We start from the raw sequence: 55,714 nt of genomic DNA, 5'->3' as shown, positions 1-55,714 counted from the left end.
AAAGTCACCTATGGCACCGGTGCGTTCCTCGTCATGAATATGGGCGATGCGCCGCCGCATTCGCGCAATCGATTGCTGGCGACCGTCGGCTATCAGGCAAAGCAGGATTTTGCTTACGCGCTCGAAGGTTCGATCTTCTCCGCCGGCGCAACAATGCAATGGCTGCGTGACGGACTAAAGCTCATCAAGAATTCTGCCGAGTCTGAAGCGATCGCGGCGGCCCTGGCGGACAATGGCGGCGTTTATCTCGTGCCGGCGTTCGCCGGCCTCGGCGCGCCGCAATGGAACGCGGAAGCGCGTGGTACGATCATTGGTCTCACCCGAGACTCGCGCTTGGATCACATCGTCCGCGCCGGTCTGGAGGCCGTCGCTTACCAAACCGCCGATCTCCTTGAGGCTCTGCGCGCGGACGGCGCGCCGCCGATCAAATCGTTGCTGGTCGATGGGGGCCTTACGGCCAACAATTGGGCGATGCAGTTTCTCGCCGACATTTGCGACGTCGAGGTAGCGCGCCCCAAATTTCAGGAAGTCACCGCGCTTGGAGCGGCGAAACTCGCGGCCCTTGGCGCGGGCCTGATCGGTTCGCTCGACGGTGCGGGCGCCGGCGATACTGTGCGCTGGGCTCCGCGCATGGACCGGAGTGCGCGCGAGGAAACGAAAATCGGCTGGCGGAAGGCTGTGGCAGCGGCCCTGGCGGCGACAAAAACTGAATAGATCGCGAGCGAGCGGGGCGCTTGGTGAGCCCGGCGGGATTCGAACCCGCGACCCTCTGATTAAAAGTCAGATGCTCTACCGACTGAGCTACGGGCTCGCGCGCGAGGGCGTGCACTTAAGCCGACGCCCGCGCGCGCGCAACCTGTAGCCTGGATTTAGTCGCCCGAGGGGCCATCGATCGTCGGCGGAGGTGCGTCTGGCTCGATCGCGGTCGCAGGTGGCGGAACTGGCTCCAGCGGCGCCGCTGGCGCAGCCGCGGGCGGCGAATTCGCGGGCGCAGCGGGCGCCGGTTCGCGAGTTGTGGGCCCATTCCCCAGCGGCGCGCTGTCGGGGGCGCGCGCTTCCGCAAAGGTCTGTTCTTCCGCGGCGGGGACGAGCGAGGCGGTCTGCGGCGCACTCACGAAGTTCAGGTAGCCCCAGGTGGCGCCAGCGAGCAGCGCACCCAAAATCGCCACCCGGACGAATGCACCGCTCTTGTCCGTGTGCCGTGGCGGCGGTGCGTATGGATCCTGGTCTTTTTCAGGGGTAGTCATGACAATCTCCGCTTGAGGGGTTCGCCAAGCCAACCCCTCCCAACGCCGAAGGGTTCCGATCACAGACCCGTGTGGTCGAGGCGCAACATCGCTTGGGAAATGAATTCCACAGGCGCCCAAGATACTTGGCGCACCGCCCCATCCCTGCACAAAGTGCGATCACCTTCTTGGTTCGGCGGGGGACGTCCTCGGGTATTCGCCTGAGAGGATGCGCGCAGGGGCGATGAGGGGATGGGGCCGCGTCGGGAGGGGGCGCGGCCCCTTTTCTCTCTCCTTGTCAGGCTCGGACCTGCTGTCGCACCGGCGACACGCAGCGCTGGTAAAGTGAGGCGAAATAGCCCGAAAGGGCAGTGGTGGACCGTTAATCTAGTGGACGCCGCCGCCCAAAACATTACAGGGTTATTTGGACTGACGTTCGGGAACCAAAACGCACGTTTATCGTTCGGTAACGGCGTTGGGCTTCTTAGGACTACGCAGGCGGGAGTGGCCGGGCTCGTTCCGGCATGCCCTTGCTCAGGGGAAATTCGGTAAGAGGGATGATCATGAAATCACGCATCACCAAGACCGTCGCGCTTGCGGCGCTGATGGCCGGCGCCGGTGGCGTCGCCCACGCGACTGAGGGCTGGTACGGCCGCGCCGACGTTGGCTACAGCATCGACGCCAGCCTCGATGGCGACGTGGACGGCGACGAGCTGAAGACGGATCTTGAAGGCGATTGGATGGGCGGCCTCGGTCTTGGCTACGCCTTCCAAAACGGCTTCCGCGCTGAAGGGGAACTCGGCTTCCGTTACAATGAAGCGGATGGCACGCTCGATGGCGGGGACATCACGGGCTATGCCCGCTCGTGGTCGGCAATGGCCAACCTGTATTATGACTTCAACCGCGGCGGTACGATCGAGCCGTACCTCGGCGTCGGTGTCGGCGCAGCGCGCATTGGCGCAGGCGTTGACGGGTTCGGCAGCGATCAAGACACGGTTCTGGCGTATCAAGCGCTGGCTGGTCTTGCTTTCAGCCTCACTGAGCGCCTCGACCTCGACGTCGGCGTTCGCTACTTCACCGCCCCGGACGCGGAATTTACCCTCGCCGGTTCGGAAGCCTCGGCTGACTATGAGCACACTGCGGCCACGATCGGCCTCCGTTGGCAATTCGCTGGCGCCGAGCCGGCGCCGGTCGTTGTGCCGCCGCCGCCGGTAGCGCCGCCGCCGCCGCCGCCGCCGGTTGCTGTTGCCTGCCCGACGTCTGAATTCGTCGTGTATTTCGAGTGGGATCGCTCGAACCTGAACCAAGCCGCGTTGGAAACGATCGACGCCGCCGTGAACCGCGCACGTCAGTGCAACGTCTCGGGCGTTGTGGTCGTCGGCCACACGGACACGTCGGGCTCGCCGACCTACAACCAGGGCCTGTCGGAGCGTCGTGCTTCGGTGGTGCGTGACGCTCTCGTGGCGCGCGGCATCGGCGCTGGCGCGATCACCACGCAGGCGCGCGGTGAAACCGACCTGGCCCGTGCGACCCGCGACGGCGTGCGTGAGCCTCTGAACCGCCGTACGGCGGTGACGATCAGCTTCCGCTAATCGTTCGCCTCAACGGCTAATCCTAAGCGCGGGCCCGGCCAAAAGCCGGGCCCGTTGCTGTTGGCGGTTGCTTTGTCGCCTATGGGAATGGGGTGGACAGGGACATGCCGCATGGGCAAGTTCCGGCGCATGTCGGCCGATAAAATCAACGCGCTGGCCTCCACGGAGTGGGGCGCCGATGCGGTGCAATTGCTGTGCGAAATCGACACGCAAACTGAAGCGCTCGCCGCCCGCACTGAGGCATGGTCCGCGACCAACTCGGGCTCGTTCGAACTCGCTGGCCTCGCCTCGATGCGCGCGTCGTTGCTCGACGCCGTGGCTGTGCTGCCGGGCGCGCCGGAGGAAGTGGCGCTTGCGCCGTCACAACGTATCCGACCCGACGGGGAGGTAGCGCACATCGAGCACGGCGCTTCAATCCGTGTGCGCGTGCGGCCCGAAGCGCCGGTGCAAATCGCGCTCACCGGCCATTACGATACCGTCTTTCCCGCCGCGCACGCGTTTCAGAAGCCATGGCGCGAAGGCGAACTCATACATGGTCCGGGCGTCGCCGACATGAAGGGTGGGATCGCCGTGATGCTTGCCGCGCTGGAAGCGTTCGAGCGTTTGCCGGGCGAGAAGCGCGTCGGCTACGAAGTCTTGCTGAACCCCGATGAAGAGATTGGATCTCCAGCCAGCGCGCCATTGCTTGCGGCCCTTGGCGCGCGTGCGCACCTCGGCATGACTTATGAGCCGGCGATGGCCGACGGCGCGTTGGTCGATGCACGCAAAGGCTCCGCCAATTACAGTCTGGCGATACGCGGTCGCGCTGCACACGTGGGCCGCGCCTTCAACGACGGTCGCAACGCCGTGGTTGCCGCCGCTGGTGCCGCTGTGGCGCTCAATGCACTCAACGGCCAACGCGACGGTGTCACTTTCAATGTGGGCGCAATCGACGGCGGCAGCGCCGTCAACGTTGTGCCGGAGGGCGCGGTGCTGCGATTCAACGTGCGCGCGCCGGATGCGGCAAGCGCCACATGGGGCGAAGCCCAAGTTGCGCGCATCGTCGCCGAGACCAATACGCGCGATGGCATTAGTGCGCATCTGCACGGCGGCTTCACCCGTCCGCCCAAGCCGCTCAACGATCAGCAACGCACGATGGTGAATTGGACCCGCAAGGCTGGCGAAGCGCTCGGGCTCGATCTGAACTTCCGCCCCTCTGGCGGTGTCTGCGAAGGCAACAATCTCGCCGCCGCGGGTTGCCCCAATATCGACACGCTCGGTCCGTGCGGCGGCGGCCTGCACAGCGATCAGGAATTTGCGCTGATCCCAAGCTTTGCCGAGCGGGCCAAGCTTTCCTTCCTGCTGCTCGCTGGCGTCGAGCGCGGCCTGTTTGACGTGCGGAGCCTGCGCGCATGAGCGGGCCAACCTACGTCATGCGCGCGGCCGGTCCGGCCGATATGGGCGGTTTCCAGCAATTGCGCGAGATCGCTGGAGCGGGCTTCACCAGCCTCATGCTCGATGACCAGGCGATGGCGGAAAAGCTCGCGCTTTCCGAAGCGAGCTTTGCGTCAACGGCGGAGAACCCGGGCGCCGAACGCTATTTCATGGCCCTCGAGCACCTTGCGAGCGGCCAGATCGCCGGCTGCTGTGGTGTGAAGGCGACGATTGGCGAAACCCCGCCGTTCTTCAATTTCCGCGTAATCACCGAGGCGCAATCCTCTGCTGTCGTCGGCAAACGCTTCGACATGCGCGTCCTGATCGGCGTGAACGATTTCACGGGATGCACTGAGGTCGGCTCGCTGTTCGTGCGCCCGGAGCATCGCACAGGCGGCATCGGCCGAGCACTAGCGCAGAACCGCTATGTGCTGATGGCTGCGCAACCGCAGCGCTTCCGCGATCAGGTCGTCTCCGAATTGCGCGGTGTGGTGTCGGCGGAAGGCGTGTCGCCATTTTGGGAAGCCGTGGGCCGTCACTTCTTCCGCATGGATTTCTCCGAAGCCGACAAGCTCAGCGCTATCACCGACAACCAATTCATTCTCGATTTGATGCCGCAGCATCCGATCTACGTGGATCTGCTGCCCCAAGCCGCGCGCGAAGTGATCGGCAAGTGCCACAATGCGGGCGAGGGCGCTGAGCGGCTATTGCAGTGGGAAGGTTTTACCTTCTCCAACGTCGTCGACATTTTCGATGGCGGTCCGCTGATGAGTGCGCCGCGCGATCACATCCGAACGTTGCGTGAGACCAAGCGCGTGCGCCTTGAAGCGGCGCAATTGGGTCCCAATTCGAAGCGTGCGCTGGTCGCGACGCCGCGGATCCAAGGCTACCGATGCGTCTCCGCGCGCGCGACGCTCAACAACGGCACGGCGCAGGTCGATGAGGCGACGCTCGCTGCGCTTAAGCTTGAGAGCGGCGCTGAGGCTCTGATCTGGGTGGAAGATGCGAACTGAACTCTATATCGGCGGTGTGTGGCGCGAAGGCGGCGGCGCGGTTTTCACCTCGCATGATCCGGCGACTGGCGACAAGGTTTGGGAAGGTCGCGAAGCCAACACAGATGATGTCGCCGAGGCGATGGCCGCGGCGCGGCTCGCGTTTCCAGCCTGGTCGCGCCGCCCGCTTGAGGAGCGCCTCGCCATCGTTCGCGCGTTCGGCAAGGCGATCGAAAGGCGCGCCGACGAGATCGCGCGCACGATCAGCCGCGAAATGGGCAAGGCGCTCTGGGACGCCAAAGGCGAAGTCCAGGCCATGATCGGCAAGATCGAAATTTCGATACGCGCCCAAGCTGAACGCGCTGGCGACCGCGAGGAGAAGGCCGCCTTCGGCGCTATGACTCTTGCACACCACGCGCACGGCGTGCTGGCGGTGTTCGGGCCGTTCAACTTCCCCGGCCATCTGCCGAACGGCCACATCGTGCCCGCGTTGCTCGCCGGCAATTGTGTCTTGTTCAAGCCTAGCGAAATCACCCCAGGTGTTGCGGCGCTGATGGTTGAAGCTTGGGAGGAAGCCGGCCTGCCTGCCGGCGTTCTCAACCTCCTGCAAGGAGGTCGCGCTGCCGGCGCCGCGCTGCTCGACTCGCACGGCCTCAACGGTGTGCTCTTCACTGGCTCCGCCCACACCGGCGCATTCATCCACAAGAAGTTCGCCGGCCGGCCGGATGTGGTCCTGGCGCTTGAACTCGGCGGCAACAATCCGCTGATTGTCTGGCCGCCGGTTGACGCCGAAGCCGCCGCCAATCTGATCGTGCATTCGGCGTTCGCCACGAGCGGCCAGCGCTGCTCTTGCGCGCGCCGGCTGATCGTACCTCAAGGTGCGGAAGGCGACGCAATTGTCGCGGCATTGGCGGAGCTGACGGCCCGGATCGCCGTGGGTCCCGCAACGCAAACACCTGAGCCGTTTATTGGTCCGGTTGTGAATGCGCAATCCGCTGAGCGCGCGGTGAAGGTGGAGCAGGGCTTGCTCGCCGCGGGCGGAAAATCGATCGTGCCGCTCAAGCGCGCAGGCGCGTTCGTGCACCCTGGTATCGTCGATGTGAGCGGCCTCACACCGCCCGACGAGGAATTGTTTGGCCCGTTGCTCCAAGTATATCGCGTCAACGATTTCGACCACGCGCTCGACATCGCCAACGCCACGCGTTTCGGCCTCGCGGGCGGGCTGATTAGTGACGATCCAGCGCTTTGGGCGCGGGTGAAGAATGAAATGCGCGCCGGCATCCTCAATTGGAATCGCCCTACCACCGGCGCCTCTAGCGGCATGCCGTTTGGCGGGCCGGGACTCTCCGGATCGCTGCGTCCCAGCGCATATTACGCGGCGGATTACGTGGCTTATCCTGTAGCGACGCAGCTCGCGGAAAAGGCTGCGCCGATTCCAGCGCCCGGTCTGCCGTCGTGAGCGCGGAGGAGATCAATTTCGACGGGCTAGTTGGCCCGACGCACAATTACGCGGGCCTCTCCGAGGGCAACCTTGCGTCGGCCCGCAATCGCGACATGGTCGCGCGGCCGCGCGACGCGGCGTTGCAGGGCATCGGAAAGATGCGCCGCTTGCGCGCACTGGGCTTGAGCCAAGGCGTGTTGCCGCCGCATGAGCGGCCAAACATCTCCTGGCTGCGCTCACTCGGCTTCGCGGGGTCCGATGGCGAGGTCTGGGAAAGGGCCTGGACGAGCGAACCCAACATTGGCCGCGCTGCCCTCGCGGCCTCTGCGATGTGGGCGGCAAACGCCGGCACGATTTCACCGAGCGCCGACTGCGCTGACGGCAAGTTGCACGCCTCCGTCGCCAATCTGCAGACCATGCTGCACCGCTTGCTTGAAGCGGAGCAAACAGAGCGGGCGCTGAGGCGTTTGCTGCCGGACGAACAGCACTTCGCCGTGCATTCGGCATTGTTGGCGCATGATGCGCTCTCGGATGAGGGCGCGGCCAATCATATGCGCATGGCGGCAAACCCTGGTGCGCCTGGCGTTGAGATTTTCATCTACGGTCGTCGGGCCAGCGAACAGCGCATCGGTTTTCCAGCCCGCCAAACGCTCGAAGCCTCACAAGCCATCGCGCGTCGGCACACGCTCGACTTCGATCGCACTGTGTTCGCCAAGCAATCCGCCAAGGCGATCGATGCCGGCGCCTTCCACAATGACGTCGTCGCCGTCGCGCACGAGTGCGTGCTTTTCCACCACGAGGAGGCGTTCGACGACAAAACAGCGCTGTACGCCGAAATCCGCGCCAAGGCGCAGGGTTTCGAACCCGTCTTTGTGGAGGTCCCATCCGCGCGCGTTAGTCTTGAAGACGCGGTCACGTCCTATCTCTTCAATTCGCAGCTCGTACGCTTGCCGGGCGCCAAGTCGCTTACGCTGGTCGCGCCGAGCGAGACGCGCGAAAATAACCGCACCGCTGAATTTGTCCGAGAGATGGTCGCTGCGCCGGGAGCTGCGATCGGGCAAGTGGAATACGTCGAAGTCCGTGAAAGCATGCGCAATGGCGGCGGTCCGGCGTGCTTGCGCCTACGTATCGTCATGACCGCGGAAGAACGCGCCGCCGCGGCGCAAGGCTTCTTCCTGACGGACGCGCTCGCCGATGCGCTCGAAGCCTGGGTGACAAAGCATTATCGCGAGGAACTCGCTCCAGCGGATCTCGGCGATCCTGCGCTCGTCGGCGAAACGCAAACCGCGCTCGACGAACTCACGCGCATCCTCCCGCTCGGCGGGGATTTCTATCCGTTTCAGCGTGCGTAAAGACAGGCGCACAGCAGCTGCGGGGGACAGCTGCTGGCGCCCTGATGGCGGCCCGGATTAGTTCAGGCTTTCCGGCCTCAACTTGTAGCCGCCGTCGTCCGTCTCATCGAACAGAAGCTCGATCTGCGGGTGCTCGACCGGCTCGCCGCTATCGTCGGCGACCAGATTCTGCTCGGAGACGTACGCGACGTAATGGCTGTCGGAATTTTCGGCGAAGAGGTGGTAGAAGGGCTGATCACGCTTCGGCCGCACCGGCTCGGGAATGGCTTCCAGCCATTCCTCGGTGTTGGAAAATTCCGGGTCCACGTCGAAGACTACGCCCCGAAACGGGAATAGCTTGTGGCGCACAACTTGGCCGATGGAGAATTTCGCTTGCTGCATTTTCTCCTCCTTCTCAACCTCCTCTGAAATCTCTCGCAGAAATAACGTATGTAGGCGTAACGCAGCCAACAAGGGTTGGCGCCGTAGGAGGTCCCGGAACACGAATATGTGTGTCGAAACGGGCGCTCAGCCCTCTGAACCGGGCGAAATCCAGGCAAAACCAGTGTCGCGAGGGCCGGATTGGGCTAGCATTGCAGCTGAAATGGCAATTCGCGGGCAGGGTCATGCTGCGCCGCCGGAATGGTTAAAATGAACAAGTCTGGGCGGGCGCAGCCGTCGCGGAGCGACAGGCGCCCCGGCCCACGGTCGCGTGCGCCGCTCTATGCGGCGCTCGATCTGGGCACCAACAATTGTCGGTTGCTGATGGCCGCGCCCGATGGCGCGGGTGGTCTGCGCGTGGTTGATGGCTTCTCGCGCATCGTGCGTTTGGGCGAAGGCCTGGCTCATACTGGCCGGTTGAGCGAAGGCGCGATGGCGCGCGCTTATCAAGCGCTCACCGCATGCGCGGAACGCATCGAAGCGCGCGCTCCTATCGCCGTCGGTTGTGTCGCCACGCAAGCCTGCCGGGCAGCGGCGAACGGCGACGTGTTTCTCAACCGGGTGCGCAAAGATCTCGGCCTGGATTTCCAGGTCATCAGTGCGGAGGAGGAGGCGAAGCTTTCTGTGCTTGGCTGCGCAAGCTTGCTCGAGCCCCACGCCGAACATGCGATGATCGTGGACATTGGCGGCGGGTCGACGGAAGTCTCCTGGGTGTCGCCGCATGACGTGCTGCAGGGCGGTCTTGAGGCGCCGATTGTCTCTTGGGGCACGTCGCCGATGGGAGTGGTCACGCTGGCCGAGGAAGACCCCGAACCCGAGAGCAACAAGCGAGAATGGTACGAAGCGCTCGTATCGCGGCTGGCCGAAGCCGTGCTGAAGATCGGCGACGCCCAGCATTTGCGGCAGGCCTTCGCCGAAGGCCGCGGGCATATCATTGGCACGTCAGGCACGGTGACCAGCCTCGCCGGCGTCTATCTCGATCTGCCGCGCTATAGTCGCCAACGCGTGGACGGCATGTGGTTCGATGTCGCCGATTGCCGGGCCACCATCGCCAAGCTGCTCGCGCAGACTCGCGAAGAGCGTGCGCAGAACGCCTGCATCGGCAAGGACCGCGCCGACCTTGTGGTGATCGGCGGCGCCATTCTGGACGCTGTGCTGCGCGTTTGGCCCGCCACACGCATTCGCGTTGCAGATCGTGGCTTGCGCGAAGGCGTGCTGATGCGGCTCATGGCGCAGAAGGGCGCAGCATGAGCGACGAGGACGAACCCAAGCGTCGTTGGACGGGTAAACCTGCTGGCGGCGGCGGTGAACGCCAGATGGCGACGCGCGTCAAGAACAAGAAGGTCAAGGAAAGTTCACGCAATTGGCTGAAGCGTCAATTGAACGATCCTTACGTGGCGAAGGCGCGCGCTGAAGGCTACCGGGCGCGTGCAGCGTACAAACTGATCGAGCTCGATGAGCAATTCCATTTCATGAAGCGCGGCGCGCGCGTGATCGATTTGGGCGCAGCGCCTGGCGGCTGGCTGCAAGTTGCCGTCGCGCGCGGGGCGTCGAAAGTTGTCGGCGTTGATCTGCTGCCGATTGAGCCGTTGCCCGGCGCAGAGCTCTTTCAGATGGATTTGCTTGCGCCTGAAACGCCCGGCGTGCTGATAGAAGCGCTCGGCGGTCAGCCCGACATCGTGCTCTCCGATATGGCCGCCAACACAACCGGCCACGCCCGCACCGACCAAATCCGCACCGGCGCCCTCGCCGAAGCCGCGGCCGAATTCGCCATCGAGCATTGCGCGCCCGGCGGCACATTCGTGACCAAGGCCTTCCAAGGCGGCCTCGACAGCGCCCTGTTGGCGAGGCTGAAGCAAGCTTTTACCAACGTCAAACACGCAAAGCCCCCCGCCAGTCGCGCCGAGAGCGCGGAAATCTACGTGGTGGCCATGGGGCGGAAAGGGTGAGGATTTGAACTCTGCCCTCGTAGGACGTTTGATGTACTTGGCGGCGATCGGTTCGCTTTCTGTCGGAGCGCTCATGGTTGTTGAGCGTTTTGTTTGGCGGTGGTTTCAGGACCAAAAGTTCGGCGAGCCAATAGCCGGGCCATCCATTTCGGTCGATAGTTTTTGGCTTAGCTTTCCTTGGGGCGTGATCACTCTGGCGCTCATCTGGTTCGGTCGGTCGCTGCCGCTTAAGCATGCCAAATCTGTTCTGACGGCCGTGTTGGCGCTTGAGCTGGGGGCCATTTGGTGGATGGCTGCCGCCTATGGGACAGCATCTTGGTGAGCACGCGCTCTTGCCAAGCTTGTTGAGAATCTCTACCAGCCGAACATGGAAATCCGTGACGCTCTGACTTTTGACGACGTGCTCCTCGAACCGGGCGCGTCCGAAGTGATGCCCGCCGACGTCAACACGGCCACGCGCCTGACCCGCGGCATTACCCTCAACATTCCGCTGATCTCGGCCGCGATGGATACGGTCACCGAAGCGCGGCTGGCCATCGCCATGGCGCAAGCCGGGGGCCTCGGGGTCATTCACCGCAACATGACGCCTGAGGAGCAGGCCGATCAGGTGAAGATGGTGAAGAAATTCGAGAGCGGCATGGTGATCGATCCAATCACCATCCATCCGGACATGACCATTGGCGAAATCATCCTGATCAAGGAGGCGCGGAGGATTTCCGGCTTCCCGGTTGTGGATCGCGACAGCCGCAAGCTCGTCGGCATTCTCACCAATCGCGATATGCGCTTCGCCGACATGAAAGAGCGCGTCGCCGACGTGATGACGAAGGACAATCTCGTCACCGTACGCGAGGGCGTGAACGAGGGTGAGGCGAAGAAGCTGCTGCACAAGCATCGCATCGAGCGCGTGATCGTGGTTGACGATGCGGGTCGTGTTGCGGGCCTCATCACGGTGAAGGATTTCGAGAAGGCGCAGGCTTTCCCGAACCGGGCGAAGGATGAACAGGGGCGCTTGCTTGTTGGCGCCGCGTCGACGATTGGCGATGCGGGCTTTGAGCGTTCGCTGGCGCTGATCGAGGCGGGCGCGGACGTTGTCGTGATCGATACGGCGCATGGCCATTCGAGCGCGGTGCTTGCGGCTGTGAACCGCATCAAGCGTGAATCGAACAAGACCCAGATCATCGCGGGCAACGTGGCCACCGCGGATGGCGCCAAAGCGCTGATCGATGCGGGGGCCGATGGCGTGAAGGTCGGCATCGGGCCGGGGTCGATCTGCACGACGCGTGTCGTGGCGGGCGTGGGCGTACCGCAACTCACGGCGGTGATGGATGCGGCCTCGGCGGCGCGCAAAGCCGATGTGCCGGTAATCGCCGACGGCGGCATCAAATTTTCCGGCGATCTGGCGAAAGCTTTGGCGGGCGGCGCGGAGGCGGCGATGATCGGCTCGCTGCTGGCGGGCTCGGAAGAAGCGCCGGGCGAGGTGCATCTCTTCCAAGGCCGTTCGTACAAATCCTATCGTGGCATGGGCTCGCTCGGCGCCATGGCGCGCGGTTCGGCTGACCGCTACTTCCAAAAGGAAGTCACCGATCAGATGAAGCTGGTGCCGGAGGGCATCGAAGGTCGCGTGCCATTCAAGGGCCCGGTGGCGAACATCGTGCACCAATTGATCGGCGGTCTGCGGGCTTCGATGGGCTATGTCGGCGCGGCGAATTTGAAAGAGATGCGCGAGAAGGCGCGGTTCGTGAAAATCACGAGCGCGGGCCTGCGCGAAAGTCACGTGCACGACGTCTCGATCACGCGCGAGGCGCCAAATTATCCGCTTGGCGGCTAAGGCCGTCTCACCCATTTCTTTGTAGGGGTTCCTCCCATGCGTCCCGGCGCCCGCCAGCAGGCGGCTATCGAAATTCTTTCTTCGCTTGAAAACCAACGCCAGCCCGCCGCCGACGCGGTGAAGGCGTGGATGCTCTCGCACCGCTTCGCCGGTTCGAAGGATCGCGCCGAGATTGGCGATCTCGTGTTTGGCGCGCTGCGCTGGAAGCAATCGAGCGCGTGGCGCATGGGGGCGGACGATCCGCGTGCTTGGGTGTGGGGTGCGTTGTGCTGGGGCTTCGGCTGGAGCGCCGAGCAGATCGAGCAGAGCACTTATAACGATCCGCACGCGCCGTCGCCGCCGACGGAGGCAGAGCGCGCAGCGCTCGCGAGCGCGACGCTCGATGGCGCGCCGGCCCATGTGCGCGGCGATTATCCCGAATGGTTGGATGAAAGCCTCGCGCGAATGTTTGGCGAGAGCCGAGCCGAAGAGGGCGCAGCGCTTGCCGCGACCGCGCCGCTCGATCTGCGGACCAATGTGTTGAAGAGCACGCGCGACAAGCTGATCGAAGCGCTGAGCGAAAGCCCGAAACTGAAGGAGCCGCCGCTGGCTTCGCCACACACGCGCGAGGGCGTGCGTATTCCGTGGTCGCAAGGGCGCAATTTTCCATGGGCGACGGAGCAGGCCTTCGTCAAAGGCTGGTTCGAGGTGCAGGACGAAGGCAGCCAGATCGCGGCGCTGATGTCGGGCGCAAAGCCTGGCATGCAAGTGGCGGACGTGTGCGCCGGCGGGGGCGGCAAGACGTTGGCGCTGGCGGCGTTGATGCAGAATAAGGGGCAAGTGTTCGCGCATGACGTCGATGGGCGTCGCCTCGCGCCTGTGAAGGAGCGCGCTGATCGCGCCGGCGTGCGCAACGTGCAAATCCGCGCACCGATGCGCACGAAGGACGCGCTGGACGATTTGCGCGAGCGCATGGATGTGGTGTTCGTTGATGCGCCGTGCACGGGCTCGGGCACATGGCGACGCAACCCAGATTCCAAATGGCGGCTGCGACCGAATGCGTTGGCGAAGCGGCTTGAGGAGCAGCGTGACGCGTTGGCGCTGGGCGCTGGCTTGGTGAAGCCGGGCGGGGTGCTGATCTATGTGACCTGTTCGGTGTTGCCGGAAGAGAACGAAGATCAGGTGCGCGCGTTTGCGGGCAATGGATTTGCGCCGATGAGCGTGGCCGAATTGAAGGCGCGGGGCGTCGAAGCGGGCATGAACGCTGATGCGCCGATGCATGATCGCGGCGTGGGCGTGCAGATGACGCCGCTGACGACGGGCTGCGACGGCTTCTTCGTTGCGGGCCTGAGGCGCGTTTAGACTTCGACGTCGACCAAGAGGCCCTTGCGCTTGCCGCGCCGATAATCTTGCTGTTCGCGCGCGAAACGGTCGCTGGCGCGCTTCTTGTCGCTGGCCGCGCCCGGGTCGACGCGCTGGCGTTCTCGCACCAAGTCGCGCTGCGTGACCGCGGCGCCAAACTCGGCGGCCGTGCGCTGGTTCGCGTCGCGCTGATCGCGTGACGGCGCGCCTTGCGGCTGGGCGATCGCCTCGATGCCGGTTACCAGTGCCATGCTCACATAATTACACATCTAGGTTAGTGCTTCGTTTACGCATTGTAGAAATTTCGCGCCGAAATGGGACGGGATGAGGCCGCTTGAGATTGCAATTGCTGGGTGCGGGGTTGCTGGCTTGGCGAGTGCCGCGCTGCTGACGCGCCAAGGCGCGCGCGTGGTGATCTTCGACAAGCTGGAGACGCCGAAGCCGATTGGCTCTGGAATCATCATGCAACCGGTGGGCTTGCATGTGCTCGACGCGATCGGCGCGGGCGAGGCGATGCGGGCGCTGGGCGCGCCGATCACGCGGCTTTATGGGCAAAGCGCGCCGCGTGGGAACGTGGTGTTGGACGTGCGTTATGACGCGCGTGGGAAGCATGCGCCGAGCGGGTTGGGCGTGCATCGCGGCGCCCTGTTTCAGGTTTTGTTTGATGCCGCGCGAGCGCTCGGCGTGCCGGTGGAGAGCGGGCGCGATGTCGTTGGCGTGAGCGATGGGCGATTGCGGTTCGCCGATGGCGCGGAGAGCGCAAAGTTCGATCTGGTGATTGATGCGTTGGGCGCGCGCTCGCCCCTGTCGCACGCAGCGAAGGCGCCGCTGCCGTTTGGCGCGTTGTGGGCGAGTTTGAAATGGGTCGATGGCTTCGATGGCGCGGCGTTGGAGCAGCGTTACGAGGCCGCGCGCAAGATGACGGGCGTGATGCCGATTGGGCGGCTTGCGGGCGAAACGCAGGATCAAGCGGCGTTCTTCTGGAGCTTGAAGCACACTGACCGCGCGGCGTGGCAAGCCGGCGATCTGGAGGCGTGGAAGCATGAGGTGCGCGCGCTTTGGCCGAAGACGGCGCCGCTGCTTGATCAAATCCATCGACACGAGGATTTGGTGTTCGCGGCGTACGCGCATCGCACTTTGCGTGAGCCGCTGTCGCGCGAATGCGTGCATGTCGGCGATTCCTGGCATTGCACGAGCCCGCAGCTTGGCCAGGGTGCGAACATGGCGCTGCTCGATGCGTATGCGTTGGCGGCGGCGCTCAGATCGCAGAGCGATTTGAGCATCGCGCTGGGCGAATATGCGCGGCTGCGGCTCTGGCATATTCGGCTTTATCAAAGCGCGTCCTTTCTGTTCACGCCGGCCTATCAATCGGAGGCCGCGATCGCGGCGTGGCTGCGCGATTGGATCATGTCGCCGATCTCGCGCGTGCCGCCTGCGCCCGCTGTGTTGGCCGCACTTGTGGCTGGCGAATTGGGCGCGCCATTGGCGGCGATTGCGGGAATTGATAGGCAGTAGGCAATGGGCAGTAGGCAGTAGGGGCAAGTGCTCGGGACTCGGTATTCGGGATTAGGGACTCGGGGCGCAGCTTTCTAGAAACTAAATCAGCGCCTCCGGCGCCCCCGCCTCCTGTAGGGGCGTCAGAAACCGGTCGAATAGATTTTGGCGCGAGCGTTGATTGCGCGGGGATTTTGGTTTGAGAAGTGTGGGATAGAGCGGGCATCTATCCCCGCAATCTCCAATGCGCGTTCGCCGCCGATGTTGCTCGCCGATGCGCGAACGAAATTCTTGACGATGCGCAAACCGCGTGCGCCAGTGAGGTTGCGCGGGGGGCGTTATGTTCGACTTCATCGGCAGATTTCTCAGCAGACTTTGGCGCGTTTCGAATTTCTGGCGCATCCCGCCCTTCGAGGATGCGTCAGCTGGTGTGCGCGTCGGCAGCCGGCTTGGCGGCTGCCTCATGTTTCTGTTCTTGTTGCTCTGCATCGTCGGCGGAGGGCTGGCGATCGCAGGCGCGATCTTCGGATTCACGTTCGACGACGTCGATCGATGGCTGGACGGGTTCGGCCCCTCTTTGGATGTCGTCGGCACGGTGCTGATTCAGAAGGTGCTGATGGCGATCGTGCTGTTGATCTGCATCGCGATTGGCGCGGGGCTGTTGTTCGCACGCGGCGCGCCCGACACGCCCAGCTGGGGCAAGACGATCCTGATCCTGCTGTTGTGCTTGGCGGTGGGCTATTGCTCCACCGTGAACATGCTGGCGCCGCTTGATGTGCGTGCGGGGTGATGGGCGGAGCACTGTCAGCGCGGGAGCGTGTCCTCCCAAACGCCCAGGCAGCCATCATCCCCCGCAGTCGCAAGGTAGCGGCCAGAAGAAGACATCGCCACGTATGTTAATGGTGCGCTGTGATAGCCGCCGTTTCCAATATCAACTCGTTCGGCATCGTCATAGGCGAACAAGGCGGGGCGATAGCCCGTTGCTACAGCAACAACGGGTGATTCCGGGTGTAGGGCCAAGCTGCGCAGTGGGAACTCCGCGCGAATATCGTTGCGATTGCGCCGGACATAATTGCCCGCTTCCAAAGTAAAGACGTCAAGGCGCGGATCAGACGGATTGGTCGAAGCCACAGTCATCAATTCGCCGACCGAATTGGAGCGTGCGTTGATCCTACCGTGCGCCATGATCGCGCCTGGCGCTTTGCGGGGTGTAAGTGCGTTGGCGTCGAGTCGACCATCAGGCCATATCCGATGGATTCCGCCCTGTCTGTCTGTAACAAAAAAGCATCCAGCCGCAGGCGAATAAGCGCAATCGACGGAACGTCCGCGCGCCATTTGCGGCAGGTACACTTCTTTGACCAGTGTCGGTGGCGTACCAAGACGCCAAAGAATCGCGCGTCCGCCAGCGATCGTGAGCGCGATATTATCTGGTGCGAGTGCTGAATCGATCACGCCGAGCTGAAATTGATTGTTGGCGTTGCGCCGAGCGGTGGGATCAAAATTCGGTAGGCAATGCTTCAATTGCTCAAGTTCGCAGAGTTTGTTGCCAAAGCTCCGCCCGCGAAAAATGTGGGTGGAGCCGCGTTCGCTGGCGACGAAGATCGTGTCGCCATCCGCGCTAAACCCGCCTTTCCAAAGAGCGCGGCTGTCTTGTTCGGTGAAGCTAAGATCCCCACCGGGAGCGGCCGCTTCTTCGACGATGTCATCGCCTTCTTCTTGCGAGCGTGTTTTCAATTCTGCGACAGCGTCAACATTCCAGACGATCGCGCGCCCGTCGCGGCCTGTGGAGAGGAGGGTCTTCTCTTCGAACGGATGAAACTCGACGCAGGTTGCGCCGTCCCGGTGCGCGATGCCACCGCCAAGCCAACCACGAAACTCAAAACGGGGCAGGCGCCTGCGTTTGATATTGATCTCGCGCACGAGATGCGACCACGCGTCGGTCGAGGTGAAGCGTTTGAAAATGGGCCGACGAAGGCGGCGACATTGCAGGTCTTTCGCCCACGATTGGCTCGCGGCGCCGATATCCTCAAAGCTTGTGAGGACAAGTTTCTCCTGGCGCTGGGCGAGGATCGCCTCGTACGCGACCCACCAGCTCTGCTCGGCGCGCTTCGACCAAATCAGCACGACACATCGGGCGCGCGCCACTTTCATCTCAATGGTTTTGCGCCAGTCGCTACCCGATTGAATGTCCTTGTCCCACCAGACTTTGAAGCCTTCAGCCTCAAGCGCGTGTGCCAGTTCGGCCGCGACCTTGGTGTCCATTCGCGAATAGGAGAGGAAGATATCGGGCCGCGCGTCTTGAAAAATCTGATCAAGATTTGGCGCGAACGCAGCGCTGTCGGCCATCAAAGCCTCCCACTTCAATTAACGAACCTTAACCATTGTGGATAAGGTCGCGCAACCGGGGCGGGTAGAGGTTAGGCGGCGCTACTTGGCGCGGTGGGCGGTTTACGGGCCTCGATCCGCGCCCAAACCCGGTCGTGGATCAGAAACGCCACGGTTTGCACGGCCGGTTCGATCAAGCCGACGGCCAGGGCGGCGCGCCAGTCGCTTGTGATCGCGTAGGTGACGGCGATCGCCACGATCAGGTGCATCAGCGAATAGGAGCCGGTCTTCAGGGCGAGTTTCATGGCTTGGCGCGCCGTTATTGCGAGTGGTTCGCAATAAGTGGATATCACAGGCGCGGCGTCAAGTGGCGCTCGCGGCCTGCAGAGCCGTTTTGCAGTGGCGACGAATTGATTTCCGGCGCGACGCACTGCATTTCGGGACATGGTTCAGCCGGTCGCCAGCGCTCAGGCTCACGAGCGCGTTCTCATCATCGATTTCGGATCGCAAGTTACGCAGCTCATCGCACGGCGCGTGCGCGAGAATGGCGTCTACTGCGAGATCCATCCGTACAACAAGGTCGATGGCGCGTTGCTCAAGAGCTTCGCGCCGAAGGCGATCATTTTCTCGGGCGGGCCGTCAAGCGTGCTCGATGATCCCTCGCCCCGGGCGCCTAAGGAGGCGTTCGACATGGGCGTGCCGATCCTCGCGATTTGCTACGGCCAGCAGACGATGAGCGTGCAGCTTGGCGGCGTGGTTGAAGGTGGGCACGCGCGCGAATTCGGCCGCGCCGATGTCGAGATCAAGAAAGCGTCGCCGCTGTTTGAAGGCTTGTGGGAGGTTGGCGGGCGCTATCCGGTGTGGATGAGCCATGGCGACCGCGTGACGAAGCTGCCGGAGGGGTTTGAGGTTGTCGGCGTCAGTGAGAACGCGCCGTTTGCGATCGCGGTGAACGAACAGCGCCGCTTCTACACGACCATGTTCCACCCCGAAGTCGTGCACACGCCCGACGGCGGCAAGCTCTTGCGCAATTTCACGCATCGCATCGCCGGGCTCAAAGGCGATTGGACGATGGCGGCGTTCAAGGATGAAGCGATCGCGCGCATTCGTGCGCAAGTGGGCGATGGCAAAGTGATCTGCGGGCTTTCGGGCGGCGTGGATTCGAGCGTCGCCGCCGTGCTGATCCATGAAGCGATCGGCGATCGACTGACGTGCGTGTACGTCGATCATGGCCTGATGCGGAAGGGCGAGTCCGAGCAGGTCGTCTCTCTGTTCCGCGATCATTACAATATTCCGCTCATCCACGCCGATGAAAGCGCGCGCTTCCTCGGCGCGCTCGAGGGCGTGTCCGATCCGGAAGTGAAACGCAAAACCATCGGCAAGCTCTTCATCGATGTGTTCGAGCAGCATGCGCACGAAGTCGGCGGCGCTGAATTCTTGGCGCAGGGCACGCTTTATCCCGACGTGATCGAAAGCGTTTCGGCGATCGGCGGGCCGTCGGTGACGATCAAGTCGCACCACAATGTGGGCGGCTTGCCTGAGCGCATGAACATGAAGCTGGTCGAGCCGCTGCGCGATCTGTTCAAGGATGAAGTGCGCGCGTTGGGCCGTGAGCTCGGATTGCCGGAGACGTTCGTCGGGCGCCATCCGTTCCCCGGACCGGGTCTAGCGATCCGCGTGCCGGGCGAAATCACCAAGGAGAAACTCGACATTCTGCGCGAAGCCGATGCCGTCTATCTCGATGAAATCCGAAAGGCCGGCCTGTACGATAAAATTTGGCAAGCGTTCGCGGTGCTGCTGCCCGTGAAGACGGTCGGCGTGATGGGCGATGGGCGCACCTACGAATATGTCTGCGGACTGCGCGCGGTGACGAGCACCGACGGCATGACGGCGGACTTCTTCCCATACTCGATGGATTTCCTCGGCCGCACGGCGACCCGGATCATCAACGAAGTGCGTGGCGTGAACCGGGTGGTGTACGACGTGACGTCGAAACCGCCGGGGACGATCGAGTGGGAATGAACGGGCGCGTTTCGCTCGCTCGCCAACTTCGGAAACGCGCCATTTCGCTGCATTTAGCAGGCGGCGCGGCCATGGCGCGAAGAGAAGCAGGGCGCACGCAGGATTTCCGCGCGCGCCCCATGGCCTCTAGAAGTCGAACAGATCGGCAAGCCGTGACCGGCGCCCGCCGCGGTGGCGATTGCCGCGATAATCGTCGTCATCATCATCTTCGCGGGAGTGGCGCTCGCGCGTCGACGCTTCCGCCAGCGTTTCCTGCTTCACCAGCGCGATGAGCTTTTCGAGTTCGCCCTTGTCGAGCCAGACTCCGCCCGTGTTCGGACAAACGTCGAACTCGATGCCGTAGCGATGAATCTGGCGCATCGGCGCGCCGTCGATGGGAGAATTGATGAGGGGCATGAAGGCCTCCGCTCCTAAGATGTTTGCCTTCGGGAGCATCCGTCGCGTTCGGGCCTTGTTCAAAACCGAGCCGCCATCGGGATGCTCCCGATGCGGTCCGACATCACGACTGAGTCTCAAGACACATCGCCGTCAGAGGGGCCCGGCCCGCACGCCAAGAAGCTGGGCGCGCCGCGGGGCGGCTGCAAGTGCGGCAGGCGTCGCGGCGCGCCAATCACACCCGTTTGATCGCTGTCATTGCAGAAATGAATGATGGGTCGCTCCGCAAGGGCTGAGCGGATGCTAGTTATCGCTAAGCAAGACGCGACGCACGAACTCTACCTGTGCGCCATCGCGCCAACGGCGATTTGTGGCGTTCTCGAAGCGGTGACCTTCATCGCCGGCGAGTAGGTAGCCAGCGCGCACGCCATTCTGCCTTACCGCCGCCACCATAGCCTCGGCCTGTTGTTCCGGCACGCGCGGGTCGTTGGCGCCCTGGATGATCAACACGGGCCTGTGTATCTCGTGCGCGCGTTGGAGAGGCGAGATCAGCGCCATCTGCGCCGCCATCAGCGGGTCGCGTTCGTCGCCATACTCAAGTCGTCGGTTGGCGAGTCGATAAGGCTCAGTGTTCTGCAAGAAGGTGGCGATATCGGTGACGCCGACGCGGGATATGCCCCCGCGGATCCGGTCTGGATAGGTGGCCAAGGATGCCATTGCGACATAGCCGCCATACGAGCCCCCAGCGATGACGACGCGGCTCGCATCAAGGTTCGGCTCCGCCTCGATCCACTCGAGCAGCGCGCCGATATCTTTTATGGCGTCCCCACGCCGCTCGCCGTCGTCAAGTTGTTCAAAGGCTCTGCCATAGCCTGTCGAACCGCGGATGTTGGGTTGCACCACAGCAACGCCCATCTCCATCACGTAATAATTATAGAGGCGGTTGAAGCTCGGTCGCGACTGGCTTGCTGGACCGCCATGGGCGGCAATCAGCACGGGTGCTGGCGTTTCCGCGCTGGCGCCAAGCGGCAGATAGATCAGCGCAGGAATTTGTCTTGCGCTGCCATTGACTCGGTCGAAGCTTGGGTAGGTGAATTCAATGGGCGTGGCGATACGCGCCGCACTCTGTGGTTCGACGCCGCCGGACCAGGGCGTGAAAGTTCCGGTGCGCCAATCATAGACGCCGTTCTCTGAGGGATGGCCGTTGCGGCTGAGCGAAAGGGCCAGTGCTGCGCCGTCATGGGTAAACCTGGCGTCGGCGATGACGCCGAGCGGCGCTGAGAAGCCCCCGCCTTGAACGTGGCCGGTGGCGAGATCGAGAATGGCGATGCTGTCGGCAACGCCTTCATTCAAGATGATCGCCAGTTTGCGCCGATCCGGCGACAGGATGATTTGCTCGATGTCATGCCCGAGACCGCCAAGCAGGCGTCGCGGCTGCGCGTTGGCGAAGTCAGCGGAATAAAGCTCGACATACTCGCCAAAGGCGTTCGTCGTGAAGAGGACGCGCTGGCCAACGAGAAAACCCTGCCGCACCGGCTCGGCGAGATGCAACAAGGAACGGCTCACGCCTGAGCCGCCATCGATCGTGTAGAGCACGTGACCGGTATCTGCCTGTCGGGAGATGAGGAGCTGGTTGCCGGCGCCAAAGTCTTCGATATAGGGCTGATAATTGGAGCGATCGCGCACGCTGCGCGCAGCGCCCTGGCACGGGGCTTGTACGATCAATTCCCATGCGCCGGCGCCGCGACGGGCGCTTGCGTAGGCGACCAGCGATCCGTCTGGGTTTGTGCGCACGGTGGCGTTACGCGTACCCGAGGGAGAGATCTCATGCGCGACGAATGCGCCGCGGACAGCCTTCGCCGCGAAGACGGCGTCGTACTCATCGCCGTCTTCGTCGCGCGTAAATAAGAAACCAGGTTCACCGCAGACTTGCGCGGGGCGTGGGTTTTCGATGCGCTCCGGCAGATCGACAGCCTGTCGGAAGGGACCGTGCGGCGTCTCGGCCGTATAGAGGTTGCCGAGCCGCAGAAAGGTGTAGCCGCTGGCGCCAAGCCGCCAATTCAACATCTCATAGGATGGACGCGTATCGACGTAATCGGCGACGGCCCGGCCATAGCTCTCGGCTTCAGCTGGGATGTCCTCCAACAATAGGTCGCCGATCTGCTGACGGGTGGCGGGGGCCGCCGCGGCGGCCAACGCGACAGCGCAGGCCGTCAGCATCAGACGCCACCAGCGGGGTGTGATCCGCTTAAGCAACGGCCCCGTCATCTCACCACGAGTGACGAATGCCGGCGTAGAACGCGCGACCAATCACATCGTAGGACGAATTGTAATTGCGGGTGCTGCCGCTGTTTGTGCCGGAGGGTAGGAACGGTCCGTAATCGTGGAAAATGTTGTTCACGCCGGCATAAAGGCGCGTGCCTGTGTCCTCGAACGCGTAATGCACATAAAGGTCGCTGCGCATCCAGGCGTCGACTTCGAGATAATTGGGATCGGACGGATCGAGCGCCAGATCGTCAACGGCTTCGCCGATATAGCGCGTCGTCCAGCGTAGGCGCAGCGGTCCGTTGGTCCAGCCCAAGGACGCGCGGAATTGATGCTCGCTAGCGCCGATCTGGCCGGCGCTCGATTGCGTAACCGGCGTGCCCGTGGGACCGACGAACGTGGTCTCAAGGGTGTCGATATAGGAATGGATCAGGTTGAAATCGAGTTCGCCAGGCATGAAGCTGGGTTCGAATTCATACGAGATCGTTGTGTCTATACCGGCTGAGCGCAGCTCATTCAAATTCTCCGAACGATTGACGATGCGATCGATCTCGCCTGTCGTCGCGTTGCGGGTAACCGCGTCGCAGAACACATTGTTCGGGTAAGTGGGCGAATTGTAGCAGAGGTCGAGAATGGTGTCGCTTTCGATCGAGCCGATCGCGTCCTCGACCTCGATGTCGTAATAGTCGACGATAAGCGAAAAGCCCGGCGCGGCGCTCGGCGTGAACACGAAGCCGAAGGTCGTCGTGTTGGCCGTCTCTTCCTGTAGATTGAGATTGCCGCTGTTGGGGCCGAAGATGCTGCTGTCGTCGAGGAGGAAGGCGCCGTTCAACGTCACGTCTGCGAGCACGCCGGGATCGGCGAGACAATTCTCCGCCAATGTTCCAGTCGATGCCAAGGTCACGCCGTTGCAGGGGTCGGACACGGTGTCAAAATCGCCGCGCAGTGAGGAGAAGAGCTCTGTGATATCTGGCGCGCGCTGCGCGCGGGAGATCTGCCCACGTAGACGGAAGTCAGGCACAGGCGCCCAGGTAAGGCCCACTTTCCAGCTTTCGACCATGTCGATGTTTTCGTGGCTGTAAGACGCCACGCGCAGAGCCGCTTCCGCGTTGAGCAGATGGGCGAAAGGTTGGTCGGAGATCAGTGGGATGTTGAATTCCGCGAACGCCTCTTGGACATCGTAATCGCCGCGCACGTCGGCGATGAACGCGTGGCCGGTAACTTCGGTCTGAGTGAGGGGATCTCCATCCGTCACTTGTTGCTCGCTACGATATTCGACGCCGAAGGCGGCTTGTAGCGGGCCTGCCGGAAGGTCGAACAGGGTGCCGACAATGCTGGCCGCCGCGGTGGTTTGTTCGAGCTCGGTTCGTGTGTGGTCCGTGGCTCGGATGTAATCGGCCATCTCCGACGTGATCGAGCCGATGCCGAAAAGGTTCAACGGCACGCAGCCATCGGCGCGCGCGCCCGCGTCGACACAGCGATAGCCGCCGGGATTATCTGGATCGGCCTCGATATTGAGCGCGTAGGCAATGTTTTGAAAATTGCCGGCGTTGTCGCGAATTTGGTTCTGCTCGAAACGGCCATAGCCGACGTAAGCTTCCCAGCTCCAATCGCCGAACGCTTCACCTTCAAGCCCTGCCCAGCTGCGCAATGTCTCGCGCTCAGATGTGCGGGTAATTCGTCCGAGTTCGCTGAATCGGCGCACCCACGCGACGGTGCCCACGCGTGTGGCTTCGACCTCAGGCGGAATGAAGGGGTGGTTTGCCGCCATCTGGCCGATCGCTTGAAGATTGTCGAACGGCCCAAACGTCGTGGTGGAGGACGCTGTCTCCGCCGAGCCCGCGGAGAAGGTTTCTTCCCACGAGAATTGCACACTGGCGAAGGCGCGGATGTCGTTGGCGAAGTCGTAATGGCCCTTCGTGGCGACGGACCAGCGTTCGCGCGGCGGCGAGATGGTCTGGTCTTGGCGCAGGTTGTAGCCGTCCAGCTGCGTGGAGAAGTCACGCGCTACCGCTTCGCCGTTTGGCGGCAGGTTGATGTCGTTGTGCCAGCCGAATTGATCGTTCCAAGCGTCGTTGCTCTCAAAGCGGCCGCCCGGTATGTTGCCGCTCAAGTTGCTAACGAGCGTCCCGCCGCTCCACGACACCGGTCTGAGCGACCAATCGCGATCGACGGCCTCGACAGCGGTTTCGTCTTCGTACGACAGAAACGCCATCACATTGCCGCGCCCACCGGCAAAGTTGCGGCCGAATAGCGCCTCAATCGTGGTTTCTTCCTCGCCGCCATCTTGCGACCAGCCATAGCGACCACTGAGGCGCGCTCCGTCATAATCGTCGTCGAGAATGACATTGACGACGCCGGCTATGGCGTCGGAGCCGTACACGGCCGACGCGCCGCCGGTCGTGACCTCGACGCGTTCGATAAAGCCGGACGGTATCGTGCTGGTGCTCACCTGTTGCGAATTGCCTGAGTTAGAGATCGCGCGACGGCCATCGATCAACGTGAGTGTGCGATTGGCGCCGAGATTGCGCAGATTGATCACGCTGAGGCCGGCGTTCTGCGTGCTTGTGTGCGTGCTTTCGGCGCTGAGGCTAAAATCGACGCCCGGAATTTGCGTCAGGATCTCGCCGAGATCGGTCTCGCCGGAGGCTTGGATGTCATCGGCGCCCAGGACTTGGGTCGGAATCGCGGTATTCAAATTTGAACGCGGAATGCGCGTGCCGGTGACGACAAGAATTTCTTCGCCGTCAACGTCGCTCGGCGCGGCCTGGCTCGCGGCGCCGAGTTGCGTAGGGGAGTTGGGGTCTTGGACCACATAGCCTTGCGTGCGAGTGCGTTCGAATTCAAGTCCGCTGCCCTGCAGAATCGCGTTGAGCGCCTGAGCGTCGTTGAGGGCGCCGCGCGCGCCCGGTGAGGTCCTTCCCGCGACGATTTCGGGCGAAAACAGCACGTCGCGCCCGGATTGTAGCGCGAAATCGCGGAGCGCGCTGTCGAGGTCCTGCGCTTGAATTTCGAATTGGCGGGTGGCTTCTTGCGCGGCGGCGGTCGCTGGGCTGGCGGCCGCCGTGAGCGCCCCAAATGATGCATAAGACAGCAGCACGGCGTGCCGCAAACCGAGTTTCTTAGTGCTCATCTTGCTCCCGTCCCCAATGACTCTGGTTTGGGAGATGGACCAACACCAACTCCCCCGCACAAGAAGAGACGCGGGCTGGGCCGAACACCTCAGCAAATATTTTCAATTTTGTTACGGATGGCCGGCAGACACTGGGGCGTGGGCTGCCGCCAGGCGAATTTCGGCATCGCTTTGGCCGGCGATCTCGATCGGAAATGCGGCGGTAAGCGAGTCGGCGAACGCTTCTGGACGCCCTGTCTGGAAAACGCCGCTAATGCTGATATCGCCGAGCGAAGGGTCGGTCAGCACGATCTTACGTTCATGATAGCGGTTCACTTCCGCGACCGCGCGCGCCAGCGGCTCTGCGTCGAAGATAAGCTGCCCCTGCCGCCAAGCACCGGTGCGGCGCAGATCGATCCGCTCGACCCGCGCATTTGCCATGGGTTCAATATCGGCGGCCTCTCCAGGCTGCAGCACAATTTCGGGCGGCGTATCCGCACGCAGCACGGTTTCCGTGTCGCCGCGATAGAGTGCAACGACGCCTTCCTCCAAAATTACCTGAACGCGATCGCCCTCGCGGCGGACTTCGAACGCAGTGCCAAGCGCGCGCACTTCCTCATCCCCCACGAAGACTCGGAACGGACGCAATGGATCGCGCGCCACGGCGAAATAGGCTTGGCCGTAGTCGAGCCACACGCGTCGCTGATCGCCATCAAGCTGGACTCTGACGCGCGTCGAGGTGTTGAGCGAAATTGTGCTGCCATCGGCCAATCTGGTGCGTCGCAATTCTCCAATGCCGGTGGAATACGTGCGGCTGTGCCGATCCAGATAGAGGGCGACCCCCGCTGCAGATGCCGCCGCAAGGCCCAGCGCGCCTGTGATCCAGACGCGGCGTGAGCCCGTCTGCTTCGCGCCCAGGGTAGCCAAGGCTCTGCGCGCATAGCCATCAGCGCGAAGGCGCTCAAACGCGAGCCATGTGCGCTCTGCTTCGTCATAAGCGGCTCGTCGTTCGGGTTGCTCGGCGAGCCATTCAGCGAAGTGCGCTTCATCGGCGGCGGTCACTTGATCGGAATGGAGCCGAACCACCCAGAACGCGGCTTGCCCGGCCATCGATGTCGCCTCGGTGTCCAGACTAGTCCGCATCGGACGCCTTCATCTTCGTTTGCAGGTGCGACAGCGCCTTGATCATGTGCTTTTCTACAGCGCTTGGCGATATGCCAAAGCGCACCGCGATCTGTGTGTAGCTGAGGCCGTCCATACGATTGAGTAAGAAAATCTCGCGTGTCTTCGGTCTAAGTTCCGCCAGCGCCGCGGCGGCGCGTGCAATAGCCTCTCTGCCTTCTAAGACGCGAGCCGGCGTCAACACCTCAGCGTCCAGGGGGGCATTTTCCAGTGGTAGGTGCGCCCCGGCGCCGCGCACCCGCCGCCGCCGCAGGTGATCGGTCAAGACGCTTCCGGCGATCTGAAAGAGATAGGCTTCGAGGTTAAGGATGTGGGACTTATCGGCCAGCGCCAGCAGCCTTGTGAAGGCCTCCTGGGTGAGATCCTCGCTCGTCGCCGCCGACATGCCGCGGCGTAGGAAGTAACGGATCAACGGCGTTCGATGACGCTCCAGCGTCGATGCTTCGTCGCCTGCCAGCGTTTGATCCTTGCGCGGATCGCTCACGCGTCGTCCTTTCCGCACGCAATTTTGTCCGGCGTCGGGGTTTCGCAAGTTTGGTCGGATTGTGCAACTCGGCGAACCGCAGCGATATCATGCTGAGGTGGATGTGCCGCTGAATTCGGCGCAACTACATGGCGTTCCAAGAGACATCTCATGCGCGTCTAATGCGACTTGCATGAAGCGCTGCCGACGGCAAGACGCTGCGCCAATCAAGCGCGTCCTCAGGCGTCTTGCCGCGCTGGGGTCGCCAGGTCGGACGACGTGCCTCCAGCAAAAAGTGTGCATGCGGGAGGGGTGCATAATATTCACGCACGCGAGAGTGAAGATTGACAGAGGGGCGGTTTGGTGGCTCTATCCCCGCTAAGGCGCGCTGGCGTAACGACGACCGGCGCCCAGGGGAGGAATACAATGAGGGCGATACTTCTCGCGTCGGCGTGCGCCGCCGCACAGGTGGCGGCTGTCTTGCCGGCTTATGCGCAGAGCGCTGGCGATCAGGGCGATGAGAACGAGATTGTCGTCACCGCCGAACGCCGCAGCACCAATGTCCAGACGACGCCGATAGCGGTGACCGTGCTGAGTGGGGAAGACCTGGAAAATCGCGGCGTCACCACGGTCGATCAGCTTCAGTTCGCGGCGCCAGGCGCCACGGTCAACAATTTCGGCCAAGGCATCGACTTCAATATCCGCGGCATCGGCAAGGCCGAGCACAACACGCAGACGACGACCGGCGTCATCACTTATCGCGACGGGGTCGCGACCTTCCCGGGCTATTTCACCGGCGAACCCTATTACGATATCGCGCGCGTCGAAATTCTACGCGGCCCGCAAGGGACGTTCGTGGGGCAAAACGCGACCGGCGGCGCCGTATTCGTGAGTTCCCGCGATCCGGTGATCGACGGCGGCTATCATGGCTATATTCAAGGCCAGGTCGGCAATTACGATCTGGTCGGCGCGCAAGGCGCGGTCAATCTGCCGATCAGCGATACGCTGGCGGCGCGTGTGGCCTTCAATACGGATTCGCGCGACAGTTTCTACGATATCACGGGGCCCTACAGCGGCGACGACGGCATCTTCACCGCGAGTGGGCGCTTGAGCGTGCTTTGGGAGCCGGCTTCCAACCTCTCGGTGTTGTTCAAGACCGATCTCAATTACCTCGATCTCAGCGCCTATCCGGCTGAACCCATTTTCTATGACGATGAGCCGTTTGACATCACGTCAAACGCCGAATGGATGGCGCTGGATCGTTTCATGCGCTCCGTGCTGCGCGTCGATTACGAATTCGGCAACGGCGTGACGCTGCGGTCGGTCAGCGGCTATCAGGAAGGCAATACGATGTATCGCGCCGATCTCGACGGCACGAGCATCGGGAACAATACGTTCCGCGACAGCGTCGACGAGACGATCTACTCGCAGGAATTCAACCTGATCTCGCCGGACGACGGGCCGATCACCTGGATTCTCGGCGCCTATTACCAGCACGACGAATACAATTTCCTGCCCGACGAATTCGTCATTGGCGTGCCGCCCGGCAATCCCGCCAGCGAGTACGTGCTCGACGGGACCAATCCGAAGGAAACCGCGGCCGTTTTTGGCCAAGTGACTTTCGAACTGTCCGACAGGTTCGAATTGCAGGTTGGCGCACGCTATGCGGAGAGCAGCACCGAGAACCATATCCGCGTTAGCCAGTATGGCATTCCGATCCTCCAGGAGCAGGAAGCCGATTGGTCCAATCTCTCTGGCAAGGTGGCGCTCAACTGGACCGTCGACGATCACAATTTCCTCTACGCTTTCGTCGCAACTGGTTTCCGCCCGGGCGGCTTGAACCTCCCGGTGAGCTTGTTCGGCTCGACCATAACGCTTGAGCCGTTCGACGAGGAATTGGTCACGAATTATGAGGTCGGCTGGAAAGCCGGCTGGTTCGATGGGCGTCTGCGCACGCAGATCAATGCCTATTACAACGATTATGAAAACTTCCAGGTCATTATCGGGTATCCCGACTTCCCCGTCTTCGGCCAGGAGGTGAACGTCCCGAACACGACCGAGATGTACGGCCTGGAAGCGCAATTGGAGGCCGTGTTTGGCGCGTTCTCGGTGGATGCGGGATTGGGCTGGATGCATAGCGAGCTTGGCGCGTTCTACGCGACCGACGGGCGCGCCATCTCTGTGACGCCGTGCGATCCGGAAACAGGCCCATCGAGTCTCTCCTGCATAGCGCTGGAGGGGCGCGAGCAGACCTACGCGCCCGAATTCACCTTCAATGTCGGCGCGCAATATGTGTTCTCGCTCCCGGGCGGCGACACGCTGACGCCGCGCTTGAATTACGGCCACGTCTCCGAACAATGGGCGACGCTCTTCCAGAACGAAGCGCGCGGCGACCGGGTCGAGGCGCGTAACGTCTTCAATGCGCAATTGGCGTGGACGCACGGCGACATCATCGCCACGCTATGGGCGACGAATTTGACCAATGAGGAATACGTGGCGGCGCTGAACTCCGGCATGCACTTCTATGGTCCGCCGCGCCAGTTCGGTCTTCGTGTCACGCGAGTATTCTAATGGCTGGCCAAATCCGCCTCATCGGCGTTTGTTGGTGCGGGGGGATTCTTGCATGAGCACCGGCAACGAAACGTTCGTCGTCAGCACCAGCCCGGCCGCGTCATCCACGCGGCCGGGCGCCCGCGCTTGGTCGGCGCTGGTCATTCTGACTTTCGTCTACGTGCTGAACTTCTTGGATCGTCAGCTTCTGTCGATCCTGGCCAAGCCGATTCAAGACGAATTGGGTGTCACCGATGGTCAGCTCGGCCTGATCAGCGGGCTCTATTTCGCGGTGTTCTATTGTGTGTTGGCTATCCCGGTCGGATGGCTGGCCGACCGCACCAACCGCACCAAAGTACTGGCGATCGCATGCGGGCTCTGGAGCGCGGCGACGGCAGCTTGCGGTTTCGCGGCAAACTACCCGCAGCTCGCCGCAGCGCGCATGGCCGTGGGCGTGGGCGAGGCGGGCGGGGTGCCGCCGTCGTACGCGATCATTTCAGACTATTTCCCATCGGGTTCGCGCGGGACGGCGTTGAGCCTGTTCAATCTCGGACCGCCGATCGGGCAGGCCTTGGGCATCGCCTTCGGCGCTTCCATCGCAGCCGCGTATTCGTGGCGCTCAGCGTTCATCGTTGTCGGCATTGTTGGTGTCGCCACCGCGCTCATCGTCTGGGTGTTCGTGCGAGAGCCCAAGCGCGGCGGCTTGGACGCGCCTGCGCCTGTTCAGGCCGTGGCGACGTCGGCGGAGAAGTCCGGTTTCTGGTCGACGTTTGCGATGTTCTTCAAGCATCCGGTGTTGCTGCGCGTGTCGCTCGCGTGCGGGGCGACGCAATTCGTGACCTACGCCGTGCTCAATTTCACCACGCTCTTTCTGATGCGCGAGAAGGGCATGACTCTGAATGAAGTGGCCGTCTATTACGCACTGCTCATCGGCGTCTTTGTCAGCGCCGGCATGTATGTTTCCGGCCGATTGATCGACACCTATGCGCCGCGCGCCAAGACAGCGTTTGCTTACATTCCGGCCATTGGCTTGGCCTTGGCGATGCCGCTCTTCATCGGTTTCGTCTGGGCGCCGGACTGGCGGATAGCGTTGCTCTTCCTCGCGCTGCCGACGGGGCTCAACTATTTTTACCTGTCCCCGGCGGTGACGTTGGTGCAGGAGGAGGTGCGACCCGACCAGCGTGTGCTCGCGGGGGCGCTGCTCCTATTGGTCATGAACCTCATCGGTCTGGGGCTGGGGCCCACCTATCTCGGCGCCGTGAGCGATTACTTCCGGCCCACGCATCCGGGCAATTCACTGCAGCTGGCGTTCTACACACTCGTGCCATTCTATCTGCTCGCGATCGCGCTCTTCTTCTGGCTGGCGGCGGCGATCAAGCGCGAAGCGCAGAACAGGAGCGCTGTCGGATGAAGGTCTTCCGATCCATATGTCTGATTATCGCGGCGCTGTGTCTGGCGGCCCCTGCATTTGCGCAAACTGGTCCTTTGGTGGATGCGCCCGCGGGGCGCCTGCGTGGCGAGGCGCTCGCCGAAGGGATCAATGTCTTCCGCGGCGTGCCCTACGCGCGTGCGCCGGTCGGGAATTTGCGCTGGCGCGCGCCGGCGCAAGCGCGTCGTTGGCGCGGTGAGCGCAATGCGACCCAGTTTGGCGCCGCTTGCATGCAACCGTCGTCACGCGGCGGCAGCATCTATTCCAACACCCACGCGGCGATGAGCGAGGATTGTCTCTTCCTCAATATATGGGCGCCGGCTGACGCGCAGAATGCGCCAGTGTTTGTCTGGATCCACGGCGGTTCTCTGACGACCGGCGCCGGCAGCGAGGCGATGTATGACGGCGCGCGCATGGCCCAGCAGGGGATCATCGTAGTCACGATCAATTACCGACTGGGCATACTGGGCTACATGGCCCATCCGGAACTGAGTTTCGAGAACGGTGGGGTTTCTGGCAATTACGGCCTGCTCGATCAGATCGCGGCGCTGCGTTGGATCAACCGCAACATCGCGGCGTTCGGCGGTGACGCGGCCAATGTCACGATCGCGGGCGAGTCTGCGGGTGCGCTGAGCGTGATGTATCTGATGGCGGCGCCCGAGGCGCGGGGCTTGTTCGCGAAAGCGATTGCACAGAGCGCCTACATGATCTCCGCGCCTGAATTACGTGGCTCGCGCTATGGCGACATTCCGGCGGAAGGCATTGGCCTTTGGCTCACCGGGCAAGTTGGCGCGAGCGACATCGCGAGCATGCGCGCGATGGAGGCGACCGCGCTTGTCGAAGCCGCTGGGCGTTCGGGCTATTTTCCGTTTATCACGGTCGACGGCCGCGTCGTGCCGCGCCAATTAGTCGAGGTGTTCGATCGCGGCGAGCAGGCGCCTGTGCCGATCTTGGCCGGCTTCAACGAAGGTGAAATCCGTTCGCTTCGGTTCCTCGCACCGCCACCGCCCGCGGACGCTGCAACATATGAGCACGAGATCCGCAATCGATATGGCGATCTCGCGGACGAGTTCTTGCGACTCTATCCTTCGTCCGACATTGCCGAGAGCGTCCTGATGACACCGCGCGATGCGCTCTATGGCTGGACTGCCGAGCGGCTGGTCGCCAAGCAAACCGCGCAAGGGCATCCATCTTTTCTCTATCTGTTCAACCATGGCTATCCAGCGGCGGATGCGCTTGGCTTGCGTGCTTTTCACGCGGCCGAGATTCCGTACGTGTTTGGCACGATGGAGCGGACGCCGCCGCGTTGGCCGCGCCCCGAGGCGACGCCGGACGAAGCCGCTCTATCTGAGGCAATGATGCGCTATTGGGTGTCGTTCGCGCGCGATGGCGCACCCCGCGCCGAGGGAGCGCCGGAGTGGCGACCCTATGGCGCTGAACGCCATTACATGTCCTTCGATGACGCGCCGACAGCTGGCGTGCATGTCATGCCAGGTATGTACGAGTTCAATGAAGCCGTGGTCTGTCGTCGGCGCGCGCAGGGCGGCATTGCCTGGAATTGGAATGTAGGCGTGCTGTCGCCGCCGCTGCCGCCACAGGTCGCACAATGCAGCTAGACGGCGACATGCAGTCGTATCCGCTGACACTCGACAAGTTTCTGGAGCACGCCGCGAAATGGCATCCGAACGCCGAGATCGTCACGGGACGCGAGGATGGCGGCCGCGATCGTATTGGATACGCGGATGTGAAGGCGCGCGCGCAACGGGTGTCGGCTGTGCTGCGTGGCGGGGGTGTGGCCTACGGCGATCGCGTCGCGACGCTGGCGTGGAACACGCAAGCGCACGTTGAAGTATGGTACGCGATCATGGGCATGGGGGCAGTGTGCCATACCCTCAACCCACGGCTCACGGGGGCGCAATTGAGCGCCATGCTGGCGCGGTCGCAAGCGCGGCTTTTGATTGTGAGCGCCGACCTCTTGGCGCTTGCGCGTCAGATCGCCGTCACCGCGCCGCAGCTGGAGCGTATCCTCGTCATCGATGGAGTTGTTGCCTCGGAGGACGATCGGCGGATTGAGGCGCTGGAGCCCTTGATTGCGTCTGCGTGGGGCGACGTCGTTTGGGGGGCGTTCGATGAGACAGCGCCATCCGGCTTGTGCTTCACTTCCGGCACGACGGGCGCGCCCAAGGGCGTGACCTACACGCACCGTTCCAGCTTCCTGCACACGCTGCGTATTCTGCAGGCGGATACGATGGCGATCCGCGCGCGCGACAGCGTACTGACGGTCGTGCCCATGTTTCACGCCAATGCTTGGGGTCTGCCGTTCGCCGTCCCGGCGGCAGGCGCCAAGCTTGTGCTGCCGGGGCGGCGCGCCGACGGCGCGCACTTGGCGCGGTTGATCAACGCGGAGTCGGTGACGATCGCTGTGGGCGTCGCCACCGTGTGGTTGGGCCTCGTCGAGCATCTGGAAGAGAGCGGCGGCGAGACGCCTTCACTGGAGCGTGTCATCGTCGGCGGCGCGCCGCTGCCGCCTGCGCTGATGGCGCGGATCGAAGAGCGCCTTGGAGTCTCCGTGCAAACCAGCTGGGGCATGACCGAGCTGTCGCCGTCCGGGACTGTGGCGCCGCCGCACGATCCCGCGCGCGCCGCGCACCTGTCCGGCCGTCCGGCCATCGGTGTCGATCTCCTGATCACGGATGCGGAGGGCAACGCTCTCCCGCAGCAGCGCAACGCCGAAGGCCATTTGCGCGTGCGCGGGGCCGCCGTGATCGAGCGCTACTTTGGCGAGGCGAATGCCGCCACCAATGCCGACGGTTGGTTTGCGACCGGCGATCTCGCCAAGATTGACGACGGCGGCAATCTCATCATCACCGGCCGCGCGAAGGATCTGATCAAGTCTGGCGGTGAGTGGATCAATCCTGCCGAGATTGAAGCCGTGGTGAGTTCGTTGCCGGAAGTTTCCCTCGCGGCGGTGATCGGGCGGTCGCATCCGAAATGGGGGGAGCGGCCAATCCTGCTGGTGCAGACGCGTGAGCAGAGCGCGATCAGCGATGATGATTTGTTGGCGCCGCTGCGCCAACATGTGGCGCCTTGGTGCATCCCCGATGCGGTTATACGTTTGGCGCAGATGCCGTTGGCGTCCACCGGTAAGATCGACAAGATTCGTTTGAGACTTGAGTATGGCGGCGCCTAGACCGAAAGCCAGCACCCGCGCCTCGGGCGCGCCCAAACCGCGGGCGAAGAAGAGCGCCGCTGCGGAGAGCGCAAAGTCGCGTCGGCCGCCGACCAAGGTGCAGCAGCGCGAAGAGAAGATGGAACAGATCCTCGACGCGGCCGAGTATCTGTTTTCCAAGCACGGCCTGCATGGGGTGACGTTGAAGGACGTCGCGCTGCGGGTCGGTGCGCACCACACGCTGGTGAACTATTATTTCGACGACAAGAAGAAGCTGTTTGACGCCGTGTTCGCCCGACGCGCCGAGGTGACCAGCACACGGCGGCTTGAGGCCTTGGACGCTTACGACAAGGCGTCGAAGGGCAAGCCGACGGTGGAAGGCGCGCTGAGGGCGTTTCTAGACACCGACCTTGATCTCTACAGCCAAGGCGGGGAGGGCTGGAAGAATTACGGCGCGTTCGGCGCGCAAGTGTCCAACACGCCCGAGGGCGCCGAGTTGATGGATCAACACTTCGATCCCGTTGTGTTGCGCCTGCTTGGCCTGCTCAAGAAGGCGCTCCCCGATTGCGCTGAAGAGGATATCTTCTGGGGCTATCATTTCGTCACGGGTGCGCTGATGCTCACGCTGGCGCGCACGGGCCGAATCGATCGCCTTTCCGGCGGACGTTGCAAGTCGGACGATTTTGGCGCCGTCAAGGATCGCATGGCGAGCTTCATGGCCGCGGGTTTCCTGGAGATTTGCAGGTCGCGTAAGACTGGCGGCAAGCGCTAGCCCTGCTGTTACCGCGCGGCGCCCAGCGCAGCGAAGAGCGTGGCGTTGCACGTCGGCGTCAAAGCTGACTGGGCGGCGGCGGTCATGTCGGCGCTCGCCGTCGGCGCGGATGAAGGCGCGCCATGCGGCTCAGATCGGCAACGCCAGCGTGTTCTTAACTTCTTCCAGAACCGCATAGGTGCGTGTCTCGCGAACGCCTGGCATCTTCACCAGAATCTCGCCGAGAAAGTTGCGATACGCGGCCATGTCCTTGACCCGCGCCTTGATCAGGTAGTCGAAGCCGCCGGCCACCATATGGCATTCGAGAATGTCTGGCTGCGCGGCGACGGCTTTGGCGAATTCATCGAACACGTCGCCGGTCGTGCGGTCGAGCAGCACCTCGATGAAGATCAGCAGCGCCCGGTCGAGCTTGGCGGGATCGAGCACGGCCATGGTGCCCAGAATGTAGCCGCGCGTGCGTAGCCGCTTCACGCGGTCAAAACAGGCGGCCGGCGAGATGTGGCAGGCCTCGGCCAGCGCCTGGTTCGTGATTCTGCCGTCCTCCTGCAGCGCGCGGAGGATGCGCTTGTCGATCTCATCCAGCATGAAGATCATTCGCCCGAAAACCCGATCGGCGGGGATTATTCGGGTGATGCCGCCAACATAACAAGCACATTCGCCAAATGCGCTGGTATAGGCGAGTGAAACTTCATCCTGGAATTGACTTCGATGACCACGCGTATGGATGGCGCCCGCGCCGCAATGACCGCCCTCTACCGCGCCCCGGAGCAAGACGTCCTGAAAGCCCTGCTTCCGGCCGCCACGCTGCCCGCCAGCACGCGGGGTCGGGTCGTTACGCGCGCCAAGACGATCATTGCCGATCTCCGCGCCGCGCAATCCTCCGGCTGGGTCAACCGCTTCCTTCAGGAATATCGCCTCAATACCGAGGAAGGCGTGGCGCTGCTGGCGCTCGCCGAAGCCTTCCTGCGCGTGCCCGATCCGGAGACGGCTGACATGCTGATCCGGGACAAGCTTGGCGGCGCCGATTGGGCCGCGCACGCCGGCCAGTCGGAGTCGCTGATGGTGAATTCCGCCACGTTCGGCCTCGTGCTGACGCGTGCGCTTGTTGGCGAGTCCCGCGAGGCGGGGGCATTGAAGCGCCTGGTTGCCCGCGCGGGCGAACCTTTCGTGCGCACGGCTGTCGGCACGGCGATGCGCATGATGGGGCAAGTCTTCGTCATGGGCCGCACCATCGATGAAGCCATGAAACGCGCCGCCGACGAGGACAATCGCGGTTTCACCGCAAGCTTTGACATGCTCGGCGAGGGCGCGCGCACCTATGGCGACGCGGAGAAGTATTTCGCCGCGTACGAAGCGGCCATCGAGTCCGTTGCCACGTCGAAGCTCGGACGCGGCCATTCAATTTCGGTGAAGCTGTCGGCTCTGCACCCACGCTACGAGACCAGTCACGCCGACACATGCGTGCCCGAACTTATCGAGATGACACGACGCCTCGCGCGCAAAGCGGCTGCAGCCAATGTCGGCTTCACCATCGACGCCGAGGAATGCGACCGTCTCATGATGTCGCTCGATATTATCGAAGGCGTCGCTCGTGATCCCGCGCTGAAGAGCTGGGATGGGCTCGGCATGGCGGTGCAAGCCTATGGCAAACGCGCGCGCGCCGTGATCGCCTGGGCCGATGCGCTGGGCGAAGACATCGGTCGCAAATTCATGGTGCGCCTGGTGAAGGGCGCGTATTGGGATAGCGAGATCAAGCGCGCGCAGGTCGAAAGCTTGAGCGATTATCCGCTGTTCACGCGTAAAGCGGCGACCGACGTGTCGTACCTCGCCTGCGCCAGCGACATGCTCGCCAGCCGCAATCTCTTCCCGGCTTTCGCCAGCCACAACGCGCTCACAGTCGCCACTATTCTTGAATGGGTCGGCGAGCGCCGCGACTTTGAATTCCAGCGTCTGCACGGCATGGGCGAGGGCCTCTACGAACGCCTCGTGCGCGAGCAGGGCTATGCCTGCCGCACCTACGCGCCTGTCGGCGGGCACCGCGAATTGCTGGCCTATCTCGTGCGGCGCTTGTTGGAGAACGGCGCGAACTCGTCGTTCGTACACCAGTTGGCGGACCCGGATGTTACCGAAGACGATCTGCTCGCCGACCCCGCTGACCGTATCGCCAAAGTCGGTGGCAAACCGCATCCCTCGATCCCGCTGCCGCGCGACATTTTTCCCGGGCGCGTCAATTCAGGCGGCATCGATCTGCACGACGCGGCTTTGCTGGAAAAGCTCGCCACGCAGATCAAAGCGATGCCAACGACGCTGCAAGCCTCACCCCTCATCTCGGGCGTGCGCAGCGAAGGCGCGGCCAAGCCCGTGCGTTGCCCTGCCAATCGCGCGCGCAACGCCGGCGCCGTGATCGATGCGACGGGCGATGACGTCACTCGCGCTATCGCCGCCGCCAAAGCGGCCGCCGATAGCTGGAACGCCACGCCTGTCGAAGATCGCGCCCAGTGCCTGGAGCGTTTGGCCGATCTCATGGAGGCCAACCGCACCGAGCTCATGGCCCTTGCTGTGCACGAAGCCGGCAAGTCGATCCCTGACGCGTTGGCCGAGATCCGCGAAGCCGTCGATTTCTGCCGCTACTACGCAATTCAAGCTCGCACCCAATTCGCGCCGGAACGTTTGCCTGGTCCGACGGGGGAGCTGAACGAGATACGTCTCGCCGGCCGCGGCGTATTCGCGTGTATTGCGCCGTGGAATTTCCCGCTCGCGATCTTCCTCGGTCAGGTCGCCGCCGCACTCGTCGCCGGCAATAGCGTGCTCGCCAAGCCCGCGCCGCAAACGCCGCTCATCGCCTATCGCGCCATACAACTCGCGCACGAAGCCGGCGTGCCAAAGGACGTGCTGCATTTCCTTCCCGGCGGTCCGGAAGTCGGCCGCGTGCTGACCGCCGATCCACGCATCGCCGGTGTCGCGTTCACCGGCTCTACTGGGACCGCCCGTACGATTGCGCGTGCGCTTCTGGACAATGAACAACGCGGCATCGTGCCATTGATTGCCGAGACTGGCGGTCTTAACGCCATGATCGTGGATTCCACGGCGCTGCCGGAGCAAGTCGTCGGTGATGTGGTCACCTCGGCTTTCCGCTCGGCTGGGCAGCGCTGTTCGGCGCTGCGACTGCTCGTGCTGCAGGAAGACGTCGCTGACCGCATTCTCGATATGCTGAAAGGTGCGATGGATGCGCTGATCCTCGGCGATCCGCTGGACATCCGCACCGATGTCGGCCCGGTGATTGACGAGGCAGCGCGCGACAAGCTTGAGGCCTATCGCCAATCCATGAAGGCGCGCTGGGTGCATGCGCTTGAGGCGCCGCAAGGCGGCGGTCTCTTCGTGCCGCCGACCGTGATTAAACTCGATCAGATCGAAGACCTGAAGCAAGAATGGTTCGGCCCCATTCTCCACGTCGCGACGTGGAAGGCTGGTGAACTGGATCAGACGATCGCGCGCATCAATTCCAGCGGCTTTGGGCTTACAATGGGCCTGCACAGCCGCATCGCCGGCGCCTCGGAGCGCGTGCGTCAGCTCGCGAAGGTCGGCAATCTTTACGTCAACCGGTCGATGATCGGCGCGGTGGTCGGCAGCCAGCCGTTCGGCGGCGAGGGCTTCTCCGGCACTGGCCCGAAAGCGGGCGGCCCGCGCTATGTGGCGCGCTTCGCCACCGAGCGTGTGGTGTCCATCGACACAACCTCCGCCGGCGGCAATGCGAGTCTGCTTTCGATCGAGGACGTCGGCTTTTGATCGTGCGCTATAGCGTGCGCGCGATCAGCACCTTCATGATTTCGTTCGAGCCGCCGTAAATACGCGAGACACGGCTGTCGCGGAACATGCGCCCGATAGGGTATTCGTTCATGTAGCCGTAGCCGCCATGCAGCTGCAGACAGACATCGATGATGCGGTTTTCGGTGTCCGTGCACCAATATTTGGCCATCGACGCCTTCGCTGTGTCGAGGCGGCCCGCCATCAGCTCTTCGAGGCAATGATTGACGAACACGCGCGCCAGCGTCGCCTCCGTTTTGCACTCAGCCAATTTGAACTGCGTGTTCTGGAATTCGATCAGCCTTTGGCCGAAGGCCTTGCGGTCCTTCACATAGGCGATGGTTTCCTCCACCGCGAGCTCGGCGTTGAGGGCCGCTTGCAGAGCGATGATCAGACGCTCATGCGGCAATTCCTTCATCAATTGCTTGAAGCCTTGGCCTTCCTCCATACCGAGCAGATTGTCGGCCGGCACGAACACGTCGTCGAAGAAGAGTTCAGACGTGTCGGCCGCGTCTTGGCCAACCTTGTCGAGTTTGCGGCCACGCCGGAAGCCTTCGGCTTCCTCCGTCTCGACGACGAGTAAGGACACGCCTTTCGCGCCTTGGGTCGGGTCCGTCTTGGCGACGACGATGATGAAGTCCGCGAGCTGGCCGCTTGAGATGAACGTCTTTTGGCCATTGATGCGATAGCCGTTGCCGTCCTTTTTCGCCGTGGTCTTGATGTTCTGTAAGTCCGAGCCCGCGCCCGGTTCGCTCATGGCGATCGCAGCGACCAGATCGCCAGAGCACAGGCGCGGCAGCCAGCGCTTCTTCTGTTCCTCCGTGCCGTGCGCGACGACGTAAGGCAGGATAATGCCGTTGTGCAGCGAAGCGGCAAAGCCATCGACGTCCTTGCGCGAGATTTGCTCGAACAGCGCCACGTCGTAACGGAAGTCGGCGCCGCCGCCGCCGTATTCTTCCGGCACGGAAACACCGAGCAGGCCTGCCTGACCGGCTTCGCGCCAGAATTCACGCTCGACCTGTTTGTCTTCGCGCCACTTGGCGACGCGTTTTACCGGCGCATGCTGATCGAAGAAGCGCGCCGCGGAATCCGAAAAGGCGCGCAGGGATTCATCATCCATGAATGCTGGCGTGGGGACATCGATCGCGGGCATGAGCGGGCTTCCTGGCTAGAAATGAAGCCCGGGCATATCACGCGCGCGTCAACCTCGGAACGCGTGCCGTGGCGGCATATAAGCAGTCATGCCGCCGCGGCGCCCATCAGGAAGAGGAGGTGCGCTTACTCGCCCAGATACTTAGCGAGCGCATTGAGCAATTCGGTCCAGCCCATTTCGCGCATCTTCGGGCCATCGCCGCCGTCGAAGAACGCGCCTTGCTCGGTAAAGACAAGCCGTGCGCCGGCCCCGTCGGGGCGGACGTCGATGGTGGCCAGCGACACCGAATGGCGCACGCCGTTCATGAGCATCGCATAAGAGAAGATGATGCGCTCGTTGGCCACGATGTCGTGAAACACCGTCTCGTTCGCGTGCTCGACGCCATCGGGCGCCGCGAAGCGGCTCGTCTCCGTCCCGCCTTCGCGGAAGTCGAGTTCGAACGAAAGTACTTTCCAGCCTGCGCCTTCGGCGAACCAAGAGCGTTTGGCGGTTTGGCTGGACCATGCCGCGAAGACGCGTGCAGGCGACGCGTTGAGCGGGCGTTCGATGATGATGGTGGCGTGTTGGGCGATGGGCATGGTTGAAACTCCGGATCAGGTGTCGAGGAAGGCGCCGAGCTGATCGAACAGGTCTTGCGTGCCGCGCTCACGACCGCCCGCGTCGTCGAAGCCATCTAGGAATGCGCCTTGCTCGGTGTAGACGAGGCGCGTGCCTGTCCCGTGTGCGCGAAATTCCGTAGTGCCCAGCGAAACCGAAATGCGCGTCTCGTCCAGATGCATTTCGTAGGCGATGATCAGGCGTTCGTTCTCAACGATGTCCATGATCTGGCCGTTGTAGTAATGCACAGGGCCGCCAGGTGGGCCACCACTGACGCTTTCGCGCCCGCCAACGCGAAAATCGAGCTTGTGGTTTGATTTGTCCCATTCCTCAGGGCCAACGAACCATTTCGCTTTCGATTGCGGGTTGGAGAAGGCCGCAAACACTTTCGCGGGCGCGGCATTGTATTCACGTTCGATCACGAACGTGGCGTGGGTCGTTGAGCTTGGCATGTGTTCGTCCCTCAGAATTCCGAAGCGAGATTGTCGAGCGCGGCGGTCCAGCCTTCGTTGTAACCGGCGATCATGGCTTGCCCATCGAATGAGGCGATTTGCATGGTAAGCAGGAGCCGTGTTCCAGCGCCCGCCGGAAACAATTCGACGCTGATCTGCGCGTGCGATTTGCGTTCGCCGCGATACGAGACGGTCTCGGTGAACACGATCAGGCTGTTGGCCTCGATACTGAGATAGGTGACGCGCGCGGTGTAATCCAATTCGCCGTCCCGCCCGCAATGGGAGATGTCGAGCCCGCCCTCACGGAAGTCCTGCTTCTCATAGACAATTTTGTCGGCAGGCGTCGGCGCCGACCAGCGCGTGCGCGCCTCGATGTCGCCCCATGCGTTGAACACGCGCGCGGGCGAAGCGTTATAGGTGCGCTCCATCACCATGGTGCGGTGGGCAAGTGCGCTCATGGCTTAAGCTCCCGGATACATATGGAAGAGCGGCTCGGATTCTTTGATCGTGCGCGCAAAAGATGGGCGCGCCTTCAAGCGATCGAGATACGCAGCGATGCGTGGATATTTGCCCTCAAGCGGCACGTTGCGGGCTGCGTACCAGAGCGCGGGCGCTGCGGCGCAATCGGCCATCGTGAAGCCGTCGGCGACTGCAAATGCGCGGTCGCTAAGTTGCGCTTCCACGACGCCGTAAGCGGCGTGCACAACCCGCTTGGCCTCTTCGACGCCATAAGGATCGCGTTGGCCATCGGGGCGGATGTTATCGACCACCACTTTCGACATCGTCGTGTTAATGTGATCGAACACGCGGTCCCAGCGGCGCACTTCAAGCGCGGCGTCGACATTCTGCGGGATGAAGCGCGTGGCGCCTGGGTAATAGGTGTCGAGATATTCGATGATCACCGAAGTCTCCGTGACCATCGATTTACGATCGCTGTCGATCAGGATCGGAAACTTGCCCATCGGCCATTTGGTGATGAAGTCGGCATAGGTGTTCTGATCCACCGTGATGAAATCAAACGGCGTGTCGTTCTCATAGAGCGCCATTAGCACTTTCCATGTGAACGATGAGATCGGGTGGCCATAGAGCGTGAGCATCAGTCGTTTTCCGTTTCGTCGAGGAATTGGGCGAGGCGATCGAGGCGGCGCTCCCAGAGGGCGCGGCGCTCGGCGATCCATTGTTCAGCTTGGGAGAGGGCTTTCGGCTCGATGCGGCAGGTTCGCACCCGGCCGATCTTTTCCGATACGACCAGCCCGCTCGCTTCCAGCACCTGCAAATGCTGCATCACCGCCGGCAGCGACATGGCGAGCGGCTTGGCCAATTCGCTAACCGAGGCGGGGCCTTGCGCTAGGCGATCCACCATCGCGCGACGGCTGGGATCAGCTAAGGCTTGGAAAGCCAGATCGAGCGTCGTGTCCCTGAACATAATACTTAAGTAGATGCCTAAGTGTTGTTTGGCAAGCGGCCGCATCCAAAAACCTGGGCGGCGGCCACAAAGTCGCGAAATGGAGATTCAGATGGAAAACTCGGGCGTGGCGGCGCTCATCGCGGCGGCAATATTGGTCGGTGTCGGCATGCAGGCCTGGGTGTCCTGGCTTGATCACAAGCGGCGCACCCAGGCGCTCGACGTGATCAAGGCGGCGCTGGAGGCGGGCCGCGAACCGCCGCAACAACTCTATGACCAACTCGAGCCCGAACCTTATGCGAGTCTTGGTCTTTCGAGGCGGCCTTGGGGCGAGGCGCTGATGTTCGCGACGCTTGCGATCGGCTTTTGGATCGCCTTTGGCGTTGCCGAAGCGAGCGATGAGCGTGATCGATTCATGCTTGTGGCGGCGGTGATGAGTGCCGCGGCGCTTGGCTGCGCGGCGCTTGCAATCTTCCGTCCGGGCCAGCGCAAGTCCGATGACCGCTCATGACGACGCGCGCCTCATCGCCGCTGCGCGCAAGGGCGACCCCCGCGCCTTCGCGGCTTTGGTCGACGCGCATCAACAGAAAATACGCGGCTTTATGCGGCGCTTTGCTGGGCATTGGGCTGACGCCGACGACCTGGCGCAGGAGGCGTTTGTGACGGCGTGGCGTAAGCTCGATCGCTTTGAAGGTCGCTCAAGTTTTGCGTCGTGGGTCTGCGGCATCGGCTATCGTATTGCGCGCGATGCGCGCCGGGGACATGAGCGCGCAACGCAGCGCGATTACGAATGGCTCTCCGAACAAGACGACGGCGAAGCCGGCGCGCCGGTCGAAGACCAAATCGCGATTGCGCGCGCCATGGCGGAACTGCCGGATGATCAGCGTGCCGCGGTGGCGCTATGTTTGTGTGAGGGCTTCTCCCACAGCGAGGCCGCCGCAATCTTGAACCAGCCGCTCGGCACGGTGAAGTCGCATGTAACGCGCGGGCGCGAGCGGCTGCTCAGAATGTTGGAGACGCAAGATGACTGGTGAAGAGCGTCTAAATCGCGTGTTCGGTGCGCCAGCCGCGCCGGCCAAGGACATGCACTTTACCCTCCTGGTGATGCGCCGGGCCGAACAAGAGCGTTTTCGCGCCGCCATGGCTCGACGCGTAATCTGGGGCGGGGTGCTTGGAACGCTGGCTTTGGCGGCGGCCTTGCCCATGGTGGGATGGCTGTCTGCAAATCCTTCGGCCACCGAGGACGTGGCCCTGACTTTGGGAGCCGTGGCGGCGGTTTTGGCGCTGAGCCGCGGCGCGCGCCGGGCTGCTTTTCGGCGGGCGCGCTGATTGGCCCCTTGCATCCAATACCCCGGATCAGCGCATCTATAAGCCAAAGGGCGCAGACCCTGGGCTATGGAGCACGTTCAATGGATGCGGATGTCTTTGTTCCGTTTGTGTTTTTCGGATTTTTGGCGGCGGTAATCCTGGTGCCGATATGGCTGAAGGAGCGTACCAAACAGTCCGCGCACCAGCTCTTGTCGCAAGCGCTGGAGAAGGGTCAGACGCTCGATCCGACGGTTTTACGGCAATTGACCGAGGGAACGACAAAGCCGAAACCCGACAAAGCGCGGTCCTCGCTCGGGAGTGGCGTGGTTTTGATCGCGCTCGCGCTTGGATTTGTGATGGCCGGCTTCGCAATCAGCGGCTTCGATCCGTCCGGAGAAGCGTTTGGCGGTATGATGGTGCCGGCTGCGATCCTCGGTTCTCTCGGTTTGGCCTTCCTCCTGCTGGCCATCGTGGACTATTCAGCAAAGAAGAAGGGTGAGTGAGATTTGTTAGGTGGCGTCGCGGGGGCTCCTCAATCTGGCTCAGGCCACGGAAGCTGCGCTGATTATCGCAGCACAGGCCAAGGACCAGGCAGCGTTCGGGGAGCTCGTAAAGCGTCGCCAGGGCTGGGCCAGAAGCTTGCTCCGGCGAATGTGCCAAAGCCACGCGGAAGCGGACGATTTAGCCCAGGAGGCGTTCGTTAAAGCTTGGGAAAGATTGCGGGATTTGGAAACGCCCGCCGCTTTTCCGGGTTGGTTTAGAAGAATTGCGGTGACCACGTTCCTGATGGCCAAACGTCGCCAGAAGGCCGTGTTCGAGGAGATCGACGACGCATCGCCCATCGCGTCGGAGGATTCCACCCCGGAGGCCGCGGCCGGCGCGAAGATCGACCTGGAGAAGGCTCTTGCCAGGTTGTCGGATGCGGAGAGACTATGCGTGACGCTGAACCACGGAGAAGGGTTAAGCCACGCTGAAATTGTAGAAATCACCGGTCTTCCCCTCGGCACGGTGAAATCCCACGTTCTAAGGGGGACGGAAAAACTGAGACGGCTATTGGAACCGGCGACATGAGTAATTTTGACGCCCTGCTGAAAAGCTCCTTCGCGGAGATCGAGGAACCGGCTGACGCTGGCTTCAGCGTTAACGTCAGTCATGGTGTGGCGCGGGTGGAACGCGCCGCCAAGGTTCGCAATGCGGCGCAGATTGCTGGAGTTCTGGCCGCGGCCGCCGCGACCGCTTGGGGGCTCTACGCAGTCGCGGGCGCGTTCGGCCAGGACTTGCTGGCCGTGGCCGGCGCAGAGTTTGCCCGTCTCCAGAATGCCATCAGCAGCGGCCCGTCGATGTCGGCAGCCGCCGAAACGGCAGGTGAAGGCCTGATGCAATCGCTTGGTCTCGGCTTGACCCACATCCTGCTGGCGACCGGCGCCCTGGTGGGCGGTGCGGTAGCTTATCGCGCAGCCCAGGACTAAAAGCTCAGCCCCAATGGGCGACTAAGCTGGCGCAGTCGCGTTCGGCCCATTATGTGCAGCGCAACAAGGGACTATGGGAGGTCCGTCATGTCGCGCCATTCTGAAGCCCCTCGCCGCATTACCGCGCCGGATATCCGGGCCCGCAAGGGTGGCGAACCGATTGTCTGCCTGACCGCCTATACCGCTCCGATGGCCGAGATCCTCGACCAGCATTGTGACTTGCTGCTGGTTGGCGATTCCCTGGGCATGGTGGTGCATGGTCTGCCCAGCACGGTCGGCGTCACCATGGACATGATGATCCTGCACGGCCAAGCCGTGATGCGCGCCGCCAAAAAGGCCATGGTGGTGGTCGACATGCCGTTCGGCTCCTACGAGGCCAGTCCCGAGGTCGCCTACGCCAACGCCGCGCGCATTCTGAAAGAAACCGGCGCGCAGGCGGTGAAGGTCGAAGCGGGCGTCACGGTCGCGCCGACCGTGAAATTCCTGGTCGATCGGGGCATCCCGGTGATGAGCCATGTCGGTTTGCTGCCGCAGGCGGTCAATATTGACGGCAAGTTCAAAGCCAAGGGCCGTGATGAGGCGGAGCGGGCCGCCATTCTCGCAGCCGCCCGCGCCTCGGACGAGGCGGGCGCTTTCGCCATCGTGGTCGAGGGCGTGGATGAAACGCTCGCGCCCGAAATAACCGCCGCTGTGAAGGCCCCTACCATTGGAATCGGCGCCTCGGCGGAGTGCGACGGTCAGGTTCTGGTTGTGGATGACATGCTGGGGCTGTTCGGCTGGACCCCGAAATTCGTCCGCCGCTACGCCAATTTGAAGGACGAAATCGACAAAGCGGCCGCCGGATATGCCGCCGATGTCCGCGCCCGCCGTTTTCCTGCCGCAGCCGAGACCTATTCCCTCAGCAAGGCACGGCAAGCCCGCGTTGCCCAGCGGGACAAGCGCGGCTAGCTTGCCGGCGCATTTTTAGGGGGTGGTTCGCGGGACCCGCGAACCAGGTCAGGAAGCAGGCGTGACCAACGAAACCGATTCATTTGTCCATGAAGTTGACGAGAGCCTGCGCCAGGACCGTGTGCTTCAGTTCTTCAAGCGCTACGGCGTTTGGATCCTCGGTGCTCTAATCGCTGTCGTCGCCGTGATCGGCGCTTGGCAGGGGTGGCGCGCTTATTCGCTCGACGCCGCGCGCGCGCATTCGGTTGATTATCTCGCCGCGCAACAGCTGCTTGTGTCCGGCAACCTCGACGGCGCGAAAGCGGAGTTCGAGCGCTTGCGCGACGAGGGCCCGCGCCCTTTCCGCGTCATGGCGCGTATGGAGCATGCCGCCGCGCTGCAGGCGCAAGGCGACCTCGAAGCGGCTTTGGCCGAGTTCGACGCCGCCGCTGCGCAGGCCCCGGACGCGGTGATGCGCGAAACGGCGCAATTGCGCGCCGCCTATATCGCCGCCGAGACCCAAGACCTCGCCGCGCTGCGGACGCGCCTGCAGCCGCTGATCGACAGCGATAGCCGGCTCTCTTTTCTCGCCCGTGAATTGCTCGGTATCGAGGCTTGGGAGGCTGGCGATCTGGACTTGGCGCGCGAACAATTAGAAGCGCTCACGCTTGCGTTCGACGCGCCGGAAGCGGTGCGGCAGCGCGCGCAAGTGGCGCTCGCCGTTGTCGGCCCGGCGCCGCAATCAGCTACACCAGCGGACGGCGCGGCTGCGCCTGCGCCATCCGAAGGAGAAACGAAATGAGCCGCATCACCCGCAGCTTGGGTCCAGTCGCCGCGCTCGCTGCGGCCGCGGCGCTTTCTGCGTGCTCAACCGTGAGCCGCGTCGGCGACGCTGTCTGGCCGTTTGGCGATGACGAAGCGCCACGCCAAACCGCGCCGCAAGACGGGCGCATATCGATCTTGGCGTTCGAACAAGAACTTGCCGCTGATCCCTCACTCGCCGCCCAAACCATAGCGGTGCCGCCGCCGGTCGCGGTGGTGGATTGGAGCCAGCCCGGCGGCACCGCTGACAATTCGCCGCCGCCTTCCACGGGCTCGGCGGTGTTGGAACGCGCTTGGCGCGCCAATCTCGGCCAGGGTTCGAACGATCGCTCCCAATTGGCTGCGCCGCCGGTCATTGCCGAGGGCCGACTGTTCTTCCTCGATGCGGATCACCGCCTACACGCGATCAGCGCGCGCGACGGCGAGCGTCTGTGGAGTGAACAATTGCGCCCCAACGATCGCCGCGATCGCGTCGCACGCGGCGGTGGCGTTGCGACGGCGGGCGGGCGTGTGTTCGTCACGACGGGTTTCGGCTTCATCGTCGCGCTTGACGCCAATACCGGCGAAGAGGTGTGGCGGCGCCAAGCTGACGCGCCGTTCCAATCGGCGCCGACTGTGTCCGGCACGCGCCTCTACGCCATCACCAATGACAGCGAATTGCTCGCGCTCGATGTGAGCTCCGGTGAAGTGCTTTGGAACTATCAGGCGATTGCCGAGCCCGCGCGCATTCTCGCCGCCACGAGCGTTGCTGTGGACGGCGATACGGTCGTCGCGCCGTTCGCCTCGGGTGAACTCGTTGCATTGCTGGGCGGCAATGGCCGCCGCCTCTGGTCGGATTCGCTCTCGCGTTCCGGCCAATTGACGTCGCTCTCTGCGATCAATGACATCGCGGGACGCCCAGTGCTCGACAACGGCGTCGTCTTTGCCGCGAGTCACTCGGGCGTGCTCGCTGCGATCGACCTGCGCTCCGGCCAGCGCGGTTGGGCGCGGCCGTTTGCATCGACGCAGACGCCGCTGCTTGCCGGCAACGTACTCTACGCCGTGAGCACCGATGGCGTGCTGGCCGCGTTCGATCGCAACACCGGCAACGCCTATTGGGTGCAGGAATTGCGCCGCTACGAAGACGAAGACGACCGCACCGGCCGTGTCGCCTGGACCGGCCCGGTAATGATTGGCGGCCGTTTGGTGCTGGCGAACTCGCTGGGCCAAGTCATTGCGGTCACGCCGGAGAGTGGCCAGACGGTTGCGACCGCCGACGTGGGCAAGCCCGTCTTCATTCCGCCGATCGTTGCAAACGATCAAATTTACATTGTGACGGACGAGGCGCGTCTCGTCGTCCTGCGTTGATGTTGGCCGTCCATGACGATCAAGCTCGCGATCGTCGGGCGGCCGAATGTCGGCAAGTCAACGCTCTTCAATCGCCTCGCGGGCAAGAAGCTCGCGATTGTCGATGACACCCCAGGCGTCACGCGCGACCGGCGTGAAGCGCCTGGGCGTCTGGGCGATCTCGACTTCACGCTGATCGATACGGCAGGCTTCGAGGACGCGACCGACGCCTCGCTGGAAAGCCGGATGCGCGAGCAGACGGAAACCGCGATCCGCGAAGCGGACGTGATCCTCTTCCTGGTCGACGCGCGCGCTGGCGTGCTGCCGCTTGATGAATCCTTCGCCGCGCTGCTGCGCCGCGCCAATAAGCCGGTGATCCTGGCCGCGAACAAGGCTGAAGGCCGCGCCGGCGCCGGCGGGGTCAATGAGGCGTATGCGTTGGGGCTGGGCGAGCCGATCGCACTTTCGGCCGAGCACGGCGAAGGCATGGCCGAACTCTTCGCCGCGATCGCTGCGCACGCACCGCTGCCAAGTGATGAGGAAGACGAAGCCAACAAGCCGAAGCGCCCGATCCACATCGCCATCGTCGGCAGACCGAACGCGGGCAAGTCGACTTTGGTGAATGCGCTGATCGGCGAGGATCGCCTGCTCGTCGGCCCCGAAGCCGGCATCACGCGCGACTCGATCTCGATCGATTGGAGCTGGAACGGCAAGCCTTATCGCCTGATCGACACGGCCGGCATGCGCAAGAAGGCGAAGGTCCAGGCTAAGCTTGAGCGCCTCTCTGTCAGCGAGACGCTGCACGCGATCCGTTTCGCCGATGTGTGCGTGCTGGTGATGGACGCGCGCGAGGCGTTTGAGAAGCAGGATCTCACCATCGCCGATTTGGTCATCCGCGAAGGCCGCGCGCTGGTGTTCGTGCTGGCTAAGTGGGACCAGATCGAAGATAGCCGCGCGCACTTTGAAGAAATGAAACTGGTCGCGCGCGAAGGCCTGCCGCAAGCGCGCGGCGCGCCGTTGGTGACGGTGGCCGCACTCTCCGGCGTTGGTCTGGATCGCGTGATGAAGGCGGTTGACGAAGCGCATGGCGATTGGACGGCGCGGATCAAGACCAAGGATTTGAACGACTGGCTCTATTCTACGATCGCCCGCCATCCGCCGCCGGCGGTGCATGGCAGGCGCATCAAGCCGCGCTATCTCACCCAGATCAAAGCCCGCCCGCCGACCTTCGTGCTGATCTGCTCGCGCGCCGAAGACATGCCGGAGAGCTACAAGCGCTATCTGGTCAACGGCCTGCGCGATGCGTTCGATATGCATGCAGCGCCCATCCGCCTGATCGTCAAGGCGGGCAAGAACCCGTTCGACGAAGATAAGAGCTAGGCGTTCGTCGCAAATCCATTGGCTGATCTCCGCACTGGCCGCTTAGCTCGGCGCGGGAGGATCACATGGCTAAGCCGTTCACCGCGACTTTGCTCGGCGGCGTCGTCGCTGGCGCGCTCGATATCACCTACGCTTGCGTGCACTGGAACATCGTCCACGACGTGGCGCCGCAGCGGATTTTTCAATCGGTGGCGGCCGGCTTGCTCGGACGCGACGCGGCGGTGGCAGGCGGCTGGAATAGCGCCGCACTTGGTCTCCTGCTGCACTTCGTGATGACGACGATCATGGCCGTGTTCTTCGTCGCCGCGGCCCGCGTGGTGCCATCACTCAATCGAGCGCCGCTGCTCAGTGGGATCGTGTATGGGCTTGGGCTCTACGCCGTGATGAATTTCCTTGTCGTGCCGTTCTCTGCGGCGGGCGATGGGACAATTCAAGCGCCGGAACTGAACCAATTCTTCTACGGCGGCTTGCTCGCGCACACGCTGCTTGTCGGCCTGCCGATCGCGCTGATTGCCAAGCGCTTCGCCGATTAAATCACTTGCCCCGCGGCCCAGCCGCTGGACCAGGCCCATTGGAAATTATAGCCGCCGAGCCAACCGGTGACGTCCACGGCTTCGCCGATGAAAAAGAGGCCGGGCACCGCGCGTGCTTCCATGCTCTGTTGTGAGAGCGCGTTGGTGTCGATGCCGCCGACCATGACTTCGGCTTTGGAATAGCCTTCGTCGCCGCTTGGCGTGAGCTGCCAAGCTTTAAGTTTGCGCGCGGCGTCGATAAGCGTTGCGTCTTTCATGTCGCCGAGCGCGCCTTGTGGCAGCTGTTCGGCGAACGCCGTCGCCAGGCGCTCAGAGAAAAATTCGCCGAGCACCGTTTTGAGCTGCGCTTTGGGGCGGTCGCGTTTGCGTGCGGCGAGCGCGTCTTCGGCTGCATCAGGCAGCCAATCGATGACGATGCTCTCGCCTTTGCGCCAATAGGACGAGGCTTGCAGGATGGCGGGACCGGAGAGACCGCGGTGCGTGAAGAGTGCGGCTTCGCGAAATTCTGTTTTCCCCGCGCGTGCGATCACGTCGGCGGAAACGCCTGAGAGAGGCCGCATCCAGGCGAGATCGGACTCAGCGAAGGTGAGCGGCACGAGGCCGGGGCGGGTTTCGACGACGGGAATATTGAATTGCTTGGCGATGTCGAAGGCGAAGCCGGTCGCGCCGAGCTTCGGAATTGGGAAACCGCCGGTGGCGATGGTCAGCGTTTCGCTCTCGAACGGCCCCATCATGGTGTCGACGATGAAGCGATCGGTGCGTTGAATGGAATTGATGCGATAGAGCGTGTGGATGTCGACGCCTGCCGCGGCGCATTCATCGAGCAGCATGCGCACGATTTTTTGCGCGGAGCGTGCACCGTCACAGAAAAGCTGGCCGAGCGTCTTTTCGTAATGCGTGATGCGATGCTTTTGGATGAGCTTGAGAAAGTCGTGCTGCGTGTGCCGCGCGAGCGCCGAGCGCGCGAAATGCGGATTGGCGGAGATGAAGCGATCGGGGGCTGCATGGAGGTTGGTGAAATTGCAGCGCCCGCCGCCGGAGATCAGAATCTTCGCGCCGACCTTGGCATTGTGCTCCAGCAGCAAAACACGCCGCCCGCGCCGGCCTGCATGAAACGCCGCGTAAAGTCCGGCGGCGCCCGCGCCAATGATGATGCTGTCGTAGCGCTCCATCGCGCTGCTCATTTGCGCTCGAACTGAACCCACGCGCCGTTTTGCGTGTAGCTCGGGGCGAGCATGGCGACGATCGAGGGCGCGACCTCTTCCGGGGTGGGCAGCGTCATCGGGTCTTCGCCGGGAAACGCCTTGGCCCGCATCGCCGTGCGCGTGGGGCCGGGATTGAAGAGGTTGGCCTTGATCGGCGTGACATTAAGTTCGGCCGCGTAGGAAATGACCATCGCGTCGAGCGCAGCTTTGGATGCCGCGTACGGGCTCCAATAGGCGCGTGGATTTTTCGAGGCGCCGGAGGTCACGAACACGGCGCGGCCCGCATCGGAGGCGCGCAGCAGCGGATGCATGGCGCGGATCAGGCGCCAATTGGCGATGAAGTTCACGCCGAACGTCTCTTCCATGATCGAGGGCGTGACTTGATGTGCGGGCGTGAGTGAGCCCAGGACGCCGGCGCAGGCGGCAAGCCCGTCCAATTGGCCGAAGCGTTCGAAAAGCGCCCCGCCCAAGCGATCGAGGCCGTCGTAGTCGCGCAGATCGTGCGGAACGAGCGAGGCTTCGCCGCCCAGCGCCTTGATTTCATCGTCCAGCGCCTCAAGCGCCTTGGTGGCGCGGGCAATGACGATGACGCGCCAATTCTGGCGCGCGAGCTCAAGGGCGACAGCACGGCCGATGCCGCGTGAGGCGCCCGTGACGAGGGCAATGCGTTTGGATGTGTCAGTCATGATTGAAGCTGAGTTTAGCTCAGCGCCCGCGGCGTTGGATAAGTTTATTCCGCGGCGTTTTCGGCCAGCAGCGAAAGTTGGAAATCCTTGTCGGCGCGGTCGGCGGCGTGGTCGGTGAGCGTCGTCGGGTATTCGCCCGTGAAGCAATGGTCGGTGAATTGCGGTTCGGCCGAATTCCGCCGCTCCTCGCCCATGGCGGCATAGAGCCCTTCGACGGAGAGGAAGCCCAACGTGTCGACGCCGAGCGTCTTGCGCATTTCCTCAAGCGTCATCTGCGCGGCCATCAGCTGATCCACGCTGGGCATATCGATGCCGTAGAAGTCGGGAAATTTGATTGGCGGCGAGGCGGAGCGGAAATGCACTTCCGCCGCGCCAGCTTCGCGCACCATCTGCACGATCTTCTGCGAAGTGGTGCCGCGCACGATCGAGTCGTCGACAAGCACGACGCGTTTGCCCTTCAGCACCGCGCGGTTGGCCGCGTGCTTCAGGCGCACGCCGAGCTGGCGAATTTCCTGCTTGGGCTGAATGAAGGTGCGGCCCGCGTAATGGCTGCGGATGATGCCGAGTTCATAGGGGATGCCGCTTTCGAGCGCGTAGCCCATTGCCGATGGCACGCCAGAGTCCGGCACCGGCACTACGACATCGGCCTCGACTCCGGTTTCCTGGGCGAGACGGCGGCCCATGCTTTTGCGAATATCATAGACCGAGCGGCCATCGACGACCGAGTCTGGTCGCGCGAAATACACGAACTCGAACAGGCACGAGCGCGCCTTGCGGCGCGGGAACGGGAAATGGCTCTCAATGCTGATCTCGCCCATATGGCGGGTGATGGTGACGACTTCGCCGGGCTCGATCGTACGCACGAAGCGCGCGCCGATCATGTCGAGCGCGCAGGTTTCGGAGGCGAGAATCGGTGAGCCGTCGCGGTCGCCCAGCACGAGCGGGCGGATGCCGACAGGATCGCGCGCGCCGATCATCATATTGTTGGTGAGCGCGACCAGCGCGTAGGCGCCTTCAATCTGGTGCAGCGCTTCAACAAAGCGCTCGACCACCTTGGCTTTCCGCGATTTGGCGATCAGCTGCAGGATGCATTCGGTGTCGGAGGTCGATTGGAAGATCGCGCCGGCTTCGACCAAGCGTTCGCGCAGATCGCGGGCGTTGGTGAGGTTGCCGTTGTGCGCGACGGCGAAGCCGCCGAGCGCAAGGTCCGCAAAGAGCGGCTGGACGTTGCGAAGAATGGTGCCGCCTTGGGTGGCGTAACGGGTGTGGCCGATGGCGGATGTGCCCGGCAGGCGCTGGGGCATGTTCTCGCCGGAGAAATGCTCGCCGACGAGGCCGAGATGGCGTTCGTGATGGAAGCGGCCGTCATACGAGACGATGCCGCAACCTTCTTGGCCGCGATGCTGGAGGCCGTGCAGGCCGAGGGCGGTGAGGACGGAGGCGTCCTCCGAACCAAAGACCCCGAACACGCCGCATTCTTCGCGGGGCTTATCGTCGTCAGCCCATTTGTCGGCGGGGTCCGCCAGCGCCTGGTCAAATCGGAGAGAGGGGCGCTCGGCGGTCATAGGTCCTCAGGTCGGTGGGGCTTCCGGCGCCGGTTCCGCGGGAGGAATCGGGGCCGACTCGCCCTGTTGACGATCCAATATATCACGCGCGCGCTGGCCCGCTCTTGGCAGAACTGCCTCGAGGGCTGACGCAACACTGTCATAGATAGGATAAGTCCGCGCGCCGCGCACGGCGTCTTGCATGGGATCAGCAGGAGCGCTGGTCGTGGAATCAGTGGTTTGGCGCATCAGAAGCACGAATAGAGAGACGACCAGAACGCCCCTGAGGATGCCGAAGGCGAGGCCAGCGGCGCGGTCGAACGACCCAATCTCGGTGGATTGGTGCGCGGTCTTGGCGACGGTGGAAGTGACGACCGTGATGACGATGAACACCACCAGGAAGATCAGCAGGCCGGCCGCAACCGAGGCCAGAGGTCCGCCGAGCGGCGTGAAGCTCTCCACCAGCGGCGTCAGCATGCCGGCAAAGAATACCGCAGCGATGGCTCCGCCAATGAAGGCGATGACGGAAAATATCTCTCTAATCAGACCTCTAGCGAAGGCCATCACGCCGGAAAGGCCGAGCACGACCAAGGCGGCGAAATCGAACCAAGTGAAGCCCAGATCCATCTGCGTCGCTCCCCACTCATGCGCTGCGGCCCTTGTCCGGCCCGCCGCCCCCGCGTCCCGCATTCTCGGGCGCATGGTGAATCGATAGACGGGCCGGGCGGCGATTGAAAGCCTGTAACGTGTCGTCGGGCCGAGGCTGCTGGTCGATTTCGGCGCGCCGAGGGCGTGCGTGCGGCGGATGCTGCTCTCCATGTTCGCAGAGCTGCTCTTCGCGCTCGCGGCGGGCGCTGAAACCGCCGCCGCGCCGGAAATCGCCCCGCAAGAGATTGTGGCCGGGGTGACGCTTCTGCCCGGCAGCTTCGAGCCGGAGCGCGGGCCGGACGGAAACACGATCGTTTTCGACGCGCCCGATGGTTTGGTGGTGATCGATACGGGCCGGCATGGCTGGCAGAGCGATGCGATCCTGGATTTGGCGCGGACGCGCGGCCGGCCGATCGCGGCGATCGTGAACACGCACTGGCATCTCGATCATTCGAGCGGCAATGGCCGGGTGCAGGCGGCGTTCCCGAATGCGCCCGTCTACGCGACCAATGCGATCGACGCGGTGCTGGCGCCGGGCGGTTTCCTCAGCCGCAATCTTGAGGGCGCGCGCGGCATGCTGGCGGGCGATCAGCTGAGCCCGGTGCAGCGTGAAGAGGTGCAGATCTTCATCGACACGATGGCGGCCGCCGATGATCTGCGGCCGGACGTGGTGATCGCGCGTGATCAGCGCCTGCGCATCGCTGGGCGGCGGTTCGATGTGCATGTCACGGATGGTGCGGTGAGCGCCGCGGACATCTGGCTCTACGATCGGCGCACGCGTGTTGTCGTGCTTGGCGATCTGGTGACATTCCCGGCGCCCTTCTTTGAGACGGCGTGTCCAGAGGCTTGGCGCGCGGCGCTGGACGAGGTTTGGGCGACGCCCTTCCGCATCGCCATTCCCGGCCATGGCGCGCCAATGGATCGGGCGCAATTTGACACCTACCGCCAAGCCTTCGGCGCGTTCCTGGATTGCGTGGCGAGCGATGCGGATGCTTCGGTCTGCGCCAGCGCCTGGAGCACGAATATCGCGGATTTCATCGCTGGCGACGAACGCGCCCAAATCATGGCGCCGCAAATGGCTGCGTATTACGTGGACTTCCTGCGCGCCAATGGCGGGCGCAGCCCGGATTGCGCTGCGCCTTCCGCCACGTAGGGCGTTGACATAACCCAGCGTGCGCCGGCCAATCGCTTTTAACAAGCGGCCCAAGAGCCTGCGGGAGGAAGCATGCACCCGGCTACCCACGCCAAGACTGAACCTGATCGCGTCGCCTATGTGATGGCGGGCTCGGGCGAGGCGGTGACCTATGGCGAACTCGACGCGCGCTCGAACCAGGGCGCGCAGCTGTTTCGTTCGCTCGGGCTGAAGGTCGGCGATGTGATCGCGATCTTCATGGAGAACAATGCGCGCTATCTGGAGATCGCCTGGGCGGCGCAACGCGCGGGGCTTTATTACACCTGCATCTCCTCGAAGCTGACGGCGGGCGAGGTGGAATACATCGTGCGTGATTGCGGCGCGCAGGTGTTGATCTCGTCGCCAGCCGTGGGGCCGGTGTTCGAACAATTGCCTGCGGTGCTGCCCGGCGTGAAGCTCTTCGCTGTTGGCGGCGCGACGGGCGCTTATGCGAGTTATGAGGCGGCGCGCGACGCGATGCCGGCGGAACCGATCGCCGATCAGACGGCGGGCTCGGACATGCTCTATTCCTCGGGCACAACCGGGCGGCCGAAGGGTGTGAAGCCGCCGCT

The 55,714-nt window shown here is 63.3% G+C and carries 53 protein-coding genes, 1 tRNA gene and 2 pseudogenes (2 of these 56 cut by a window edge); 33 read left to right on the top strand and 23 right to left on the bottom strand.

Annotated features, from left to right (window positions below):
• Window positions 1-714, top strand: the final stretch of a protein-coding gene (gene glpK / locus VF769_RS03295; RefSeq protein WP_331006938.1) for a glycerol kinase GlpK. Its footprint begins 774 nt before the window's first position; 714 of the gene's 1,488 nt are visible here — the last part of the coding sequence; the start codon falls outside the window, past its left edge; it ends in the stop codon at window positions 712-714.
• Window positions 715-735: 21 nt separating this feature from the next.
• Here the strand turns inward: glpK and VF769_RS03290 are convergent.
• Both VF769_RS03290 and VF769_RS03285 read right to left on the bottom strand, forming a co-directional pair.
• Window positions 736-811 (bottom strand) — tRNA-Lys (locus tag VF769_RS03290).
• Window positions 812-869: 58 nt separating this feature from the next.
• Window positions 870-1,247 carry a hypothetical protein gene (locus VF769_RS03285; protein ID WP_331006937.1) on the bottom strand — a complete coding sequence of 126 codons (378 nt, stop codon included), beginning with the start codon at window positions 1,245-1,247 and terminating at the stop codon, window positions 870-872.
• Window positions 1,248-1,789: 542 nt separating this feature from the next.
• Here VF769_RS03285 and VF769_RS03280 point away from each other — a divergent pair.
• From VF769_RS03280 to astB, 5 genes are all read left to right on the top strand, one after another.
• On the top strand, window positions 1,790-2,818 hold the full coding sequence (locus tag VF769_RS03280; protein WP_331006936.1) for an OmpA family protein: 1,029 nt from the start codon (window positions 1,790-1,792) through the stop codon (window positions 2,816-2,818).
• A 111-nt stretch (window positions 2,819-2,929) separates the two neighbouring features.
• Complete coding sequence (locus VF769_RS03275; protein WP_331006935.1) at window positions 2,930-4,213, top strand: hydrolase; 1,284 nt, start codon at window positions 2,930-2,932, stop codon at window positions 4,211-4,213.
• A complete protein-coding gene (locus VF769_RS03270) occupies window positions 4,210-5,244 on the top strand; it encodes an arginine N-succinyltransferase (protein ID WP_331006934.1) in 1,035 nt (344 codons plus the stop codon). Before VF769_RS03275 ends, VF769_RS03270 begins: the two co-directional genes overlap by 4 nt.
• Window positions 5,234-6,682, top strand: coding sequence for a succinylglutamate-semialdehyde dehydrogenase (gene astD / locus VF769_RS03265; RefSeq protein WP_331006933.1), 1,449 nt, complete (start codon window positions 5,234-5,236; stop codon window positions 6,680-6,682). The genes VF769_RS03270 and astD overlap by 11 nt, the downstream gene beginning before the upstream one ends.
• On the top strand, window positions 6,679-8,016 hold the full coding sequence (gene astB, locus VF769_RS03260) for an N-succinylarginine dihydrolase (RefSeq protein ID WP_331006932.1): 1,338 nt from the start codon (window positions 6,679-6,681) through the stop codon (window positions 8,014-8,016). The genes astD and astB overlap by 4 nt, the downstream gene beginning before the upstream one ends.
• Window positions 8,017-8,073: 57 nt before the next feature.
• Here astB and hspQ read toward each other — a convergent pair whose 3' ends face one another.
• Complete coding sequence (gene hspQ / locus VF769_RS03255) at window positions 8,074-8,397, bottom strand: heat shock protein HspQ (RefSeq protein ID WP_331006931.1); 324 nt, start codon at window positions 8,395-8,397, stop codon at window positions 8,074-8,076.
• Window positions 8,398-8,646: 249 nt separating this feature from the next.
• Between hspQ and VF769_RS03250 the strand changes: the two genes are divergently transcribed.
• From VF769_RS03250 to VF769_RS03230, 5 genes are read left to right on the top strand one after another with little or no spacing between them, the layout of a single operon-like run.
• On the top strand, window positions 8,647-9,687 hold the full coding sequence (locus VF769_RS03250) for a Ppx/GppA phosphatase family protein (RefSeq protein WP_331006930.1): 1,041 nt from the start codon (window positions 8,647-8,649) through the stop codon (window positions 9,685-9,687).
• A complete protein-coding gene (locus tag VF769_RS03245; protein ID WP_331006929.1) occupies window positions 9,684-10,385 on the top strand; it encodes an RlmE family RNA methyltransferase in 702 nt (233 codons plus the stop codon). Before VF769_RS03250 ends, VF769_RS03245 begins: the two co-directional genes overlap by 4 nt.
• 31 nt (window positions 10,386-10,416) lie before the next feature.
• Complete coding sequence (locus tag VF769_RS03240) at window positions 10,417-10,707, top strand: hypothetical protein (protein WP_331006928.1); 291 nt, start codon at window positions 10,417-10,419, stop codon at window positions 10,705-10,707.
• Window positions 10,708-10,752: 45 nt separating this feature from the next.
• Complete coding sequence (gene guaB, locus VF769_RS03235; RefSeq protein ID WP_331006927.1) at window positions 10,753-12,213, top strand: IMP dehydrogenase; 1,461 nt, start codon at window positions 10,753-10,755, stop codon at window positions 12,211-12,213.
• 36 nt (window positions 12,214-12,249) lie between these two features.
• The gene (locus VF769_RS03230) at window positions 12,250-13,554 is read left to right on the top strand and encodes an RsmB/NOP family class I SAM-dependent RNA methyltransferase (RefSeq protein ID WP_331006926.1); all 1,305 of its coding nucleotides are present in this window, start codon (window positions 12,250-12,252) and stop codon (window positions 13,552-13,554) included.
• Here VF769_RS03230 and VF769_RS03225 read toward each other — a convergent pair.
• Window positions 13,551-13,805: a hypothetical protein gene (locus tag VF769_RS03225; protein WP_331006925.1), complete on the bottom strand. Its 255-nt coding sequence runs from the start codon at window positions 13,803-13,805 to the stop codon at window positions 13,551-13,553. The genes VF769_RS03230 and VF769_RS03225 overlap by 4 nt on opposite strands.
• Window positions 13,806-13,878: 73 nt before the next feature.
• Here VF769_RS03225 and VF769_RS03220 point away from each other — a divergent pair, with 73 nt between their 5' ends.
• Window positions 13,879-15,069: an NAD(P)/FAD-dependent oxidoreductase gene (locus tag VF769_RS03220; RefSeq protein WP_331006924.1), complete on the top strand. Its 1,191-nt coding sequence runs from the start codon at window positions 13,879-13,881 to the stop codon at window positions 15,067-15,069.
• 319 nt (window positions 15,070-15,388) lie between these two features.
• Window positions 15,389-15,838, top strand: coding sequence for a hypothetical protein (locus tag VF769_RS03215; RefSeq protein ID WP_331006923.1), 450 nt, complete (start codon window positions 15,389-15,391; stop codon window positions 15,836-15,838).
• A 14-nt stretch (window positions 15,839-15,852) separates the two neighbouring features.
• On the opposite strand, the gene VF769_RS03210 is transcribed toward VF769_RS03215, so the two are convergent.
• The 3 genes and pseudogenes from VF769_RS03210 to VF769_RS03200 all read right to left on the bottom strand — a co-directional run bounded on the left by VF769_RS03210 (window position 15,853) and on the right by VF769_RS03200 (window position 17,678).
• Complete coding sequence (locus VF769_RS03210) at window positions 15,853-16,968, bottom strand: WD40 repeat domain-containing protein (protein ID WP_331006922.1); 1,116 nt, start codon at window positions 16,966-16,968, stop codon at window positions 15,853-15,855.
• A 162-nt stretch (window positions 16,969-17,130) separates the two neighbouring features.
• A pseudogene (locus tag VF769_RS18525) lies at window positions 17,131-17,310 on the bottom strand (TIR domain-containing protein); the annotation flags it as partial.
• Window positions 17,311-17,465: 155 nt separating this feature from the next.
• On the bottom strand, window positions 17,466-17,678 hold the full coding sequence (locus VF769_RS03200; RefSeq protein WP_331006920.1) for a DUF2061 domain-containing protein: 213 nt from the start codon (window positions 17,676-17,678) through the stop codon (window positions 17,466-17,468).
• Between the two features lie 139 nt (window positions 17,679-17,817).
• Here VF769_RS03200 and guaA point away from each other — a divergent pair, with 139 nt between their 5' ends.
• Window positions 17,818-19,395, top strand: coding sequence for a glutamine-hydrolyzing GMP synthase (gene guaA / locus VF769_RS03195; RefSeq protein WP_331006919.1), 1,578 nt, complete (start codon window positions 17,818-17,820; stop codon window positions 19,393-19,395).
• 126 nt (window positions 19,396-19,521) lie between these two features.
• Here guaA and VF769_RS03190 read toward each other — a convergent pair whose 3' ends face one another.
• From VF769_RS03190 to VF769_RS03170, 5 genes are all read right to left on the bottom strand, one after another.
• Window positions 19,522-19,791: a zf-TFIIB domain-containing protein gene (locus tag VF769_RS03190; protein ID WP_331006918.1), complete on the bottom strand. Its 270-nt coding sequence runs from the start codon at window positions 19,789-19,791 to the stop codon at window positions 19,522-19,524.
• A gap of 282 nt (window positions 19,792-20,073) precedes the next feature.
• Entirely contained in the window at window positions 20,074-21,990 is a 1,917-nt protein-coding gene (locus tag VF769_RS03185) for an alpha/beta hydrolase family protein (RefSeq protein WP_331006917.1), read from the bottom strand.
• A gap of 49 nt (window positions 21,991-22,039) precedes the next feature.
• The gene (locus VF769_RS03180) at window positions 22,040-25,168 is read right to left on the bottom strand and encodes a TonB-dependent receptor (protein ID WP_331006916.1); all 3,129 of its coding nucleotides are present in this window, start codon (window positions 25,166-25,168) and stop codon (window positions 22,040-22,042) included.
• A gap of 111 nt (window positions 25,169-25,279) precedes the next feature.
• Complete coding sequence (locus VF769_RS03175; protein WP_331006915.1) at window positions 25,280-26,290, bottom strand: FecR family protein; 1,011 nt, start codon at window positions 26,288-26,290, stop codon at window positions 25,280-25,282.
• Window positions 26,280-26,813, bottom strand: a complete 534-nt coding sequence (locus tag VF769_RS03170; RefSeq protein WP_331006914.1) for an RNA polymerase sigma factor — start codon at window positions 26,811-26,813, stop codon at window positions 26,280-26,282. Before VF769_RS03170 ends, VF769_RS03175 begins: the two co-directional genes overlap by 11 nt.
• A gap of 405 nt (window positions 26,814-27,218) precedes the next feature.
• Here VF769_RS03170 and VF769_RS03165 point away from each other — a divergent pair, with 405 nt between their 5' ends.
• From VF769_RS03165 to VF769_RS03145, 5 genes are all read left to right on the top strand, one after another.
• Window positions 27,219-29,363, top strand: a complete 2,145-nt coding sequence (locus VF769_RS03165; RefSeq protein WP_331006913.1) for a TonB-dependent receptor — start codon at window positions 27,219-27,221, stop codon at window positions 29,361-29,363.
• Between the two features lie 52 nt (window positions 29,364-29,415).
• Entirely contained in the window at window positions 29,416-30,753 is a 1,338-nt protein-coding gene (locus VF769_RS03160; protein WP_331006912.1) for an MFS transporter, read from the top strand.
• Window positions 30,750-32,387, top strand: a complete 1,638-nt coding sequence (locus VF769_RS03155; RefSeq protein WP_331006911.1) for a carboxylesterase/lipase family protein — start codon at window positions 30,750-30,752, stop codon at window positions 32,385-32,387. Before VF769_RS03160 ends, VF769_RS03155 begins: the two co-directional genes overlap by 4 nt.
• A gap of 8 nt (window positions 32,388-32,395) precedes the next feature.
• Window positions 32,396-33,961, top strand: a complete 1,566-nt coding sequence (locus VF769_RS03150; RefSeq protein ID WP_331006910.1) for an AMP-binding protein — start codon at window positions 32,396-32,398, stop codon at window positions 33,959-33,961.
• A 118-nt stretch (window positions 33,962-34,079) separates the two neighbouring features.
• Window positions 34,080-34,712, top strand: coding sequence for a TetR/AcrR family transcriptional regulator (locus VF769_RS03145; protein ID WP_349258086.1), 633 nt, complete (start codon window positions 34,080-34,082; stop codon window positions 34,710-34,712).
• A 129-nt stretch (window positions 34,713-34,841) separates the two neighbouring features.
• Here VF769_RS03145 and VF769_RS03140 read toward each other — a convergent pair whose 3' ends face one another.
• The gene (locus VF769_RS03140) at window positions 34,842-35,297 is read right to left on the bottom strand and encodes an Lrp/AsnC ligand binding domain-containing protein (RefSeq protein ID WP_331006908.1); all 456 of its coding nucleotides are present in this window, start codon (window positions 35,295-35,297) and stop codon (window positions 34,842-34,844) included.
• A gap of 123 nt (window positions 35,298-35,420) precedes the next feature.
• On the opposite strand from VF769_RS03140, the gene putA reads away from it, so the two are divergent.
• On the top strand, window positions 35,421-38,498 hold the full coding sequence (gene putA, locus VF769_RS03135) for a bifunctional proline dehydrogenase/L-glutamate gamma-semialdehyde dehydrogenase PutA (protein WP_331006907.1): 3,078 nt from the start codon (window positions 35,421-35,423) through the stop codon (window positions 38,496-38,498).
• Between the two features lie 7 nt (window positions 38,499-38,505).
• Here the strand turns inward: putA and VF769_RS03130 are convergent, their stop codons facing one another.
• The 6 genes from VF769_RS03130 to VF769_RS03105 all read right to left on the bottom strand — a co-directional run bounded on the left by VF769_RS03130 (window position 38,506) and on the right by VF769_RS03105 (window position 42,144).
• Complete coding sequence (locus VF769_RS03130; RefSeq protein WP_331006906.1) at window positions 38,506-39,669, bottom strand: acyl-CoA dehydrogenase family protein; 1,164 nt, start codon at window positions 39,667-39,669, stop codon at window positions 38,506-38,508.
• Window positions 39,670-39,794: 125 nt separating this feature from the next.
• A complete protein-coding gene (locus VF769_RS03125; protein ID WP_331006905.1) occupies window positions 39,795-40,247 on the bottom strand; it encodes an SRPBCC family protein in 453 nt (150 codons plus the stop codon).
• Between the two features lie 15 nt (window positions 40,248-40,262).
• Entirely contained in the window at window positions 40,263-40,718 is a 456-nt protein-coding gene (locus VF769_RS03120; RefSeq protein ID WP_331006904.1) for an SRPBCC family protein, read from the bottom strand.
• A gap of 11 nt (window positions 40,719-40,729) precedes the next feature.
• Window positions 40,730-41,176 (bottom strand): SRPBCC domain-containing protein, encoded by a 447-nt coding sequence (locus VF769_RS03115; protein ID WP_331006903.1) that lies wholly within the window; start codon window positions 41,174-41,176, stop codon window positions 40,730-40,732.
• Window positions 41,177-41,179: 3 nt separating this feature from the next.
• Window positions 41,180-41,818 carry a glutathione S-transferase family protein gene (locus tag VF769_RS03110; RefSeq protein ID WP_349258085.1) on the bottom strand — a complete coding sequence of 213 codons (639 nt, stop codon included), beginning with the start codon at window positions 41,816-41,818 and terminating at the stop codon, window positions 41,180-41,182.
• A complete protein-coding gene (locus tag VF769_RS03105; protein ID WP_331006901.1) occupies window positions 41,815-42,144 on the bottom strand; it encodes a metalloregulator ArsR/SmtB family transcription factor in 330 nt (109 codons plus the stop codon). Before VF769_RS03105 ends, VF769_RS03110 begins: the two co-directional genes overlap by 4 nt.
• 91 nt (window positions 42,145-42,235) lie before the next feature.
• Here VF769_RS03105 and VF769_RS03100 point away from each other — a divergent pair, with 91 nt between their 5' ends.
• The 11 genes and pseudogenes from VF769_RS03100 to VF769_RS03050 all read left to right on the top strand — a co-directional run bounded on the left by VF769_RS03100 (window position 42,236) and on the right by VF769_RS03050 (window position 49,888).
• Entirely contained in the window at window positions 42,236-42,634 is a 399-nt protein-coding gene (locus VF769_RS03100) for a hypothetical protein (protein ID WP_331006900.1), read from the top strand.
• A complete protein-coding gene (locus VF769_RS03095) occupies window positions 42,621-43,157 on the top strand; it encodes an RNA polymerase sigma factor (protein WP_331006899.1) in 537 nt (178 codons plus the stop codon). Before VF769_RS03100 ends, VF769_RS03095 begins: the two co-directional genes overlap by 14 nt.
• The gene (locus tag VF769_RS03090; RefSeq protein WP_331006898.1) at window positions 43,147-43,452 is read left to right on the top strand and encodes a hypothetical protein; all 306 of its coding nucleotides are present in this window, start codon (window positions 43,147-43,149) and stop codon (window positions 43,450-43,452) included. The genes VF769_RS03095 and VF769_RS03090 overlap by 11 nt, the downstream gene beginning before the upstream one ends.
• 80 nt (window positions 43,453-43,532) lie before the next feature.
• Window positions 43,533-43,934, top strand: a complete 402-nt coding sequence (locus tag VF769_RS03085; protein WP_331006897.1) for a DUF6249 domain-containing protein — start codon at window positions 43,533-43,535, stop codon at window positions 43,932-43,934.
• Window positions 43,935-43,944: 10 nt separating this feature from the next.
• Window positions 43,945-44,502, top strand: a complete 558-nt coding sequence (locus VF769_RS03080; RefSeq protein WP_331006896.1) for an RNA polymerase sigma factor — start codon at window positions 43,945-43,947, stop codon at window positions 44,500-44,502.
• Complete coding sequence (locus VF769_RS03075) at window positions 44,499-44,900, top strand: hypothetical protein (protein WP_331006895.1); 402 nt, start codon at window positions 44,499-44,501, stop codon at window positions 44,898-44,900. Before VF769_RS03080 ends, VF769_RS03075 begins: the two co-directional genes overlap by 4 nt.
• Before the next feature lie 87 nt (window positions 44,901-44,987).
• A complete protein-coding gene (gene panB / locus VF769_RS03070) occupies window positions 44,988-45,848 on the top strand; it encodes a 3-methyl-2-oxobutanoate hydroxymethyltransferase (protein WP_331006894.1) in 861 nt (286 codons plus the stop codon).
• 61 nt (window positions 45,849-45,909) lie between these two features.
• Window positions 45,910-46,629 (top strand): tetratricopeptide repeat protein, encoded by a 720-nt coding sequence (locus tag VF769_RS03065; RefSeq protein ID WP_331006893.1) that lies wholly within the window; start codon window positions 45,910-45,912, stop codon window positions 46,627-46,629.
• On the top strand, window positions 46,626-47,996 hold the full coding sequence (locus tag VF769_RS03060) for a PQQ-binding-like beta-propeller repeat protein (RefSeq protein ID WP_331006892.1): 1,371 nt from the start codon (window positions 46,626-46,628) through the stop codon (window positions 47,994-47,996). The genes VF769_RS03065 and VF769_RS03060 overlap by 4 nt, the downstream gene beginning before the upstream one ends.
• Before the next feature lie 12 nt (window positions 47,997-48,008).
• Window positions 48,009-49,352 (top strand): annotated as a pseudogene (gene der / locus VF769_RS03055) (ribosome biogenesis GTPase Der); the annotation flags it as partial.
• A gap of 68 nt (window positions 49,353-49,420) precedes the next feature.
• A complete protein-coding gene (locus VF769_RS03050) occupies window positions 49,421-49,888 on the top strand; it encodes a hypothetical protein (RefSeq protein ID WP_331006890.1) in 468 nt (155 codons plus the stop codon).
• Here the strand turns inward: VF769_RS03050 and VF769_RS03045 are convergent.
• From VF769_RS03045 to VF769_RS03030, 4 genes are read right to left on the bottom strand one after another with little or no spacing between them, the layout of a single operon-like run.
• Complete coding sequence (locus tag VF769_RS03045; RefSeq protein WP_331006889.1) at window positions 49,885-51,072, bottom strand: NAD(P)/FAD-dependent oxidoreductase; 1,188 nt, start codon at window positions 51,070-51,072, stop codon at window positions 49,885-49,887. The genes VF769_RS03050 and VF769_RS03045 overlap by 4 nt on opposite strands.
• Entirely contained in the window at window positions 51,069-51,779 is a 711-nt protein-coding gene (locus tag VF769_RS03040) for an SDR family NAD(P)-dependent oxidoreductase (protein WP_331006888.1), read from the bottom strand. The genes VF769_RS03045 and VF769_RS03040 overlap by 4 nt, the downstream gene beginning before the upstream one ends.
• Before the next feature lie 44 nt (window positions 51,780-51,823).
• Entirely contained in the window at window positions 51,824-53,344 is a 1,521-nt protein-coding gene (gene purF, locus VF769_RS03035) for an amidophosphoribosyltransferase (RefSeq protein WP_331006887.1), read from the bottom strand.
• 6 nt (window positions 53,345-53,350) lie between these two features.
• Complete coding sequence (locus VF769_RS03030; protein WP_331006886.1) at window positions 53,351-53,950, bottom strand: CvpA family protein; 600 nt, start codon at window positions 53,948-53,950, stop codon at window positions 53,351-53,353.
• A 178-nt stretch (window positions 53,951-54,128) separates the two neighbouring features.
• On the opposite strand from VF769_RS03030, the gene VF769_RS03025 reads away from it, so the two are divergent.
• Both VF769_RS03025 and VF769_RS03020 read left to right on the top strand, forming a co-directional pair.
• A complete protein-coding gene (locus VF769_RS03025) occupies window positions 54,129-55,124 on the top strand; it encodes an MBL fold metallo-hydrolase (protein ID WP_331006964.1) in 996 nt (331 codons plus the stop codon).
• Window positions 55,125-55,196: 72 nt separating this feature from the next.
• Window positions 55,197-55,714, top strand: partial view of an acyl-CoA synthetase gene (locus VF769_RS03020; RefSeq protein ID WP_331006885.1) — the 5' portion only. 1,021 nt of this gene lie beyond the right edge of the window; only the first 518 of its 1,539 coding nucleotides appear in the window; the start codon lies at window positions 55,197-55,199; the stop codon falls past the right edge of the window.

Origin of the sequence: Vitreimonas sp. (assembly GCF_036392335.1) — a bacterium.
Classification (GTDB): domain Bacteria; phylum Pseudomonadota; class Alphaproteobacteria; order Caulobacterales; family Aquidulcibacteraceae; genus Vitreimonas.
The sequence above is the reverse complement of the archived record's forward strand: the minus strand, read 5'-3'. Positions and strand labels throughout refer to the sequence as shown.

Coding starts and splice junctions, on each gene's coding strand:
- VF769_RS03285 (WP_331006937.1), bottom strand. CDS start 1,247: ATGACTACCCCTGAAAAAGACCAGGATCCATACGCACCGCCGCCACGG.
- VF769_RS03280 (WP_331006936.1), top strand. CDS start 1,790: ATGAAATCACGCATCACCAAGACCGTCGCGCTTGCGGCGCTGATGGCC.
- VF769_RS03275 (WP_331006935.1), top strand. CDS start 2,930: ATGGGCAAGTTCCGGCGCATGTCGGCCGATAAAATCAACGCGCTGGCC.
- VF769_RS03270 (WP_331006934.1), top strand. CDS start 4,210: ATGAGCGGGCCAACCTACGTCATGCGCGCGGCCGGTCCGGCCGATATG.
- astD (WP_331006933.1), top strand. CDS start 5,234: ATGCGAACTGAACTCTATATCGGCGGTGTGTGGCGCGAAGGCGGCGGC.
- hspQ (WP_331006931.1), bottom strand. CDS start 8,397: ATGCAGCAAGCGAAATTCTCCATCGGCCAAGTTGTGCGCCACAAGCTA.
- VF769_RS03250 (WP_331006930.1), top strand. CDS start 8,647: ATGAACAAGTCTGGGCGGGCGCAGCCGTCGCGGAGCGACAGGCGCCCC.
- VF769_RS03245 (WP_331006929.1), top strand. CDS start 9,684: ATGAGCGACGAGGACGAACCCAAGCGTCGTTGGACGGGTAAACCTGCT.
- VF769_RS03240 (WP_331006928.1), top strand. CDS start 10,417: ATGTACTTGGCGGCGATCGGTTCGCTTTCTGTCGGAGCGCTCATGGTT.
- guaB (WP_331006927.1), top strand. CDS start 10,753: ATGGAAATCCGTGACGCTCTGACTTTTGACGACGTGCTCCTCGAACCG.
- VF769_RS03230 (WP_331006926.1), top strand. CDS start 12,250: ATGCGTCCCGGCGCCCGCCAGCAGGCGGCTATCGAAATTCTTTCTTCG.
- VF769_RS03225 (WP_331006925.1), bottom strand. CDS start 13,805: ATGGCACTGGTAACCGGCATCGAGGCGATCGCCCAGCCGCAAGGCGCG.
- VF769_RS03220 (WP_331006924.1), top strand. CDS start 13,879: ATGAGGCCGCTTGAGATTGCAATTGCTGGGTGCGGGGTTGCTGGCTTG.
- VF769_RS03215 (WP_331006923.1), top strand. CDS start 15,389: ATGTTCGACTTCATCGGCAGATTTCTCAGCAGACTTTGGCGCGTTTCG.
- VF769_RS03200 (WP_331006920.1), bottom strand. CDS start 17,678: ATGAAACTCGCCCTGAAGACCGGCTCCTATTCGCTGATGCACCTGATC.
- guaA (WP_331006919.1), top strand. CDS start 17,818: ATGGTTCAGCCGGTCGCCAGCGCTCAGGCTCACGAGCGCGTTCTCATC.
- VF769_RS03190 (WP_331006918.1), bottom strand. CDS start 19,791: ATGCCCCTCATCAATTCTCCCATCGACGGCGCGCCGATGCGCCAGATT.
- VF769_RS03185 (WP_331006917.1), bottom strand. CDS start 21,990: ATGCTGACGGCCTGCGCTGTCGCGTTGGCCGCCGCGGCGGCCCCCGCC.
- VF769_RS03180 (WP_331006916.1), bottom strand. CDS start 25,168: ATGAGCACTAAGAAACTCGGTTTGCGGCACGCCGTGCTGCTGTCTTAT.
- VF769_RS03175 (WP_331006915.1), bottom strand. CDS start 26,290: ATGCGGACTAGTCTGGACACCGAGGCGACATCGATGGCCGGGCAAGCC.
- VF769_RS03165 (WP_331006913.1), top strand. CDS start 27,219: ATGAGGGCGATACTTCTCGCGTCGGCGTGCGCCGCCGCACAGGTGGCG.
- VF769_RS03160 (WP_331006912.1), top strand. CDS start 29,416: ATGAGCACCGGCAACGAAACGTTCGTCGTCAGCACCAGCCCGGCCGCG.
- VF769_RS03155 (WP_331006911.1), top strand. CDS start 30,750: ATGAAGGTCTTCCGATCCATATGTCTGATTATCGCGGCGCTGTGTCTG.
- VF769_RS03150 (WP_331006910.1), top strand. CDS start 32,396: ATGCAGTCGTATCCGCTGACACTCGACAAGTTTCTGGAGCACGCCGCG.
- VF769_RS03145 (WP_349258086.1), top strand. CDS start 34,080: ATGGAACAGATCCTCGACGCGGCCGAGTATCTGTTTTCCAAGCACGGC.
- VF769_RS03140 (WP_331006908.1), bottom strand. CDS start 35,297: ATGCTGGATGAGATCGACAAGCGCATCCTCCGCGCGCTGCAGGAGGAC.
- putA (WP_331006907.1), top strand. CDS start 35,421: ATGACCACGCGTATGGATGGCGCCCGCGCCGCAATGACCGCCCTCTAC.
- VF769_RS03130 (WP_331006906.1), bottom strand. CDS start 39,669: ATGCCCGCGATCGATGTCCCCACGCCAGCATTCATGGATGATGAATCC.
- VF769_RS03125 (WP_331006905.1), bottom strand. CDS start 40,247: ATGCCCATCGCCCAACACGCCACCATCATCATCGAACGCCCGCTCAAC.
- VF769_RS03120 (WP_331006904.1), bottom strand. CDS start 40,718: ATGCCAAGCTCAACGACCCACGCCACGTTCGTGATCGAACGTGAATAC.
- VF769_RS03115 (WP_331006903.1), bottom strand. CDS start 41,176: ATGAGCGCACTTGCCCACCGCACCATGGTGATGGAGCGCACCTATAAC.
- VF769_RS03105 (WP_331006901.1), bottom strand. CDS start 42,144: ATGTTCAGGGACACGACGCTCGATCTGGCTTTCCAAGCCTTAGCTGAT.
- VF769_RS03100 (WP_331006900.1), top strand. CDS start 42,236: ATGGAAAACTCGGGCGTGGCGGCGCTCATCGCGGCGGCAATATTGGTC.
- VF769_RS03095 (WP_331006899.1), top strand. CDS start 42,621: ATGACCGCTCATGACGACGCGCGCCTCATCGCCGCTGCGCGCAAGGGC.
- VF769_RS03090 (WP_331006898.1), top strand. CDS start 43,147: ATGACTGGTGAAGAGCGTCTAAATCGCGTGTTCGGTGCGCCAGCCGCG.
- VF769_RS03085 (WP_331006897.1), top strand. CDS start 43,533: ATGGATGCGGATGTCTTTGTTCCGTTTGTGTTTTTCGGATTTTTGGCG.
- VF769_RS03075 (WP_331006895.1), top strand. CDS start 44,499: ATGAGTAATTTTGACGCCCTGCTGAAAAGCTCCTTCGCGGAGATCGAG.
- panB (WP_331006894.1), top strand. CDS start 44,988: ATGTCGCGCCATTCTGAAGCCCCTCGCCGCATTACCGCGCCGGATATC.
- VF769_RS03060 (WP_331006892.1), top strand. CDS start 46,626: ATGAGCCGCATCACCCGCAGCTTGGGTCCAGTCGCCGCGCTCGCTGCG.
- VF769_RS03050 (WP_331006890.1), top strand. CDS start 49,421: ATGGCTAAGCCGTTCACCGCGACTTTGCTCGGCGGCGTCGTCGCTGGC.
- VF769_RS03045 (WP_331006889.1), bottom strand. CDS start 51,072: ATGAGCAGCGCGATGGAGCGCTACGACAGCATCATCATTGGCGCGGGC.
- VF769_RS03040 (WP_331006888.1), bottom strand. CDS start 51,779: ATGACTGACACATCCAAACGCATTGCCCTCGTCACGGGCGCCTCACGC.
- purF (WP_331006887.1), bottom strand. CDS start 53,344: ATGACCGCCGAGCGCCCCTCTCTCCGATTTGACCAGGCGCTGGCGGAC.
- VF769_RS03030 (WP_331006886.1), bottom strand. CDS start 53,950: ATGGATCTGGGCTTCACTTGGTTCGATTTCGCCGCCTTGGTCGTGCTC.
- VF769_RS03025 (WP_331006964.1), top strand. CDS start 54,129: ATGCTGCTCTCCATGTTCGCAGAGCTGCTCTTCGCGCTCGCGGCGGGC.